The organism is Microbacterium sp. EST19A, assembly GCF_019969685.1.
Classification (GTDB): domain Bacteria; phylum Actinomycetota; class Actinomycetes; order Actinomycetales; family Microbacteriaceae; genus Microbacterium.
Genome location: NZ_JAHXYZ010000001.1, coordinates 221250 through 278150, shown reverse-complemented (window position 1 = coordinate 278150; position 56901 = coordinate 221250). Strand labels below are relative to the sequence as shown.

Annotated in this window: 50 protein-coding genes and 1 pseudogene (2 of these 51 running past the window's edge); 24 read left to right on the top strand and 27 right to left on the bottom strand. The window is 70.6% G+C overall.

Annotated features, from left to right (window positions below; translation table 11 throughout):
- On the bottom strand, positions 1 to 342 hold the 5' portion of the coding sequence (locus tag LC452_RS01470; protein WP_223622247.1) for a hypothetical protein. Its footprint begins 555 nt before the window's first position; only the first 342 of its 897 coding nucleotides appear in the window; it begins with the start codon at positions 340 to 342; the stop codon falls past the left edge of the window.
- 115 nt (positions 343 to 457) lie between these two features.
- On the opposite strand from LC452_RS01470, the gene LC452_RS01465 reads away from it, so the two are divergent.
- The 5 genes from LC452_RS01465 to LC452_RS01445 all read left to right on the top strand — a co-directional run bounded on the left by LC452_RS01465 (position 458) and on the right by LC452_RS01445 (position 6345).
- Positions 458 to 1468: a glycosyltransferase family 2 protein gene (locus LC452_RS01465; protein WP_223622246.1), complete on the top strand. Its 1011-nt coding sequence runs from the start codon at positions 458 to 460 to the stop codon at positions 1466 to 1468.
- Complete coding sequence (locus LC452_RS01460; RefSeq protein ID WP_223622245.1) at positions 1465 to 2832, top strand: alpha-2,8-polysialyltransferase family protein; 1368 nt, start codon at positions 1465 to 1467, stop codon at positions 2830 to 2832. Before LC452_RS01465 ends, LC452_RS01460 begins: the two co-directional genes overlap by 4 nt.
- A gap of 2 nt (positions 2833 to 2834) precedes the next feature.
- On the top strand, positions 2835 to 3992 hold the full coding sequence (locus tag LC452_RS01455) for a cytidylyltransferase domain-containing protein (protein ID WP_374197752.1): 1158 nt from the start codon (positions 2835 to 2837) through the stop codon (positions 3990 to 3992).
- A gap of 95 nt (positions 3993 to 4087) precedes the next feature.
- A complete protein-coding gene (locus LC452_RS01450) occupies positions 4088 to 4960 on the top strand; it encodes an N-acetylneuraminate synthase family protein (RefSeq protein ID WP_223622243.1) in 873 nt (290 codons plus the stop codon).
- A complete protein-coding gene (locus LC452_RS01445) occupies positions 4957 to 6345 on the top strand; it encodes a DUF6716 putative glycosyltransferase (protein WP_223622242.1) in 1389 nt (462 codons plus the stop codon). The genes LC452_RS01450 and LC452_RS01445 overlap by 4 nt, the downstream gene beginning before the upstream one ends.
- 45 nt (positions 6346 to 6390) lie before the next feature.
- Here the strand turns inward: LC452_RS01445 and LC452_RS01440 are convergent, their stop codons facing one another.
- Positions 6391 to 7170, bottom strand: coding sequence for an ABC transporter permease (locus LC452_RS01440; RefSeq protein ID WP_223622241.1), 780 nt, complete (start codon positions 7168 to 7170; stop codon positions 6391 to 6393).
- A complete protein-coding gene (locus LC452_RS01435; RefSeq protein ID WP_223622240.1) occupies positions 7167 to 8216 on the bottom strand; it encodes an ATP-binding cassette domain-containing protein in 1050 nt (349 codons plus the stop codon). The genes LC452_RS01440 and LC452_RS01435 overlap by 4 nt, the downstream gene beginning before the upstream one ends.
- A 62-nt stretch (positions 8217 to 8278) precedes the next feature.
- On the opposite strand from LC452_RS01435, the gene LC452_RS01430 reads away from it, so the two are divergent.
- Positions 8279 to 9265, top strand: coding sequence for a YafY family protein (locus LC452_RS01430; protein ID WP_223622239.1), 987 nt, complete (start codon positions 8279 to 8281; stop codon positions 9263 to 9265).
- A gap of 12 nt (positions 9266 to 9277) precedes the next feature.
- Here the strand turns inward: LC452_RS01430 and LC452_RS01425 are convergent, their stop codons facing one another.
- Positions 9278 to 10195, bottom strand: a complete 918-nt coding sequence (locus LC452_RS01425; RefSeq protein ID WP_223622238.1) for a hypothetical protein — start codon at positions 10193 to 10195, stop codon at positions 9278 to 9280.
- 139 nt (positions 10196 to 10334) lie between these two features.
- Between LC452_RS01425 and LC452_RS01420 the strand changes: the two are divergent.
- Positions 10335 to 10410, top strand: a pseudogene (locus LC452_RS01420).
- A gap of 1 nt (position 10411) precedes the next feature.
- On the opposite strand, the gene LC452_RS01415 reads toward LC452_RS01420, so the two are convergent.
- From LC452_RS01415 to LC452_RS01365, 11 genes are all read right to left on the bottom strand, one after another.
- Positions 10412 to 11302 carry a siderophore-interacting protein gene (locus LC452_RS01415; RefSeq protein WP_223622237.1) on the bottom strand — a complete coding sequence of 297 codons (891 nt, stop codon included), beginning with the start codon at positions 11300 to 11302 and terminating at the stop codon, positions 10412 to 10414.
- Complete coding sequence (locus LC452_RS01410) at positions 11299 to 13128, bottom strand: ABC transporter ATP-binding protein (RefSeq protein WP_223622236.1); 1830 nt, start codon at positions 13126 to 13128, stop codon at positions 11299 to 11301. The genes LC452_RS01415 and LC452_RS01410 overlap by 4 nt, the downstream gene beginning before the upstream one ends.
- Positions 13121 to 14764, bottom strand: coding sequence for an ABC transporter ATP-binding protein (locus LC452_RS01405; protein WP_223622235.1), 1644 nt, complete (start codon positions 14762 to 14764; stop codon positions 13121 to 13123). The genes LC452_RS01410 and LC452_RS01405 overlap by 8 nt, the downstream gene beginning before the upstream one ends.
- Complete coding sequence (locus LC452_RS01400) at positions 14761 to 15549, bottom strand: ABC transporter ATP-binding protein (RefSeq protein WP_223622234.1); 789 nt, start codon at positions 15547 to 15549, stop codon at positions 14761 to 14763. Before LC452_RS01400 ends, LC452_RS01405 begins: the two co-directional genes overlap by 4 nt.
- Positions 15550 to 15560: 11 nt before the next feature.
- Complete coding sequence (locus tag LC452_RS01395; RefSeq protein ID WP_223622233.1) at positions 15561 to 16661, bottom strand: iron chelate uptake ABC transporter family permease subunit; 1101 nt, start codon at positions 16659 to 16661, stop codon at positions 15561 to 15563.
- Positions 16658 to 17755: an iron ABC transporter permease gene (locus tag LC452_RS01390; RefSeq protein ID WP_223622232.1), complete on the bottom strand. Its 1098-nt coding sequence runs from the start codon at positions 17753 to 17755 to the stop codon at positions 16658 to 16660. The genes LC452_RS01395 and LC452_RS01390 overlap by 4 nt, the downstream gene beginning before the upstream one ends.
- 8 nt (positions 17756 to 17763) lie before the next feature.
- The gene (locus LC452_RS01385; protein ID WP_223622231.1) at positions 17764 to 18825 is read right to left on the bottom strand and encodes an ABC transporter substrate-binding protein; all 1062 of its coding nucleotides are present in this window, start codon (positions 18823 to 18825) and stop codon (positions 17764 to 17766) included.
- 164 nt (positions 18826 to 18989) lie between these two features.
- Positions 18990 to 19832, bottom strand: coding sequence for an AraC family transcriptional regulator (locus LC452_RS01380; RefSeq protein WP_223622230.1), 843 nt, complete (start codon positions 19830 to 19832; stop codon positions 18990 to 18992).
- Positions 19833 to 19922: 90 nt separating this feature from the next.
- Positions 19923 to 20654 (bottom strand): hypothetical protein, encoded by a 732-nt coding sequence (locus LC452_RS01375; protein WP_223622229.1) that lies wholly within the window; start codon positions 20652 to 20654, stop codon positions 19923 to 19925.
- A gap of 123 nt (positions 20655 to 20777) precedes the next feature.
- Positions 20778 to 21116 (bottom strand): hypothetical protein, encoded by a 339-nt coding sequence (locus LC452_RS01370; protein WP_223622228.1) that lies wholly within the window; start codon positions 21114 to 21116, stop codon positions 20778 to 20780.
- 15 nt (positions 21117 to 21131) lie between these two features.
- The gene (locus LC452_RS01365) at positions 21132 to 21284 is read right to left on the bottom strand and encodes a hypothetical protein (RefSeq protein WP_223622227.1); all 153 of its coding nucleotides are present in this window, start codon (positions 21282 to 21284) and stop codon (positions 21132 to 21134) included.
- 252 nt (positions 21285 to 21536) lie between these two features.
- Between LC452_RS01365 and LC452_RS01360 the strand changes: the two genes are divergently transcribed.
- The 6 genes from LC452_RS01360 (at position 21537) to LC452_RS01335 (ending at position 30930) form a co-directional block, all read left to right on the top strand.
- A complete protein-coding gene (locus LC452_RS01360) occupies positions 21537 to 21827 on the top strand; it encodes an NHLP leader peptide family RiPP precursor (RefSeq protein ID WP_223622226.1) in 291 nt (96 codons plus the stop codon).
- Between the two features lie 116 nt (positions 21828 to 21943).
- A complete protein-coding gene (locus tag LC452_RS01355) occupies positions 21944 to 24220 on the top strand; it encodes a TOMM precursor leader peptide-binding protein (RefSeq protein WP_223622225.1) in 2277 nt (758 codons plus the stop codon).
- On the top strand, positions 24217 to 25605 hold the full coding sequence (locus LC452_RS22010) for a SagB family peptide dehydrogenase (RefSeq protein ID WP_223622224.1): 1389 nt from the start codon (positions 24217 to 24219) through the stop codon (positions 25603 to 25605). The genes LC452_RS01355 and LC452_RS22010 overlap by 4 nt, the downstream gene beginning before the upstream one ends.
- Before the next feature lie 113 nt (positions 25606 to 25718).
- Positions 25719 to 26537 (top strand): HlyD family efflux transporter periplasmic adaptor subunit, encoded by an 819-nt coding sequence (locus LC452_RS01345; protein ID WP_223622223.1) that lies wholly within the window; start codon positions 25719 to 25721, stop codon positions 26535 to 26537.
- On the top strand, positions 26534 to 28735 hold the full coding sequence (locus tag LC452_RS01340; RefSeq protein ID WP_223622222.1) for an NHLP family bacteriocin export ABC transporter peptidase/permease/ATPase subunit: 2202 nt from the start codon (positions 26534 to 26536) through the stop codon (positions 28733 to 28735). Before LC452_RS01345 ends, LC452_RS01340 begins: the two co-directional genes overlap by 4 nt.
- Positions 28732 to 30930, top strand: a complete 2199-nt coding sequence (locus tag LC452_RS01335; RefSeq protein ID WP_223622221.1) for an NHLP bacteriocin export ABC transporter permease/ATPase subunit — start codon at positions 28732 to 28734, stop codon at positions 30928 to 30930. The genes LC452_RS01340 and LC452_RS01335 overlap by 4 nt, the downstream gene beginning before the upstream one ends.
- 36 nt (positions 30931 to 30966) lie before the next feature.
- Here LC452_RS01335 and LC452_RS01330 read toward each other — a convergent pair whose 3' ends face one another.
- On the bottom strand, positions 30967 to 31632 hold the full coding sequence (locus tag LC452_RS01330) for a response regulator transcription factor (protein WP_223622220.1): 666 nt from the start codon (positions 31630 to 31632) through the stop codon (positions 30967 to 30969).
- Positions 31620 to 33368 carry an ATP-binding protein gene (locus LC452_RS01325; RefSeq protein WP_223622219.1) on the bottom strand — a complete coding sequence of 583 codons (1749 nt, stop codon included), beginning with the start codon at positions 33366 to 33368 and terminating at the stop codon, positions 31620 to 31622. The genes LC452_RS01330 and LC452_RS01325 overlap by 13 nt, the downstream gene beginning before the upstream one ends.
- 239 nt (positions 33369 to 33607) lie before the next feature.
- On the opposite strand from LC452_RS01325, the gene LC452_RS01320 reads away from it, so the two are divergent.
- Positions 33608 to 35590, top strand: a complete 1983-nt coding sequence (locus LC452_RS01320; RefSeq protein ID WP_223622218.1) for an LPXTG cell wall anchor domain-containing protein — start codon at positions 33608 to 33610, stop codon at positions 35588 to 35590.
- Between the two features lie 72 nt (positions 35591 to 35662).
- Here LC452_RS01320 and dacB read toward each other — a convergent pair whose 3' ends face one another.
- Positions 35663 to 37240: a D-alanyl-D-alanine carboxypeptidase/D-alanyl-D-alanine-endopeptidase gene (dacB, locus tag LC452_RS01315; protein ID WP_223622217.1), complete on the bottom strand. Its 1578-nt coding sequence runs from the start codon at positions 37238 to 37240 to the stop codon at positions 35663 to 35665.
- Positions 37237 to 38466, bottom strand: a complete 1230-nt coding sequence (locus tag LC452_RS01310; protein WP_223622216.1) for a serine hydrolase — start codon at positions 38464 to 38466, stop codon at positions 37237 to 37239. The genes dacB and LC452_RS01310 overlap by 4 nt, the downstream gene beginning before the upstream one ends.
- A 154-nt stretch (positions 38467 to 38620) precedes the next feature.
- On the opposite strand from LC452_RS01310, the gene LC452_RS01305 reads away from it, so the two are divergent.
- Positions 38621 to 39844, top strand: coding sequence for a serine hydrolase (locus LC452_RS01305; protein ID WP_223622215.1), 1224 nt, complete (start codon positions 38621 to 38623; stop codon positions 39842 to 39844).
- A 27-nt stretch (positions 39845 to 39871) separates the two neighbouring features.
- On the opposite strand, the gene LC452_RS01300 is transcribed toward LC452_RS01305, so the two are convergent.
- The 3 genes from LC452_RS01300 to LC452_RS01290 all read right to left on the bottom strand — a co-directional run bounded on the left by LC452_RS01300 (position 39872) and on the right by LC452_RS01290 (position 43073).
- Complete coding sequence (locus LC452_RS01300) at positions 39872 to 40537, bottom strand: response regulator transcription factor (protein ID WP_223622214.1); 666 nt, start codon at positions 40535 to 40537, stop codon at positions 39872 to 39874.
- Positions 40525 to 42279, bottom strand: a complete 1755-nt coding sequence (locus LC452_RS01295; RefSeq protein WP_223622213.1) for an ATP-binding protein — start codon at positions 42277 to 42279, stop codon at positions 40525 to 40527. Before LC452_RS01295 ends, LC452_RS01300 begins: the two co-directional genes overlap by 13 nt.
- A 173-nt stretch (positions 42280 to 42452) precedes the next feature.
- Positions 42453 to 43073 (bottom strand): TetR/AcrR family transcriptional regulator, encoded by a 621-nt coding sequence (locus LC452_RS01290; protein WP_223622212.1) that lies wholly within the window; start codon positions 43071 to 43073, stop codon positions 42453 to 42455.
- 70 nt (positions 43074 to 43143) lie between these two features.
- On the opposite strand from LC452_RS01290, the gene LC452_RS01285 reads away from it, so the two are divergent.
- A complete protein-coding gene (locus LC452_RS01285; protein WP_223622211.1) occupies positions 43144 to 44424 on the top strand; it encodes an MFS transporter in 1281 nt (426 codons plus the stop codon).
- 147 nt (positions 44425 to 44571) lie between these two features.
- The gene (gene arfB, locus LC452_RS01280) at positions 44572 to 45012 is read left to right on the top strand and encodes an alternative ribosome rescue aminoacyl-tRNA hydrolase ArfB (protein WP_223622210.1); all 441 of its coding nucleotides are present in this window, start codon (positions 44572 to 44574) and stop codon (positions 45010 to 45012) included.
- Positions 45013 to 45022: 10 nt separating this feature from the next.
- On the opposite strand, the gene LC452_RS01275 is transcribed toward arfB, so the two are convergent.
- The 4 genes from LC452_RS01275 to LC452_RS01260 all read right to left on the bottom strand — a co-directional run bounded on the left by LC452_RS01275 (position 45023) and on the right by LC452_RS01260 (position 49051).
- Entirely contained in the window at positions 45023 to 47101 is a 2079-nt protein-coding gene (locus LC452_RS01275) for a bifunctional lysylphosphatidylglycerol flippase/synthetase MprF (protein WP_223622209.1), read from the bottom strand.
- Positions 47102 to 47105: 4 nt separating this feature from the next.
- On the bottom strand, positions 47106 to 47858 hold the full coding sequence (locus LC452_RS01270; RefSeq protein ID WP_223622208.1) for a hypothetical protein: 753 nt from the start codon (positions 47856 to 47858) through the stop codon (positions 47106 to 47108).
- Positions 47859 to 47898: 40 nt separating this feature from the next.
- Positions 47899 to 48552 (bottom strand): thioredoxin domain-containing protein, encoded by a 654-nt coding sequence (locus LC452_RS01265; RefSeq protein ID WP_223622207.1) that lies wholly within the window; start codon positions 48550 to 48552, stop codon positions 47899 to 47901.
- Between the two features lie 70 nt (positions 48553 to 48622).
- Entirely contained in the window at positions 48623 to 49051 is a 429-nt protein-coding gene (locus LC452_RS01260; RefSeq protein ID WP_223622206.1) for a hypothetical protein, read from the bottom strand.
- A gap of 75 nt (positions 49052 to 49126) precedes the next feature.
- Between LC452_RS01260 and LC452_RS01255 the strand changes: the two genes are divergently transcribed.
- From LC452_RS01255 to LC452_RS01245, 3 genes are read left to right on the top strand one after another with little or no spacing between them, the layout of a single operon-like run.
- Positions 49127 to 49477: a PLD nuclease N-terminal domain-containing protein gene (locus LC452_RS01255; RefSeq protein ID WP_223622205.1), complete on the top strand. Its 351-nt coding sequence runs from the start codon at positions 49127 to 49129 to the stop codon at positions 49475 to 49477.
- Positions 49474 to 51141 carry a 2-succinyl-5-enolpyruvyl-6-hydroxy-3-cyclohexene-1-carboxylic-acid synthase gene (menD, locus tag LC452_RS01250; RefSeq protein ID WP_223622204.1) on the top strand — a complete coding sequence of 556 codons (1668 nt, stop codon included), beginning with the start codon at positions 49474 to 49476 and terminating at the stop codon, positions 51139 to 51141. Before LC452_RS01255 ends, menD begins: the two co-directional genes overlap by 4 nt.
- A gap of 16 nt (positions 51142 to 51157) precedes the next feature.
- The gene (locus tag LC452_RS01245) at positions 51158 to 52000 is read left to right on the top strand and encodes a polyphosphate kinase 2 family protein (protein WP_223622203.1); all 843 of its coding nucleotides are present in this window, start codon (positions 51158 to 51160) and stop codon (positions 51998 to 52000) included.
- 3 nt (positions 52001 to 52003) lie between these two features.
- On the opposite strand, the gene LC452_RS01240 is transcribed toward LC452_RS01245, so the two are convergent.
- On the bottom strand, positions 52004 to 53257 hold the full coding sequence (locus tag LC452_RS01240; RefSeq protein ID WP_223622202.1) for an isochorismate synthase MenF: 1254 nt from the start codon (positions 53255 to 53257) through the stop codon (positions 52004 to 52006).
- 56 nt (positions 53258 to 53313) lie between these two features.
- Between LC452_RS01240 and LC452_RS01235 the strand changes: the two genes are divergently transcribed.
- From LC452_RS01235 to LC452_RS01220, 4 genes are all read left to right on the top strand, one after another.
- Complete coding sequence (locus LC452_RS01235) at positions 53314 to 53877, top strand: hypothetical protein (protein ID WP_223622201.1); 564 nt, start codon at positions 53314 to 53316, stop codon at positions 53875 to 53877.
- Positions 53874 to 54593 (top strand): class I SAM-dependent methyltransferase, encoded by a 720-nt coding sequence (locus LC452_RS01230; RefSeq protein WP_308116460.1) that lies wholly within the window; start codon positions 53874 to 53876, stop codon positions 54591 to 54593. Before LC452_RS01235 ends, LC452_RS01230 begins: the two co-directional genes overlap by 4 nt.
- 47 nt (positions 54594 to 54640) lie before the next feature.
- On the top strand, positions 54641 to 55702 hold the full coding sequence (locus LC452_RS01225) for a polyprenyl synthetase family protein (protein ID WP_223622200.1): 1062 nt from the start codon (positions 54641 to 54643) through the stop codon (positions 55700 to 55702).
- A gap of 61 nt (positions 55703 to 55763) precedes the next feature.
- Positions 55764 to 56901, top strand: the 5' portion of a protein-coding gene (locus LC452_RS01220; protein ID WP_223622199.1) for an FAD-dependent oxidoreductase. Its footprint extends 236 nt past the window's final position; the window shows 1138 of its 1374 coding nt (coding positions 1–1138); the start codon lies at positions 55764 to 55766; the stop codon falls past the right edge of the window.

Genomic DNA, 56901 nt, shown 5'->3' with positions numbered 1-56901 from the left:
CGTCGCCGCGACGAACAGCCGATCGTCGAACCAGGCGAGTCCGCCGGCATGGATCGGCGCGGGGGCGAGCTCCCCGTCATCGCCCTCCACCGCGAGCAGGACGTCGAGGTGCCGGGAGCGCTCGAGATCGACGAAGGCGACGCGCGAAGCGAGATGCGTGCGGTCCCGGTCCTGCCGGAACCAGCTCACGGCCAGGGTGCGCCGCCCGTGCCAGCGGCCGAGGTCGATGCCCTGCGGATACCAGCGCTGCGTCCACGACCGCGCGCTGAGCCATCGCAGATCCACGGTGTCGCGGCGCTTCTGGCGCACCGGGCGCCAGGTCGATCCGAAGGGCCAGAGCATGCTGACCATCGTCGCCGATCGCAGCCCGCGGCGCGAACCGGCGGGCATGCGCGCGCCCTGCAGGACACCCCGCGTTCACCTCCGCGTCCTCGACCGGCAACGAACGACTGCGACCATGCGTGTCATCGCCGACCCCGGGAGATCCGTGCGCACACCCCTCGTCACCGTCATCCTGCCCGCCAAAGACGCCGGCGAGTACATCGGGACGACGCTCGAGACGCTCACCCGCCAGTTCGACGACCCGGCAGCGCTCCAGCTCGTCGCGATCGACGACGGCTCCCGCGACGACACGGGCGCGCTCATGCGGCAGTATGCGGACCGGTTCGGACGGGCCGACGTCATCCGCAACCCGCGCCCGCGGGGCCTGGCCAGCGCGCGCAACCAAGGCCTCGCGCTCGTCGAGGGCGACGCGTTCTGCTTCCTCGACGGCGACGACTGGATGCAGCCGCGGCGCCTCGAGGTGCTGGTATCGCGGCTCACGGATCTCGACTGCGACTTCCTCCGCACCGACCACGTCACGGTCGCCGAGGGCCGTCGCACGCTCGTCCGGGCGCCGCATCCCTGGCGTGAGCAGGTCGCGTCGCCGCGGGAGGCGATCCTCCCCGAGCACGAGTCGACGATGGTCGACTACCCGTACGCCTGGGCCGGGATCTTCCACCGCCGGATCATCGACCGCGGCCTGGCCGCCTTCCCCTCGGGGCTGTTCACGGCGGAGGACAGGCCGTGGATCTGGCGGCTGCACCTGGAGGCCGAGTCGTTCGCCGTCGTCGACGCCCCGGCGCTGCTCTACCGCCGCGGCGTCGCGACCTCGCTGACACAGGTGCGGGACCGACGGCAGCTCGACTTCGCGACGGCCATGGACCAGGTGCTCGACATCGTGGAGGGCGATCGCGAGGCGGACCGCTTCCGCGCGAAGGCCGTGTGGACCGCGCTCGCCCTGAGCTCGCACCACCTCGTGCGCGCACGACGGATGCGGCCGCGGCTTCGCGCCGAGATGCGCGCCGGCATCCGGGACATGCTGGGCCGGCTGCCCGACCGCGAGGTCTCCACCGTGCTGAACCGCTTCGACGGTCCGCGACGCCGCGTGCTCGCGCGGATCCTCCGCGAGGCGGGGAGCGCCGCATGACCCAGCTCTTCGCGCTGCACAGCGCCTACGGACTCGCGACGGCGGCCGCGGCGATCGACGCCGGTCTCCTCGACGGCGCATCCCCCGCGGACCGCCTGCTCGTCCCGTTCACCTCCTCGCGGATTCCCGAGACGACCGTCGGGATCGCGGTCGATCCTGCGCTGCGGTCGCTGCGTTCGCGCTTCGATCGCGTCGAGGAGCTCGAGGCGATCCTCGGGCCGCTGCATCCGAGCTCGTGGGAGCCGTCCGACGGCGATCTCCCGATCCTCGAGCGACTGCTGACCCGCGCGTGGCATCTGGACCCCCACGACCTGGAGCTCTTCGTGCAGAGCCCGCAGGTGGCGCCGGCGCGCACGCTGATGTCGCTGTTCCCACAGGCGCGGATCACCCTCATCGGCGACGGCCTGATGACCTATTCGCCGATGCGCGTGAGTCTTCCGCACACGGTGGCCGCCCGCATCGGGCGCGTGGTGCATGCAGACGTCGTGCCCGGTGTGCGTCCGCTCGTCGGATCGCCGCACGCCGAGATCGTTCCGGTGCCGCCGGAGTCCTTCGCCGCCGCGCTGCGCGAGACCGATGCCGGAGAGACGGATGCCGGTGACCCGGCCCTCGACGACGACCCGGAAGGTGCGACGGTGCTCGTGCTGGGTCAGTATCTGTCGGCGCTCGGGCTGGTGAGTCCTGCCGAGGAGATCGCCCTCCAGAAGGACATGATCGACCGGGCCGCGGACTGGTCCCCGCAGCGGATCGTGTTCAAGCCGCACCCGGCCGCTCCGCCGCTGCACACCGACGCGGTGCGCGCGCGGGCGGCGGCGCAGGGCATCGCGTTCGTCGAGCACCGCGGGGGGCCCGCTGCCGAGCTGCTCGCAGAACGGCTCGACGCGGTGGCGGTCGTCGCGGGATTCTCCACCGCGCTCCCGACCGTGCGCACGCTCTTCGGCAGGGAGATCGGCGCGGCCGGCACCGAGACGGTACTCCGCGTGCTGACTCCGTTCGAGAACAGCAACAGGATCCCCGCGACCATCGTCGACGCCCTCACGCGCGACCGGTCGCCGTATCAGGATCCCGCCCGGCTCCAGCTCCTGGTCGACGCGGTCGGCTACGCGATGCAGCCGGAGATCGCCGGCCATCTGCGCCCGCGCGCCGAGGAGCTGCTGACCGGACTCGATCCCGTCGAACGCGACCGGTACTTCACGCCCGAGCGGCTGTCGATGCTGCGACTGCCGGGTGCTCCTGCCGAGAGCGCTGTGCGAAGGATGCTGCGCCCGGCCGGGGGAGTGGGCAGGGTGGAGGAGTGGCGACTCACCGCCATCGGCGCGCGCCGACGTGCCGGGCGGGCGTGGCGGGCGATACGAGGAAGATGAGGATGATGACGACGGTTCCGAAGACGGTGGCGATCATCCCGGCGCGGGGCGGGTCGAAGGGGGTTCCGCGCAAGAACCTGCAGCGCGTCGGCGGTGTGCCCCTCGTCGCCCGCGCCGTGCGAGCGGCAGCGGCCGCCGGCATCGACCTCGTCGTGGTCTCGACCGACGACGACGAGATCGCTGCGGTCTCGGCGGCGGCGGGGGCGCGGATCGTCCATCGTCCTGCCGAGATCTCCGGCGACACGGCCACCTCCGAGAGCGCGATCCTGCACGCGCTCGACGCCCTCGACGCCGACGGCGAGCGGTTCGAGGTCGTCGCCTTCCTGCAGGCGACGTCGCCGTTCATCCCGAGCGACACCCTGGCCGCGGCGGTCGACGAGGTGCGCGCCGACCGCGCCGACAGCGTGTTCTCGGCGTACGAGACCTACGGATTCCTATGGCGGCGCGACGCCCAGGGTGCGGCAGTCGCGATCAACCACGATGCGTCGCACCGCCCTCGGCGGCAGGACCGCGAGCCGCACCACCTCGAGACGGGCGCCTTCTACGTGTTCCGTGCGGACGGCTTCCGGGAGAGCCGGCACCGCTTCTTCGGGCGCACCCGTATCGCGGAGGTGCCGGAGTGGACCGCGATCGAGATCGACGACGAGCAGCAGCTCCGGATCGCCCGTGCGCTCGCCGTCCTGCACGAAGCACCCGAGGCGATCCCGGTCCGCGCGATCGTGACCGACTTCGACGGCGTGCACACCGACGACACCGCGATCGTCGACGCCGACGGCGGGGAGCGCGTGCGCGTCAGCCGGGAGGACGGCATGGGCGTCTCCCTGCTCCGCCGGGCCGGTGTGCCGATGCTGATCCTCTCGACCGAGGTCAACCCGGTCGTCCGCGCGCGGGCCGACAAGCTGCGCGTCCCGGTGCTGCACGGCATCGACGACAAGGAGACGGCCCTGCGAGCCTGGGCGAGTGAGAACGGTGTGGCCCTCGCCGACATCGCCTACCTCGGCAACGACGTCAACGACCTCCCCGCGATGCGGATCGTCGGATGGCCGGTCGCCGTCGCGAACGCCCATCCGCTGGTCCTGGAGGAGGCGCGTGTCGTGCTCCGTCGTCGCGGCGGCGAGGGCGCCGTCCGCGAACTGATCGAACGGGTGTTGTCGAGCTGACCGACCCCGGTAACCCTCCGGACGCACGGTGTTCACCCCCGCCGCGTACTCAGGAGGGAAGGGCCCGCGAGGGCCGTTCGACGACCGGAGGAATCATGACTGTCAGCATCGGTTCGCGGGTGATCGGCGGGGGCCGTCCCGCGTACGTCATCGCAGAGATCGGCTTGAACCACAACGGCGACGTCGACATCGCGAAGCGTCTCATCGACGTCGCGGCCCGTGCCGGCGCCGACGCGGTGAAGTTCCAGAAGCGCACGCCGGAGATCTCCACGCCGGAGCACATGCGCGACGTCCCGCGCGAGACGCCGTGGGGCACCATGACGTACCTCGAGTACCGCCGCCGCGTCGAGTTCGGGCGCGACGAGTACATCGAGATCGGCGACCACGCCACGATGCGCGGCCTCGACTGGTTCGCTTCGCCGTGGGACGTGCCGAGCGTCGCGTTCCTCGAAGAGCTCAACGTGGTGGCGCACAAGGTCGCCTCCGCGAGCCTCACCGACACCGAGCTGCTGGTCGCGCTGCGCGAGACCGGCAAGCCCGTCATCCTCTCCACCGGGATGTCGACCATCGAGCAGATCGACCGCGCGCTCGACACGCTCGGCACCGACCGTGTGGTGCTCATGCACGCCACCTCGACGTACCCGCTGGAGCCGGAGGAGGCGAACCTGCGGGTCATCTCGACTCTCCGTGACCGCTATGCCGGTGTGCCCGTCGGCTACTCCGGCCACGAGCGCGGACTGCAGATCTCCCTCGCCGCGGTCGCTCTCGGAGCCGTCGCCGTCGAGCGCCACATCACGCTCGACCGCACGATGTGGGGCTCCGACCACGCGGCCTCCCTCGAGCCCACCGGTCTCGAGCACCTCGTGCGCGACATCCGCGTGATCGAGAAGGCGCTCGGCGACGGCGTCAAGCGGGTGTTCGACAGCGAGCGCGCACCGATGGCGAAGCTCCGCCGCATCCCCGCATGACGGATGCCGAGGGCATCCGCGTCGTCGCGATCGCGGATGCCGACTCGTTCGTGAAGTGGTCGGCCGCACTGCTCGGCGAGGTGCCCGGACTCCGGCCGCACCTGCTCCTGGTGCGCACGCCGCTGGCCGCCAGCGCCGCGCAGCAGCGCACGGCGCTCGCCGGCACCGGGCTGCGGCCGCAGGACGTCACGCGCATCGGCTTCGCAGAGACCGCGGGATGGCTCGAGGGGCAGCGGCCCGACGTCGTGCTGCTGGCGGGTCGTGGCCCGTTCGTGCGGCTGATGGGACGCGTGATCGACTCGCTGCGGCACCGGCCGGTCACGGTCTCGGGCCTTCCCGGCATGGCGATCCCTGCGCAGCGCGGAGCCCTCGACTACCGGCGGCACACCGATCTGCTGGTGCTGCACTCGCACCGGGAGGAGCGCGCGTTCGCCGAGCTCGGCGAACGCATCGGCGTCTCGATGCCGACGGCCCTCGCCACCCTGCCGTTCGCACGGCGCCGACAGCGGATGCTGCGCCCCGAGCGTGTCCTCGTCGACGCGCTCTCCGCCCGTCCCGGTGGCGTCGCGGTGGCGGAACGGCCTCCGCAGCCGGTCGCCGTGCGGCCCCCGGCGACCGACATCGTGTTCGCCGCTCAGGCCCTCGTCCCGGTCGCCCACGAGGAGCGGGCCGAGATCGCCGCGACCCTGGTGCGCGCCGCCGAGGCCGATCCGAGCCGCCGCGTCGTGGTGAAGCTGCGCTCGCGGCCGGGGGAGTCCGAGACGCACCTCGAACGCGACCCGTACACCGCGATGCTGCCGAGCCGACGACCGCGCAACCTCGTCTTCTCGTACGACTCGATGGCGACGGCGCTGGAGAGCGCGGCGGGGCTCGTCACCGTCAGCTCGACCGCGGCCATCGAGGCGACGGCCCTCGGCATCCCGGTGATCGCGCTCGACTCCTTCGGGGTGAGCAAGAGCCTGCTGAACACGGTGTTCGTGGGGAGCGGTCTGCTCGGCGGGCGGAACGAGGTCGTGGCCGGTCGGTTCCGGCATCCGCACCCCGACTGGCTGCGCGACAACTACTTCCACCCCGAGACGGAGTCGAACTGGTGGCACCGGGTGCAGGAGCTCGTGGCCATGCGCCGGGCGGGTGCGCTCCCGCATCACCGCGTGCCCGCCGCGCGGGGCGGCGCACTGCACGAGGCGTGGCACCGCGCGAGCGTGCTCGGGCGCGAGGATCGATCGCTCAGCGGAGCTCTCGCGCTGACGGTCGGCGCTCCGGCCACGCGCGCGCTGTCGGCGGTGCGCCGTCGGAGCGAGCCTTCTGACGGCGGCACCTGGGCGGACGCCTCGACCGACTTCACGCTCGAGCCCAACCCGTTCCACGACTCGATCCGGCGCTGAGCGCCCCTCGCCCCACCGGGCGAGAGGCGCTCAGGCGCCGTGTTCTCAGCTGCTGCGCTTGATCGCGCGCACCCCGACCACGAGTCCGACCACCGCGACGGCGAGAGCCGAGACCCAGCCCCAGAGCACGGTCACGTCGCCGAGGTCTCCGGCGAACAGGGCGCGTTCGGCCTGCACGACCCAGTTGACCGGGTTCACCGACGCGACGACCCGCATCCAGCCCGGGGCGTCGTCGAGCGGCAGCAGCATGCCCGACAGGATCAGCAGCGGGAAGATGAGCGCCTGCTGCACGCCCCAGAACAGCCACTCGCGGTCCTTCGTCGCCAGCGCCAGGGAATACGACAGCGATCCGAGGCCCACGCCGAAGACCGCCAGCAGCGCCAGGCCGATGAGCAGGCCCGGGATGTCGGCCGCGAAGCCGAACGGCCACGCGATCAGCACGATCACCAGGGCCTGCACGACGATCGGCGCGATCTCCTTGAGTGCGCGGCCGACCAGCAGCGAGGAGCGGGCGAGCGGCGCGACGAGCGTGCGCTCGTGCGAGCCGGTCATCATCTCGTACTGCAGGTTCGATCCGGTCGCCCCGGTGCCGAACAGCACGATCATCACCAGCACGCCGGGCACGAACCAGGCCAGCGTCTCACCGGCCGACTGCCCGGAGTCGCCGATCAGCAGCGGGGCGAACAGCCCGAGGAAGACGAGCGGCTGCAGCAGGCTGAAGATGAGCGTGAACGGGTCGCGGAGCACCGGCTTGAGCTCGCGGGTCAGCACGTTCCGGGTGTCGCGGGCGAGGTTCGGGCGCACGAGCGTGTCGATGGCGGTCATGAGAGGACTCCTGTCTTGCTGATGTCGGATGCGGTGTCTGCCGTGTCGGAATCGGATGCCTCGCCCTCGGCATCCGTCCCTTCGCCCGCTTCGCGGAGGGTGCGTCCGGTGAGGGCGAGGAACACGTCGTCGAGCGTGGGCGGAACGCCCGTCGCGCGGGTGACCGAGATGCCGGCCGCGTCGAGTTCCCTCACGATCACCGGCAGTAGCCGGTCGCCGTCCGGCACCGCGAGGGAGAGTGCATCGCCGTCAAGGGTGACCGGCGCCGTGCTGAGGCGCGCGACCACGGAGCGGGCGGATGCCGCCGCCGCGGCATCCGCGAATCCGAAGGTGAGCACGTCGCCGGCGAGCGTCGCCTTCAGCGCCGTCGCGCTGTCGTCGGCGATGATGCGGCCCTTGTCCATGACCATCACGCGCTCCGCGTAGCGGTCCGCCTCCTCGAGGTAGTGCGTGGTGAGGAAGACCGTCGTGCCGTGCTGGGTGCGCAGATCGAGGATGTGCTCCCACAGGTTCGCCCGGCTCTGCGGGTCGAGCCCGGTCGAGGGCTCGTCGAGGAAGATCAGCGGCGGCGCGTGCATCAGTCCGAGGGCGATGTCGAGCCGGCGCTTCTGCCCGCCGCTCAGCTGCTGCACGCTGCGGGTCGCGAACGAGGACAGGTCGAGCGACTCGATGAGCTCGTCGGCCCGGCGGATGCTGTCGCGCTTCGACATCCCGTAGAACGAGCCCTGGCTGAGCAGCTCGTCGCGCACCCGCTGCGAGAAGCTGCCGCTGGTGAGCTGGCCGACGTAGCCGATGCGGGCGCGCACGCCCGCGGCATCCGTCCTGATGTCGTGTCCGACGACCCTGGCCGTTCCCGAGGTGGGCGGGATGAGGGTGGTCAGCATGCGGAGGCTGGTGGATTTTCCGGCGCCGTTCGGGCCGAGGAACGCGACGAGCTCGCCGGTCGTCGCTGCGAAGGAGACGTCGGTGACCGCGTGCACCGGCTTCTTCTTGACGGTGAAGACCTTGGTGAGGCCCTCGGTTTCGATGATGGATTGGTTCGTCATGCTGCGAAGGTAGAAGCCAACCAGGACAGATACTGTCCTCGATGTCTGGCAATCTTTGAGTCATGTCCGACACCACCACTCGCGCTCTCTCGCTGCTGAATCTGCTGCAGACGCACCGGCATTGGCCGGGGACCGAACTCGCCGCCCGCCTCGGAGTCACGGAGCGCACCGTGCGCCGCGACGTCGACCGTCTGCGCGACCTCGGCTATCGCGTCGAGTCCACGCCCGGCGCCGCGGGCGGCTATCGGCTCGAGGCGGGCAGTGCCGTGCCGCCGCTGCTCCTCACCGACGACGAGGCCGTCACGATGGCGATCGGGCTGCGCGTCGCGGCCACGCAGCAACTCGTCGGCGGACCCGAGGTCACGCTCACGGCCCTGGCGAAGCTCGAGCAGGTGCTGCCGTCGGCCCTGCGGCAGCGGGTGAACGCGCTCGCGGCATCCGTGCAGCCTCCGCGCATCGGCGACGGCCCCGTGGTCTCACCCGACGTGCTCGGCGAGATCGCGCTCGCGACCCGCGACACCGAGCGGCTGCGGCTGCGGTACGTGGATGCCGAGGGTGCCGAGAGCGTCCGCCGGGTCGAGCCTCACGCGCTGGCACCCGCCGGGCGCAAGTGGTTCCTGCTCTGCTGGGATCTCGACCGGGAGGACTGGCGCACGTTCCGCGTCGACCGGGTCGCGTCGGTCGAGCACACCCGCGTGCTCTTCGCCCGGCGCGAGATCACGGAGGCCGAGATCGAGGAGCGGGTGCTCGTCGCGTCGTCGTGGTCGCCGCAGAAGGTCGAGGGGGATGCCGTGATGGACCTGTCGCTCGCCGAGGTGCACGACCGCTTCGGGCCGTGGTCGCAGGGCGCGACGGCGGAGGATGCCGAGCACACGCGCTGGCCCATCGGCGGCTCGGACTGGCGCGAGGCGATGTACGCATTCCTCTGGATCCCGGAAGGTGTCGAGTACGCGATGACCTTCCCCGAGCCGGATCGCTCTGAGCTGCGGGAGGCGGCGGAGCGGATGCTGCGGGCGATCGACCGGCCGGTGCCGCCGGCGCGGGGGTGAGGGGCCGCAGGCTCAGGCGAGTCCCGGAGGGTTCGCGTCCGTCCAGCGCTGGAAGGTCTGCACTCCCCAGAATCCGGCGAACAGGCAGAGCGCGATGACCTCGCCGATGAGCACCGCCGGGAAGCCGTCCAGCGCGTCGCGGAAGAGGAAAGCGGCGATCAGCAGCGCCAGGTCGGCGATCATGAGACGCGTCACCCAGCGGTAGAACGTCTTCTGCCCCGGGGTCGGCGGCGTCTCCTGCTCATCGAGAGGCTCGCGGGAGAGCAGGACGGGCACGGCCGCGAACGTGCCGAAGAACGCGATCGTCACGGCGAAGTGGATGCTCGACGGGAACGGCCAGAAATTGAACGGGAAGTCGGCGTTCAGCGCCGGGATGAAGGCCAGCGCGGCGATCACGACGGCGGTGACGATGGCGATGGCCGAGACGAGACGGGCACCGGGGACGCGGATCCGTTTCCTGCCCCGGATCACGGCCATGGTGACCACCGCGGCGATGACGACGATCACGTAGGCGACGACGCCGGCACGGACGTCGCCCAGATACGGCGCCGGGATGCATTCCTCGGGTCCGGGGCAGCTCAGCCCGTCGACGGGGCGATCCGCGTCGATCCCCGTGGGGATGAGCGCGATCAGCGGCGCGAAGGTCGCGGAGATGTCGAGCAGCACGGTCGCGCGGTTGCGACCGGAGAGCGCGAGCAGCGCGAGCGACGCGGCGATCAGGGCGCCGACGAAGACGCTCCGCGCCGACGTGTAGAAGTAGTGGCTGAGCGAGGGGAGCGGATCCCACCCGAGCGCGAACGGCTCCCACGACACGACGACGGTCTCGAGCATCACGCTCACCAGGAGCGCGAACACCACGAACACGAGCGACAGCCGAAGGTAGCGGTGCGTCTTCTGCCCGGTGGTGGCGGGGTCGAGCGCAGGGGCCATGCCCGAGACGGTACACCCGAGCGCCGACGGCGAGCTCCCGCGTCTCCGCAGGCTCGGCCCTGTCATCCGCCGACTCATAGGGTTGTCCCAGGTAACGATCCTGGCGGGAAAGATCACGGCGAGGTAACGTCATCCTCATCGCGGCGATCCGGGCGGTCCCGGGCCTCAGCTCATATCTGACGGCGTTGCGGGTTCGACTCCCGCCGTCGCGTCCACTCAGAGGCCGAGCTCATCCAGCCTCTCCTCGAACCGCACCTGCACGTCTTCCGGTTCCGCATCCTCGGACTCGGTCCAGATCGCGTCGAGCTCCTTCTGCACCGAGTCGGGGAGTGCGGCGAACTTCTCGTCCCAGGCGGCGATCGGCGTCCAGTAGCCGACGACCTTGAACCGGGTCGCCGGCAGGCCGAGCTCTTTGCGCAGGTACTTGCGCACATCGCGCAGCGCGACGGTCTCCCCGGCGACCCACACGTAGCCCTCGTCGAGGGGCAGGCGGTCGTCGACGATGCCGCGCACCAGGTGGCCGAGCGCGCTCGGGGCGTGGCCGTTGCCGCCGATCACCCAGGTGACCTCGACATCGGGGCCGACGTCGAACGACACGCGGTCGTTCTCGTGCGGAACCTCGAGCACCACGCGGGTGCGCACGCCTGCCGGAGCCTCCGCGGCGATCCGCGCCACGGCCGGCAGACCGGTGAGGTCGGCGACCAGCACCTGCCACGTGATGTCGGAGGGCGGGGAGTACAGGCCGGTCGGCGAGTTCAGTCCGAGCACGTGGCCCGGCTCCGCGCGCGCAGCCCACGGGCCCGCGATCCCGGCGTCGTGCAGCACGAAGTCGATGTCGAGCTCGCCGGCATCCGGTCGCACCCCGCTGATCGTGTACGTGCGCATCGGCGCCTCGGGTGCGCCCTCCGGCGTCTCCCACCAGTCGCCCGCAGGCACCGGCAGGGAAACGTCTGTCGGGTCGTCGCCGTGCGGGAAGAACACGCGGACGTACTCGTCGCCGATGCCCGTGCTGAGGAAGTCCTCGATTCCGGGGCCGGCGAGGGTGACGCGGGTCAGGGTCGGGGCGAGGGTGATGGTGCTGCTGACGATGCCGCGGTGGATGTTCACGGGGTCTCCGTCTCTCCGGACTCGTGCGGAGTCCGGGTCGGGTTCGAGGTCGGGTTCGGGGTCTGGGTCGGGCGGTCGAGTGGGCTCTGAGTCTGGGCGAGCCAGGAGCGGCGGTACGGTCCGTCGGATGCGAGGAGCTCCTCGTGCGTGCCGCGCTGCGTCGCTCTCCCATCGGCGAAGACGACGATCTGCTCGGCCGTGGACGCCTGCTGCAGCCGGTGGGCGATGAGCAGCGCGGTGCGGCCTTCGCGCAGCGCGGTGATCGCGCCCTCCACCGCGTCCCGGTGGTGCAGGCCGACATCGGCGGTGGCCTCGTCGAGGATCACGACCGCGGGGTCGGCGAGCAGTGCGCGCGCGACGGCGAGCTGCTGGATCCGCCCCTCATCGAGGGGGACGGTCGGGGCATCGGACGGATGCTGCGCGCCCCCGCTCTCAGATGCCATCGCATCGACCGCCCAAGCCGCGCCGACGGCGTGCAGCACCGCGACCATCTCGCCGTGGCTCGCATCCGGGGCGACCAGTCGGAGGTTGTCGGCGATCGTGCCGCGGAAGTGGTGCAGCTCCTGCGAGAGGTAGTACGGGTCGGCGATCTCGGAGGCGAGATGCACGCTGCCGGAGCTCGGCGGGTGGTGCCCGGCGATCACCCGCGCGAGGGTGCTCTTGCCGGATCCGGAGCTGCCGACCAGTGCGGCCGTCGTCCCCGGATCGACCGTGAGCGTGACCTCGCTGATCCCGCGGCCCGTCGTGGGGTAGAGGAACGTGACGTCGCGCACCTCGATCCCGGTGGACGTCGCCGGGACGGCATCCGGTTCTGTGGTCTCCGACCGCTGCGGGGCGAGGTCGATCACGCCGACGAGGCGAGCGAGACCGATCGTCGCCCGCTGGATGTCGTCGAGGCCGAAGATCAGCTGCCCGACGGGACCGAACAGGCGGTGGAACAACAGGGCGGCGGTCGTGACCATGCCCACCGTGATCGCGCCGGCCGACTGCAGCAGGAACCCGGTGGCGAGGATCGCCGCCAGCCCGACGAGCTCGCCGCCGTTGATCCAGCGGAACAGCCGGTTCGTCAGCCGCACACCCTCGATCTGCGTGCGGATCGACCCCTCGGCGCGCTCACGGACGCGCTCGAGCGCGTGCTCCTGCTCGTTGAACGCGGTGAGGGTCTCGATTCCCTCGACCGCCTCGAGCACGGCCTGGCTGCGGGCAGCCTCGCGCACCCGCACCTCGCGGAACACGACGCGTGAACGACGCAGGAAGGCGCGGGTGCCGAGGATGTAGCAGGGCGCCGATGCGAGCCCGGCGAGGGCGAGCCACGGGTCGAGCGCGGTCAGGGCGGCCACCGAGACCGCGATCGCGAATCCGGCGGACAGCAGGGTCGGCGCGACGTTCCCGCCGGCCTCCGCCACGGCGTCCACGTCACCCGTCACGCGCGACAGCAGGTCGGCGCTCTCGCCGTCGTCGACCGAGCTGACCGGCAGCCGCATGGCCGAGGCGAACCCGTCTTCGCGGAGGCTCGCGAGCATGTCCTGCACGAGTCCGGTGAGCACGCGCGTGGCCCACAGCATCATGACGGCGGCGCCGATCGCACCGGCGCCGGCTCCGGCGACCCAGCCGGCGATGGTGGGGAGTCCTGCGTCGGTCGAGACGGCGTCGACGATGCGTCCGAGGCAGGCCGGCATCACGATACCGAGGGCGGATGCCGCGAGGAAAAGCACCGCGACCGCCGCCGTCCGGCCGGGATGCTGCCGCAGCAGCGCGCCGACGGCGGCGCGGACTCGAGCGCTCGAGGCGATCGGCAGCAGCGCGCTGCGCGAGGGGTCAGTCATGTCGAGCATCCGATCCGGCAGCGGGGAGGTCGACGACGCGGTCGCACGCGCCGAGCAGCAGCGGCGAGGTCGTGATCACGATCATGGTCGCGGTGTGGTCGGCGAGGGCGCGGGCGATATGCGCCTCGGTGATGGCATCCACCGCCGAGGTCGGCTCGTCCAGCACGAGCACCTCGGCATCCGCGTGCAGGCCGCGGGCGATGCCGATGCGCTGACGCTGTCCGCCCGAGAGCCGCCGACCGGCCTCGCCGACCTGCGCCTCCCAGCCGCCGACCTGCGCGACCGTGTCGTGCAGCGCCGCCATCTCGATGAGCTCGGGCTGCGGAGTGTCCGCCGACCCGTGGCCACGCACCGCTTCGAGCAGCGTGCCGCTCACGATCGTCTGTCCGTGCGGCGGGGCGACGACGCGACGACGATACTCCACCGGATCGAGGTGAATGAGATCGCGGAACGTCCCGTCGACCGCGAGCGAGACCGTGCCGGGCACGGGGCGCGTGCGCAGACCCAGCAGGCGGGACAGCGCACGCGCGGTGTCGCTGTCTGCCGGACGGATGCCGAGAAGCTCGCCCTCGCGCACCTCGACGGGCGGCGAGCCGGCGGGGCCTGCGCGGAACGCCAGGACGACGTCGGCCGCAGATGCCGTGACGTGCGCGCCGCCGGCCTCCGGCTCGTCGAGCAGGTCCTCCGCGTCGATGACCTCGGCGAGGCGCTTGGCCGAGGCCAGCTTGTGGATCCAGTTCGAGGGGAACGACCCCGCGTACGCGAGGTAGCCGCTGATGAACTGCGCGAGTCCGAGCACGGTCACGAGCTCTCCGATGCTGATGCGGCCCTCCGCCGCGAACCAGGCCGACATGCCGGCGAGCGCCGTGGTGACCACGGCCGCGAGGGTGCCGCTGACCGCCTCGGATGCGGCCAGTGAACGGCCGGCCGCCGTCGCCGCGCGGCGCGAGACATCGCTCGCGGCGACATATCGGCGCACGGCCTCTTCGCGCGCGCCGATGCCGACGAGCACGCGGAACCCGCTCATGAAGTCGGCGGCGACCGCGCCGGCCTCGGTCGCCGCGTGCTGCTCGGCGAATCCTCGGCGCTCGAGCGGGCGCGAGACGACGCGCATCACGAGCATCATCGCGATCGTGGAGCCGAAGACCACGAGCGTCGCGATCGGCGAGATCACGAGCATGGCCAGCGCCGCCCCGACGATCGCCGCGATGGTCGAGCACTGCTGCGCCACCGACCAGGCGACGCCGGCCACGCGATAGGTGTCCGAGGTCACGAAGGTCAGGGCCTCGCCGGGCGTCACGCTCCGCCGGGACAAGCGGGGGCGCAGCATCCGTGACAGCGTCAGGTGTCGCAGCGCCTGCTCGCCGTAGCCGTAGATCGTCACCATGAAGCGGGATGCCGACTGGTAGCTCACGGTCAGCACCAGGAACGTGCCGACCAGCACACCGAGCCAGAGGGCGAGCGCGCCGGGATCGGCAGGGAGCACCGCGCGGTCGATCGTGGCGCCGATGATCACCGGGATCGCCGCCTCGGCGAGCGAGTGCACGACGAGGAGCGCGGTCGCGGCGGTCAGCGCGATGCCTCGCCCCTCGGAGGTGAGTGCGATCGCGAAGAGCTGCCGGGGTGTGCGCGTCACGAGGTTCGCCGGCCGAGCGGCAGCACCAGCGGGGTGCCGGACACGGGGTCGGTGATGACCTTGCACGGCAGGTCGTACACGGCTTCGACGAGCTCGGCGGTGATGATCTCGCGCGGGTCGCCCTGCGCCACGACCGCACCGTCGCGCATCGCGACGAGGTGGGTCGCGTAGCGGGCGGCGTGATTCAGGTCGTGCAGCACGGCGACGAGCGTCGTGCCGTTGCGGTGCAGGTCGGCGAACAGCTCCATCAGGTCGATCTGGTGGGCGATGTCGAGGAAGGTCGTCGGCTCGTCGAGCAGCAGATGCCTGGTCTGCTGGGCGAGCGCCATCGCCACCCAGACGCGCTGGCGCTGGCCGCCGGAGAGCTCGTCGACCAGGCGGCGGGACAGGTCCGTGACGCCGGTGGCCGCCATCGCCTCGGAGACCGCGCGGTCGTCGGCGCTGCTCCAGGTGCGCATCGCGTTCTGATGCGGGAACCGGCCTCGTCCCACGAGGTCGGCGACCGTGATGCCGTCGGGCGCGATCGACGACTGGGGGAGGAGCCCGAGGCGGCGGGCGGCCTCCTTCGGCTTGTACGTCTTCAGCTCTGCGCCGTCGAGCAGCACGGCCCCGGTGGTCGGACGCAGGAGCCGTGCGAACCCGCGCAGCAGCGTCGACTTGCCGCACGCGTTCGGGCCGATGATGATCGTGAACGAGCCGTCCGGCACCTCGAGCGAGAGCTCCGAGATGATGGGGGTGTCTCCGTAGCCCAGGCTGATGTCGCGGGCCAGCAGCGAAGCGGTCATGGGTGTTCCTTTCAGGCGCGGCGCGCGTACTGGGCGGCGAGCAGCCAGGCGAGATAGATGCCGCCGACCGACACGGTCACGACGCCGACGGGCACGGCGACGAGCTGGGCGACAGCGTCGGAGACCACGACGAGGGCGGCGCCGGTCAGCATCACGGGAGCTGTGCCCATCGGGGTGTTCGAGCGGGTGAGGCGCTGCGAGATCTGGGGAGCTGCGAGCGCGATGAAGGAGATCGGGCCGGCGGCGGCGGTCACGAGCGCGACCAGCGCCACGCCGAAGATCATCGCGGCGAGTCGGGTGCGGCCCGGACGGATGCCGAGCGCCGTCGCCGCGTCGTCGCCCATCTCGAGCACCGGGAGGGTGCGGTTGAGCGGGAGGGCAGCGAGCGTGACGACCGCGAACACGATCGCGGCCGGGATGAGCTGGTCGAAGCCGAGCGAGGCGAGGGACCCGGCTCCCCAGGTCGCGGCCATCATGGCCTTCTCGATGCTGACCGAGATCATGATCCACGACGTGAGCGAGCCGAGGCCGGCCGAGACGCCGATGCCGACGATGATCAGCCGGAACGACGACATGGTGTTCCTGCTCGCCAGCACGTACACGAGCAGCGCCGTGATCAGGCCGCCGACCAGTGCGCCGGCCGCCTTGAACATGTACGTGTTCAGCTCCAGCACCACCATGGTGAGCGTCACGCCGAACTGGGCGCCGATGCCGAAGCCGATGATGTCGGGGGAGCCGAGGGGGTTGCGGGTGAGCGACTGGAAGATGCCGCCGGCGAGGGCGAGCGCCGCACCGCAGAGCACGGCGAAGAGCACGCGCGGCAGCCGCCACTCGAAGACGACCTGGCGGATGTCCGGGTCGGATGCGGGGTCGACGATCGCGCGCAGCACGGACGGGAAGTCCACCTCGTAGGCGCCGATCGTCATGGAGAGCAGTCCGGCGACGACGATCACGACGACGAGCACGGCGCACACGACGATCGAGCGCACCGGGATCAGGGCGGCCAGTCGGCTCGTCTCGATGCGGAGCAGGCGTCGGCCGAAGTCGACGGGCGCGATGGCTGCGGGGCGTTCGTCGACGGCCGGGGAGAGCGGGCGCTGGTCGATGCTCACAGTCCGCTCACCCGCTTGCGACGAACGAGGAGGATCAGGATCGGGGCGCCGAGCAGGGCCGTGACGATGCCGACGCGCAGCTCGCCGTTCGGCAGCACGATGCGGCCGAGGATGTCGGCGAGCAGCAGGAACGCGGGGCCGATGATCATCGAATAGGTGAGCACCCAGCGCTGGTCGGGGCCGGTGAACCAGCGGACGATGTGGGGGATCATGAGTCCGACGAAGGCGATGGGACCGGCCGCGGCGACGCTCGTGCCGGCGAGCAGGGTGACGGCGATGATGACGAGCACACGGGTCACCCGCACGCGGGCGCCGAGGGCCTGCGCCAGATCGTCGCCGAGCGCCAGCACGTTCAGCGAGCGCGCGCAGAGCAGGCCGATGAGGAGGCCGGCGGCGATCAGCGGTGCGGCCCAGGCGAGCTGGTCGAGCGTGCGGCCGCCGATGGAGCCGACGCCCCAGAAGCGCATGACCTGCAGCGTGCCGACGTCGCGCAGCACGATCGCGGTCGTGAAGCCGGTGAATGCTGCACCGAGGGCGACGCCGGCAAGAGTGAGCTTCATGGGGGTCGCTCCGGATGCTCCGAACGACCCGAGCGTATAGACGAGCAGAGTGAGCACGAGTGCCCCGCCCAGGGCGAAGGGCACGTAGGCGCCGGGAGTCGTCAGACCGAGCACACCGACGGCGAAGGTGACGGCGAAGGATGCTCCGGCGTTCACACCGAGGATGCCGGGATCGGCGAGCGGATTGCGCGTGAAGGCCTGGATCAGCCCACCGCAGACGGCGAGTGCCGCGCCGACCACGATGCCGAGCAGCGTGCGCGGCACGCGCAGCTCCTGCACCATCAGGTGCAGCGGGTTCTCGTCGTCGTAGGAGAACAGGGCACTCAGCACGGTCGCCGGGTCGATGGCCCGGTTGCCGACCGCGAGCGAGGCGATCGCTGCGAGCACCAGCACCGCGATGGCCAGGGCGAGGCCGACCGCGAGTGCGGCGGTGCGGCGCGGGGAGTCGTCTGCACGACTCCCCGCGCCGGTGTTCGAGACATCGCTGCCGTCTTCCGTCGCCAGCGGAGCCGGGGGTGGAGTCGGCCGCGACATCTCGGAGATCACTCTCCCGCGATCGTCGGCTCGCCCTGCAGCGCGGCCGCGAGGTCGTCGACGTACTTCGGGAGGATGTGCTTCAGCGACAGCACGGTCGGCGCGCTGATGGCGGATGCCTCGGCATCGTCGGCGTAGATCACGTACGACCCGGCCGCGATCGGCTCCCACCGGGAGACGACCTTGTTCTCGACCGTGTACTCACCCTCGTCCGCGCTGCTGCCCCACGCGGCGAAGAGATCGGCCTGCACGTCGTAGAGCTTCTCCAGGCTGACGCCGGTGTACCAGTTGTCGCCCTCGGCGGTCGAGAGGAAGTCGTCCATCGCCGAGGTCGAGGTGAAGCCGAGGGCTTCCGTGATGCGCACGCGCGGGTCGTACTCGAGGTAGACGCCGAGGTCGGTGCCGCCTTCGTTCAGGGTCAGGCCCCAGACGAACGTCTTGCCGTCGAACTCGGGGTGCGCGTCGGCGAGCGTGGTGATCTGCTCCTCGGTCTCGGCGATCAGCTCTTCCGCCTTCGCGTCCTCCGACATCGCCTTGCCGATGGTGCGGGTCATGTCCTGCCACGTGCTCGGGTCCCAGGCGCGCTCGATGTAGGGGACGGTCGGCGCGATCTCGGTGAGGCGCTCGTACTGCACGTCGGTGATGCCCGAGTAGAGGCTCAGGATCAGGTCGGGCTTCAGCGCCTTGATGGCCTCGTAGTTGGGGCCGTCATCGGTGAAGGGGATGATCTCGGGCAGCTCGCCGTACTCTTCGGTGACGTAGTCCTCGAACCACGGCTGGAAGCCGCTCTCGTCGGCGCCCCAGACCTCTTCCATGCCGACCGGGTTGGTGCCGAGGGCGGCGACGATGTCGGAGGTCATCCAGCCGAGGGTGACGATGCGCTGCGGCTTCTCGGCGATCACGGTCTCGCCGTGGGCGTGCTCGATGACCACACCGTCGGTCGACGTCGGCGCCGATGCGGCTGTGTCGGCGGATGCCGTGCAGCCGGCGAGGGTGAGAGCGGCGGCGATGGCGGCAGCGACGAGCGCGGCACCTCGACGTGTTTTCGGGCGCGCGAGAGCGTGCGTCATGATTCTCCTTCAGAGAAAGGGGGAGGGGAGTGCCGCGTCAGCGCAGCGGAGGTTAGGTAAGCATGCCCTAACACATCGATGCTAGAACGCCCAGCGTGGGATCAGTGTCGATCGACAGACGACTTGTGTCGCTGAACAGACAGATCCGGTCGGATCGGCGAGGATCAGCGCCAGTACAGGTGATGCGCCGAGTCGGCCTGCACGCGGGCGACATGCTGACGTGGCGTCAGTCCGAACCGCTCTTTGAAGCTCGCGGAGAACGCGCTCGTCGTGGCGTAGCCGCAGCGGTGCGCTGCGGCGCCGATCGGCGTGCCGTCGACGATCAGTCGCGCCCCCAGGGTCATGCGCACGCCGGTGCGCCACCGTCCGAAGGTCATGCCCACGTCGTTCTGGAAGATCCGCAGCACGGTGCGCTCGTGCAGCCCGTGGGCGAGGAACAGCTCGTTGGCGCTGCGCGGGTCGCCCGGGTCGTCCAGCACCGTCTGTACGAGGGCCCGCACCCGCTCGTCGGTCGGCAGCGGCACCTCGCCCCAGCCTTCGAGCGCCTCGGGCGCCGGCTGCTGCATCATCTCGATCAGCGTGGACTGGATGCGCACGCGCAGATCGGTCGGCATGTCGTTGATGCCCAGGTGGAGAAGCATCTCCTGCACGGCGCGCGGCACGAGAACCCGGCTGATGTCGTCGATCGGGGTGATCGCCGATGACGCCGGCAGGTAGGTGTAGCAGCCGATGGAGTCCCGCTCGTGATGGGCGGTGTGCGGTGTGCGGGCCGGAATCCAGACGCCCTGGCCCGGTGCGAGCCGCCACATGGTGTCCTGCAGATGCACCCACACGGTGCCGCGGTAGCACCACGCGAGCATCGCATCGGCGTGGGAGTGCGGAGGAGAGAGGGGGCGGGTGCCGGTGTCGTCGCCGGTCACGACGCCGGTGCCCATCAGGTACGGCGCCGTGACGGTCGACGGATGCTCCGGGCTCGCGTCCCAGTCGTCCTGTCGGTATGAGTTCATCGTGCGCTCCGCGTGGCCGTCACCAGCGCAGCCATGACGCGCTGCCGCTGGGACGGCGATGTCTCCGCAATCGTAATCCGCTCGCGCCGTCTATCCGGTCGCACTCCTGGCCAGCGGCGCACCCGACTTGTGGGTTCCCGGGCGCGCGCCGCGCACGGTGGTGACGCCGACGCAGAAGACCCAGACCAACCACGGGAAGATCGCGAGGATCGCGTTGCCGGCGCCGCCGACCGCGAAGAAGTCGTTGGGGGACGTGCCGTTCAGGCCGACGATCGCCCAGGCGAGGTTCGAGCCGGCGGTCGCCGCCGCGAGCACACCGGTCCAGCGCGGCACGACCCTCGACGCGAACGTGAGGTAGGCGGCGGTCGCCGACGTGAGGGCGAGCAGCACGGCTCCGGTCGATCCGAACATGATGCTGTGCCCCAGGATCAGCGTGCGGATGACGGAGGCATCCGGTTCGATGCCCATCACGGCCAGCGCGGCGCCGCCGTCCATCGCGTCGCCGACGAGCGTGACCGCGACGAAGGTGAGGCCGGCGCCGAAGGTGATGTCGGCGATCCACTGCAGATCGGTTCGGGCCTTCGTCACCAGCTGCCGGAAGCATGCCAGGAAGACGATGAGGAACGCCATCAGGAAGGTGTCCGACAGGATCACGATGATGGTCTGGGTGCTCGTGGCCACGGTGTAGTCGATGAGCGCCTGCGACTCGTCCAGCTCCGGGCGGGTGCCGGTCGTGATCTTGGTCGTGCCCTCGATGCCGAGGAAGACCGCGACCGCGATCGCCGAGATTCCGGTCCAGCGCCTGACATCCGGTGTGTACATGCAAAAGAGGATAGAGGGCGGGCCCGACTCCGTGCAGAATTTCGCAGAACGACGCGAACCTCGCAGGGATTCCATGGATTCCTGCGAGGTCCGTGTCGTTCTGCGAAATTCACGCGATGGTGCTCACCGCGGAATCGCCATCGTGATCACCCAGAACAGGGTGGTGAGGGCGCAGATCGCGAGGCTCGTGTACGCGAGCACCAGCGCTGTGGTCACCTTGCGTCGCCCCGCCCCCGACGTGCGCGACGTCTTCAGGCGCGAGTGGCCGCCCACGAGCGCGGCGATCCCCAGTGGCACGGCCAGGAACAGCATGAAGAGCCCCCAGACGGGGATCGGGACGGACAGCGCGAAGAAGAGGCTCGCGATGGCGAGTCCGAGGGAGCGCCCCGCCGGCTTGTCGGTGGGCGACGTCTGCGCCGCTGACGCGGCCGCGCTCCGCGGGGCGGGTGTCGTGTCGGTCATTCTGTTGGCTCCATTTCATCGGGTTGTCCCCGGCCAGGGCGGATAGGGCTTCAGCAGGTCCGCGTCGGGCAGGGGAGAGCGGATGCTCGCACCGGCCACTTCGTCCAGCTGTTCATTGGTGAGCGGATCGGACGCGGGGATCGGCTTCTCCTTCTTGTGCTCGGTCACCGTTTCCTCCCTTCACCACACACCGGCCGGGCGGGGCTCGCGGGCTGGTCAGACCATGCTGCGTCGGCGCGACGAGGACGCACCATGGACGCAGGTCGCCCCTTCCACCGGATGCCGCACCCTCGGTGCGTGCACGTCAGGACAGGGGATTCAGGTCCATGGTCGTACCCGCGCGGAACCGGGATCGTTGAGACATCGAGCGGGGATCCCTCCGTGCTCGAGCATCCGACTCATATCGAACGAGAGGTTCTCATGTCCGACCAGAACGAATACGCCAAGATCATTGCCAAGGCCTGGGCCGACGACGGCTTCCGCGCCCGGCTCATCGCCGACCCGGGTGCGACCCTCCTGGCGGAGGGCGTCGAACTGCCGGCAGGCAAGAGCATCGTCATCAATGAGGACACCGCTGACGTGATCAACCTCACCCTGCCTGCCCGTCCGAGCGAACTCTCCGACGACGCGCTCGACTCGGTCGCGGGCGGCACCGCGTTCTGGTACCCGACGCTGTCGACGCCCGAGGACTACAAGCGGCTCGGCAAGTAGCAGCAGGGAACTCGCCGGGGGCGGACGATGTCGCCGTGACGTGGTGCGCGGGGGCGCCCATGGCACGGCGATCATCGTCCGCCCTTCTTCTCGGTCTTCGACGGAACGGACATCCGATGGTCGACACGCGCGATGCGCCGCCCTGGGCCCTCGATCCTCGCGTCAGCGTGCAGGTTCTCGACGGGGCAGGCGTGGTCGTGCTGCGGGGCGAGGAGTCGTCGCTGCTGCGCGGTGCGGTGCTCGAGGCGGTCATCGAGCTCGTCGACGGCACGCGCACGTCGGACGAGATCGTCGAGATGATCGGTCGTACGCATGCGCCCGAACGGGTGCTGTTCGCGATCCACCAGTTGCACCGGCGCGGCGTGATCGCGCCGGGCACCGACCGCGCCGCTGCTCGGGAGCGGGCGTTCTGGGCCGAACTCGGCGGGGATGATGGCCGACGCGCGCGGCACGGCGTCGCGGTCTTCGCGACGGCCGGCGTGCCGGACGACGTGCTGGAGGTCATCGCGCAGGAGCTTCGCGACGACGCCGCCGTCGTCCACGTGTCCCGTGATCCGTCCGCGTTCCTCGCCGTCGTCTCGGATCTCCGGCTGGTGGTGGCGGAGGACTACACCGATCCCGTGCTCGAGCGGATCAACCTGTCGGGTCTGGAGGCGGGGGTGCCCTGGCTCCTCGTGCGCCCCGATGCCCTCGACGTCTGGATCGGCCCGTTCTTCCGGCCAGGTACGACCGCGTGCTGGGAATGTCTGATGAACCGGCGCCGCATGCGCCGGCGGCTCCATGCCGTGCTCCGTGCGTCCGACGGCTCCGCGCTCACCGTCCCGATGCTCTCCACCGCGCGATCGGCGGCGTCGGTCGGGCGCCTCGTCGCCCTCGAAGCCGCGAAGCTGCTGCGGGGCATCCTTCCGGTCGCGGTCGACGATGCGCCTCCGGGCTCGGCCGGCATCCTCCGCCTGGCTGTCGCGGACTGGTCGACGTCCCGCCACGTGGTCGTGCGCCGCCCGCAGTGCCCCGCGTGCGGCGAACCGACGCTGCCGGGGGATCCGCGCGTGCGGCCGATGCCGGAACGAGCGCGCACCGATGACGGCGGCGGGCTGCGCACCGCGCCGCCCGAGGAGACGTACCGACGGTTCCGGCACCACGTCAGCGCGATATCGGGAGCGGTCGCCGAACTCGAGGAGCAGCCGACCCGGTACGACGGCATCCACGTCTGGTACGCCGGCTCCAATCTCGGTCTCGAACCCGAAGACCTCCTGACCCTGAAGATGACGGTCCGCGCGCGGTCCGCGGGCAAGGGCGCGACGAGAGAGCAGGCGCGCACCGGCGCGCTGGCGGAGGCACTCGAGCGGTACTCGTCCACGCGCCACGGCGAGGAGCCCGTGGTGCGGGGGAGTCTGCGCGGTCTCGGCGACCGTGCCCTGCACCCCAACCGCATCATGCTCTTCAGCGAGCACCAGCTGGATGCGGCGCCGCGCCCGGATGCCGGGTGGTTCAACCGCGTTCCCGCGCGCTTCGACGAGGAGGCGGTGATCGACTGGACGCCGGTCTGGTCCCTCACCGACGACCGCGAGGTGCTGCTGCCCACAGCGCTCTGCTTCTACGGCACCGCGGGAGCGAGGGAGATGGGGATCTCTTCGAACTCCAACGGCTGCGCTGCGGGGAACACGCTCACCGAGGCGATCCTGCAGGGGTTCTTCGAGCTCGTGGAACGCGACGGCGTCGCGATGTGGTGGTACAACCGCGTCCGCCGGCCAGCCGTCGATCTCGGGAGCTTCGAGGACCCGTGGATCGACGGCACGGTGCGGGAGTACGCCGCGAAGGGGCGCGAGGTCTGGGCGATCGACCTCACGACGGATCTGGGGATCCCCACCTTCGCGGCGCTCTCCCGCCGCGCCGCCGGCTCACCCGAGGCGCTGCTCATGGGTTTCGGCGCGCATCTCGACCCGCGCATCGCGATCACGCGGGCTCTCGGTGAGATCGGGCAGATGTCGACGACGGATGAGCACCTCGATGACCCCGCGTTCCTGGACACCGATGAGGAACTGGGTGCCTGGCTGCGCACGGCGACGCTCGAGAACCAGCCGCACTTCACCCCTGATCCCGCCGCTTCGCCGTGGCGACTCGAAGATCATCCGAGCCTCGTGGGCGCCGACCTCGCCGAAGACGTGCGCCTCTGCCGTGAGCGGGTCGAGCGCGCGGGAATGTCTCTTCTCGTGCTCGATCAGACCCGTCGCGACATCGGCCTGCCGGTCGCTCGGGTGTTCGTGCCGGGCCTGCGGCCGTTCTGGTCGAGGCTCGCCCCGGGACGCCTCTACGACGTGCCCGTGCAGCTCGGCTGGCTCGACCGGCCGAACACCCCGGCGCAGCTCAACCCCATCCCCTTCTTCCTGTGAACGGGCCGGTTCACGTCGCGCTCCGCGGCGAGGTGATCGCGGCTCCGGCGGAGCACGGCGATGCATCCGTCCTGGTGGGCTCGCGGTCGGCCATGGCCGTGCCGCGCCCGGGAACGCCGGAACGTCGAGCGTTCGATCTTCTCCGCACCGGTCCGGCGGATGCGGCGACGCTCGACGCGGTGGCAGAGGAGAGCGGCGCGCTCGGACTCGCACGGTGGCTGCGCTGGAGCCGACGAGCCATCGAGAGCGGGCTCATCGACTTCCGACGCTTCGCCCAAGACGGTTCGCCTCAGGCGGTCTTCGTCCCGGTCCACGCCGACGCCCCCGATCTCGCCCATGCACCGGCGTCGTCGTCGGGGCGGCTGCGACTGTCGCGTTTCGCGTCGCTGGCCCGTCAGGGCGATGCCATCGTGCTGGAGTCGCCGATCGCGTCGATGCGTGTGGAGCTCTCACTCGGCGCGGCCGCGACCGTGCTGCGGTTCGCTGATCGGGCGGTGGCATCCGACGACCTGCAGGCGGATGCCGACCTCGCGGCCGACCTCCGCGCCGCGGGTCTCCTGGTCGAGGTCCATCAGGACGGCCTCGCGCGGGAGGATCGCGACCCCGTTCAGGCGCCGTGGGAGCCGCACGACCTGCGGCTGCATGTCCGCTCGCGCGGCGCACGGGGAGACCGCCCCGGCGGCGCGACGTTCCGGTTCGCCGACGTGTGTCCGGCGCCCCGCGCGCTCCGCCACACCGCGGGATCGAGCGGCGTCGCCCTGCCGCGCCCGGATCTGGCCGCGCTCCTGGCGGAGGACGTGCCGCTCGCGCGGGTGATGGAGGAGCGGACATCGCGCCGTGCTCTGGGACCGCTCGACCTCCCTCGTCTCGGCGAGTTCCTGTTCCGCACCGTGCGGGTCCGCCGAGAGATCGCGGCCGGGCCGGAACCGCACGACTACCCCCGACTGGACCGCCCGCATCCGGCAGCGGGCGGAATCAGCGAACTCATCACCTACCTGGCGGTGTCGGCCTGCGAGGGCATCGACGCCGGGCTCTACCGCTACGACTCGGTCGGCCACCGGCTGGATCTCGTGACACCCGCCGGACCGCTCGTCGCCCGGCTCCTCGACGACGCCCGTCGCGCCTCCGGTGCCCCGGGGGTTCCGCCCGTGCTCGTGATCCTCGCCGCCGACGTCGCCCGATTGTCCTGGAAGTACGAGGGCATCGCCTACGCGCTCCTCCTGAAGAACGTCGGCGTCGTCTACCAGTCCATGCAGCTGGTGGCCACCGCGATGGGGCTCGGGAGCTGTCCGCTGGGCGGTGGCGACAGCGAGGCCTTCGCCACCGCCGCCGGCACGGATCCGCTCGAGGAGCCCTCCGTGGGCGAGCTCATGCTCGGTGCCTGACGCCCCGTGCGCCGGATGGGACCTGGGTCTATGGCCCGCGAACCGTCGCACTGCGATCGTGGGCTGTCGGGGCGCGAGACGCCGATCAGAAGCGCACAGGACAGGAGGGCACGGTGAGTTCACCCGTCTACCGGGCGAGCGCGATGGGGCATCTGTCCAGCCCGGAGCAGCTCGACACCGAGGTGCGCCTGGTGCGTCCCGCAGGCTGGATCGCGCTCGGCGCCGTGGGGCTCGTGCTGGCCGGATTCGTCGCCTGGTGCTTCCTCGGCACCGTGCAGACGACCGTTCCCGCCGCAGGAGTGCTGACGACGCCGTCCGGCAGCTCGAACAGCCTCTCGCCCGAGGAGGGCATCGTCTCCGAGATGCTGGTCTCGCAGGGGGACCAGGTGTCGCAGGGTGACCCGGTCGCCGTGATCGCGACCGCCACGGGAGAGGTCACCGTCCCGGCGAGTGCGAGCGGCGAGGTCGTCGAGATGCTCGCGTACCCGACCGATGCGGTGCTGGCGGGCGGAACAGTGGTCTCGATCCAGCCCGAGGACGAGCTCCGGTCGTACCTGTTCATCCCGGTGGCCGAGAGCCAGCCGATCCGGCCGGGGATGACCGTGCAGATCGCGGTCACGACCGTCGCGCCGGAGGACTACGGACTGCTGCTCGGCACGGTCACGAGGGTCGGGACCCATCCGGCCACGCGCGCCGGCGTCGGAGCGCTCCTGAACAACGACGACATCACCAACATCGTCGTGGGCGGCGTGCCCGTGTTCCAGATCGAGGTGGCCCTGACCCCGGCCGAGACGCCGAGCGGCTACGCCTGGACCTCCGGTGCCGGGCCATCCGAAGAGCTGAGCGCGGGGACGCTCGTGAACTCGACGGTGACGATCGCCACACAGACCCCGATCACCCTTCTCTTCCCGTCGGATCGTGCCGGCGGATGACCGAGACCGAGACGACGAGCGGGCGCACCGCGGCCCTCCTCCCCCGAGCGCGGCGCGAGCGGGTGCCCACGGTGATCCAGATGGAGGCCGCGGAATGCGGTGCGGCATCGCTGCGGATGGTCCTCGCGCACCACGGCCGCTGGGTGCCTCTGGACGAGCTGCGGGAGACGAGCGGGGTGTCCCGCGACGGGGTGAAGGCGAGCAGCATCGTCAAGGCCGCACGCACGTACGGGATGACGGCGAAGGGATTCCGGCAGGAGCCGGACGAGCTGCGTGCGGGAACCCTGCCGGCGATCGTCTTCTGGAACTTCAACCACTTCCTCGTCGTCGAGGGCTACGCGCCGGGCCGCTGGTTCCTGAAGGATCCCGCGGTGGGCTCGCGCACGGTCACGGATGACGAGTTCGACAAGGGCTTCACGGGCGTCGTGCTGCGCCTCGAGCCGGGCGTGGACTTCGTGAAGGGCGGGAAGCCGCCGCCCCTGCTGACGAGTCTCGGGCGACGGCTGCGCAACTCGCTGTCCGGACTGCTGTACGTCGTCCTCGCCGGTCTCGCATTGGTGATCCCGGGGCTGGCGACCGCCGTGCTGATGAAGGCGTTCGTGGACCAGGTGCTGGTCGCCGAGACGCCGGGCGCGATCTGGCCGATCCTCGCCCTGCTCGCGGGCGCCGCCGCGACGATCGGACTGCTCACGGGCCTCCGGCAGCACTACCTCCTCGCGCTCGAGACGAAGCTCTCGCTGCAGAGCTCGAGCTCCTTCCTGTGGCATGTCCTGCGACTGCCGATCCGGTTCCATGCCTCCCGCTCGCCAGGCGAGATCTCGGGGCGCGTCCCCCGGAACGACCGTGTCGCCGTGCTGCTGTCGAGCGAGGTGGCGACCGCTCTCATCGACTCGGTCGTGGTCGTGTTCTACTTCGTCGTCATGTTCGGCTACAGCCCGGGGCTCGCCCTGCTCGGGGTCGTCGGGATCGCTGTCGACGTCCTCGTCCTCCGCCTCGTCGGCGCCCGCCGTCGCGACGAGGTACTCCGGATGCTGCAGGATGCCGGGTTGCTGCTCGGAAGCGCGATGAGCGGCATCCGCTCCATCGAATCGATCAAGGCGGCCGGTCGTGAGTCGGACCTCTTCACCAAGATCACGGGGCTGCATGCCCGGACGGTCTCCGGCACGCAGCGGCTCGGGTGGGCCTCGTTGCCGCTGACCATCGTCCCCCCGCTGGTCGCCGCCCTCACGACGGCGGCGATTCTGGGGTGGGGCGGGCGTGAGGTGATCGCGGGCGCGTTGAGTCTCGGCACCCTCATCGCGTTCCAGACCCTCATGGGGCGGGCCACCGAGCCGATCGGGCGTTTCGTGCAGCTCGGCGGAACGCTGCAGGAGATCGGCGGCGACCTCGCGCGGCTCGACGATGTGCTCGCGAATCCGGTGGTCGACGCGGGTGAGCGCCTCAGAGCCGAGGAGCTCGAGATCCGGCTCACCGGGATGGTGGAGCTCCGCGCCGTCACGTTCGGCTACAGCCCTCTCGAGCCGCCGCTGCTGGATGCCGTCGACATCACGGTGCACCCCGGAAGCCGGGTGGCGCTCGTGGGCGGTTCCGGCAGCGGCAAGTCGACGATCAGTCGGCTCGTCGCCGGACTCCATGAGCCGTGGAGCGGAGAGATCCTCTTCGACGGCCGTGCTCGCGACGAATGGCCTGCCGATACCATCACCTCGTCCGTCGCCCTCGTCGACCAGGACATCCGGCTGTTCAGCGGCACCGTGCGCGACAACCTCACGCTCTGGGACGCGACGGTCCCCACGGCGCGCGTGGTCGGCGCCGCGCAGGACGCGCTGATCCACGAGCAGATCGCTCGCCGACCCGGCGGCTACTCCGCCGACGTGCGCGAGAGCGGCGGGAACTTCAGCGGCGGTGAGGCGCAACGGCTCGAGATCGCCCGCGCTCTCGTCGCGGAGCCGAGCATCCTGATCCTCGACGAGGCGACGAGCGCCCTCGACCCGACGACCGAGGAGCTCATCGACCGGAACATCCGCCGACGCGGATGCACGACGCTGATCGTGGCCCACCGGCTGAGCACGATCCGGGACTGCGACGAGATCATCGTCCTGGATCGCGGTCGCATCGTCGAACGCGGGACCCACGACGAGATGATCGTCAGCGGCGGCCCCTACAGCCTCCTCTTCTCGGCCGAGAGCGGTGCCCGATGAACGTCGACGACAGCGAGCTCCACGGCGCCGCGCGTGTGCGCGCCCGACGAGCGGGCCGGATGTCGGCGATGGCGAACGCTCTCGCCGAGCTCCGCTCGCTGGTCGGCACGCCGGATCCGGTCGCGGCCGGCACCGCCGGGGGAGATCCTCTCGACGCGGCGTTCGCCGTGATCATCAAGGCGCTCGGAGCGGCGTTCACGCCGATGCCCGCGGACGCCGGCGGCGCGGATCGCGTCTCGACCCTCGCGCGGCTCGCCCGGGTCCGCACGCGTCCGGTGCGGCTGACGGCCGGATGGTGGACGCACGGCACCGGTCCGATGCTCGCGCGGCTCGTCGACGGCGGTGCGCCGGTCGCGCTGCTGCCTCGGGGTCTCTCGCGGTACGAACTGATCGATCCGCGGACACGTGCGCGCGTGCTCGTCGACGCCACGATCGCGGCGACGATCGACGAAGATGCCGTCGTCGTGTACCGGCCCCTCCCCGAGGGAGCTGTCACGCTCCCGGCGCTGCTGCGTGCCGCGCTGATCCCCTCGCGCCGTGACATCATCCGGCTGGTGGCGGTCGCTCTCGGGGCGGCCGTCGTCGCGCTCGCGGTGCCGATCGTGACGGGCCGCATCGTCGGGGCGGTGATCCCGGAGGCGGACCTGCCGGACCTCCTGCAGCTCTCGCTCGCCCTCGTCGTGGCGGCGCTCGCCGGAGCTCTGCTGCAGCTGGCCACGGCGATCTCCGCGCTGCGCGTGCAGGGGAGGGTCAGCACCTTCCTGGTCGCCGCAGTCTGGAATCGGCTGCTCTCGCTGCCCGCGACTTTCTTCCGCCGCTACTCGTCCGGTGACCTCGCAGTCCGGATGCAATCCGTGGAGACCATCGTGCAGGTCGTCGGCGGCGGCGCGGTGGTCGCGCTCCTCGGCGTCGCGACCACGGTCCTGAGCCTCGGCCTCATCTGGTTCTACAGCATCGTGTTCGGGGTGATCGCGACGCTGCTGATCGCCGTCCTCGCAGCGCTCGTCGTCATCTCGAGCCGCGCCCAGCTGCGGCGTTCGCAGGCCGTGGAGGAGACCGCGGGACAGCTGAGCGGGCTCGTGCTCGAGCTCGTCACCGGCATCAGCAAGCTGCGCGTCGCGGGAGCGCACGAGAAGGCGTTCGAGCGCTGGGCCGAGCGGTTCCGCGCGCGGCGCGCGGCGCAGAACGACGTCCGCCGGGCGCAGAACCTGATGAACGTCACCCTGGCGGTCTTCCCCGTCATCGGGTCGCTCGTGCTCTTCGCGGCCGTCGGGTTGAGTGATCCACCGCTCGCCGGACCGGGGGAGTTCCTCGCCATCAACGCGGCGTTCGGGCAGGTGGTCGGTGCGGTGCTCTCGATCATCGCCATCGTCACGCAGCTCGTGCAGGCCGCACCCGGGATGACGCGCGTCCTGCCCGTGCTGAGCGAACACCCCGAAGACGACGAGGCCAAGGCCGAGCCGGGCGAGCTCCGCGGAGACGTGCAGTTCAGCGGTGTCACGTTCCGCTACGACCCGGATGGTCCGGCCGTGCTGGACGACGTCTCGATCAGCATCCCGCCGGGAAGCGCGGTCGCGCTCGTCGGCCCGTCCGGTTCCGGCAAGTCGACGCTCGGGCGTCTGCTGCTCGGATTCGAGACACCGGAGGAGGGTGGTGTCTATCTCGACGACCAGGATCTCTCCGGCCTCGATCTGCGTGCCGTGCGCCGACAGTTCGGCGTGGTGCTGCAGACGGTCGAGCCGCTGCCGGGGTCGATCCTGACGAACATCCTCGGGGATGCCGTCGGTCTCACCATCGACGCCGCGTGGCGTGCGGCGGAGCGGGCCGGCTTCGCCGACGACGTGCGTGCGATGCCGATGGGCATGCACACGGTCATCACCGAGGGCGGGTCCACCTTGTCCGGAGGGCAGCGACAGCGGCTGCTCATCGCCCGGGCGCTCGCGGGGGATCCGCGCATCCTGCTCTTCGACGAGGCCACGAGCGCTCTCGACAACGTGACGCAGGCGGTCGTCGCCGAGAGCCTGGCACGCCTCTCGGTGACGCGGATCGTGATCGCGCACCGCCTCAGCACCGTGATGGATGCCGACCGCATCCACTACCTCGAGCGCGGGCGCGTCGTCGAATCGGGCACGTTCGACGAGCTCATGGCGCGCGACGGGGCCTTCGCGGCGCAGGCCCGTCGTCAGCTCGCCTGAGACGCGCTCCGCGGTTCGCTGAGTCCGCCGACGCACTCAGCGGGCGGGCGGAACCGCTGCCTGCAGGTGACGGATCACGGCGAGCACGCGGCGGTGGTCGTCGGCATCCACCGGCAGCCCCAGGGCGTCGTAGATGTGCGAGGTGTGCTGCACGACGGCCTTCTCGCTCAGCACCAGCTGCGCGGCGATCGCGGCGTTGCTGCGACCCTCCGCCATCAGCCCGAGCACCTCGACCTGCCGCGGAGTCAGACGCCCGAGGGGCGACGCGCCGCGGCTCGCCCGCGCCACCAGCACCGACACCACCTCGGGATCGAGCGCGGTCCCTCCGGCGGCGACGCGGCGGATGTCGGCGGTGAACGTGTGCGCGTCGGCGATCCGCTGCTTCAGCAGGTACCCGAAGCCGCCTTCTCCGCCCTCGAGGAGTTCGCTGGCGTAGCGGCGCTGCACGTGCTGCGACACGACGACCACGCCGATCGCAGGGCGCGTGCGACGGATGCGGAGGGCTGCCACGAGGCCCTCGTCCGTGTACGTCGGTGGCATCCGGATGTCGGTCACGACGAGCTCCGGCTCGTGGCGTGCCACTTCGCGTTCGAGCTGCGCGGCATCGCTCACGGTCGCGAGCACGTCGAATCCGTCTCTCGCGAGGATGTGCGCGATGCCTTCGCGCAGCAGCACCTCGTCTTCGCCGATCACGACGCGCATGGCAGCTCCACTCGAACGGTGGTTCCCCGACCGGGCGAGGACTGGATGTCGATCGTGCCCTTGAGCGCCTCGACGCGGTCCGCGAGGCCCCGGAGGCCGATCCCCGCGCCGATGCGCGCGCCGCCGATGCCGTCGTCCTCGATCGCGAGGGTCATGGTCTCGTCGTCCTGCGACATCGCGACGCGCACGTTCGACGCCCGCGCGTGCTTGACCGTGTTGGCGAGGGCCTCGGCGACGATGAAGTAGGCGGTGTGGGCCGTGGAGGTCGCGATCGTCGACTCATCGAGTTCGGCTTCCAGGGTGGCGGGGACCGCCAGGCGGTCGACGAGATCCTCGGTCGCGGCGACGAGCCCCTGCTCGAGCAGAGCGGCCGGCAGCACGTTGTGCACGAGGTGCCGCAGGTCGGCTGCCGCCGTGTCGATACCGTGGCGGAGCCCCTCGATGTCGCCGCCCATGGGGGAGTCCGGTGCGGAGTTGGCGATCGTCTGGGCTTCGATCGCGAGCAGCACGAGCTGCATCTGCAGACCGTCGTGCAGATCGCGGGCGATGCGGAAGCGCTCGCGGTCAGCCGCTTCGACGATACGCACCCGGGAGAGGGTGAGCGCCTCATTGCTGGAGAGCAGCTGCGTTGTCAGACGCTCTCGGTCGAGGGCGATCGCGAGCACCTCGGCGGCGCGGCGCACGGGAGTCGGCTCGGCGATGATCCGCGCGTCGTAGGCCACTGCGCCGACCAGCTCCTCATCGACGACGACCTGCAACCACCCGCGCTCGGAGTCGGACGAGTCGACGACGACCTCGTCGCCGTCTTCGTCGACGAACCGGTTCTGCGGCGCATCCCAGTAGACGACCCGCAGCGTGCTGTCGCCGAGCGTCGTGGCGAGCGCCTGGGCCACGGCAGGACGGCTCGCTCCGCGGATGGCGAGCCACTCGCTCAGAGCCTCGAGCGGGGTCGTGCGCGTGAAGCTGCCCAGGAGCACCCCGAGGAGGAACGCGATCGGGAGGCCGGCCATGAGGAGGATCTGCAGCGAGATGATCAGCACTGCGGGTGCGCCCAGGGGGAACAGGATGTTCGGGACGTTCGGCAGCCCCACGACGGCGATGATCCCGTAGGCGAAGAGCGGGAGCAGCACACGGCGGTGCACCGGGTCGGCGGCGCGCAGGCGTCGCGCCATCACGATGGCCGCCATGATCATCGCGCTGAGTCCGAGCCAGGTCTGCGCGAACGACAGGGGGCCGAAGGCCGCGGTGTCCTGTGCCAGTGCCCGGGCGGTGTCGAAGCCGATCGCGATGATGTAGACGTACACGACGATGAAGGTCGAGAACCGGCCGCGCAGCCGACCGGAGGGGAAGGCGAGCAGCAGGTGCACGGCGACGGCGAGCGTGCTGCTGCCGAAGACCATGTACAACGGGACCAGTCCGGGAACACCGAGGTATCCGGTCGAGACGATCAGGATCGAGACGGCGCCGACGAGGAGCAGGCCGCCGATCCCGTTCGTGGGCCGCCGCCACCAGGCGCAGACGCCCGCCGCCACCCAGATCCAGAACAGTGCGACGAACTCGAGGACCTCGAAGAGGCTGCCTTCCGGGCCGGCTCCGACAGCGATCACGATCACGCCGATCAGGACCGAGAGCACGACGAGGAAGATCAGGGCGAGCTCGAGCGATCCCACGCGCCCGCCCTGCAGGCGTCGCGGGGTCGGATCGGTGAGCGGGGAGACAGAACTGTCGGAAGACACAGGGGTCCCTCTCGAGCGATGGACGCGATCACGTCCCACACTCGCCGACGCCGGGACGGCGCTCAAGGGACCTGGGTCCCCTTTCCTCGACGGCGGCATCCCCCTGCCGGAGACACCCGCGACCCAGGTCCATGGTGTCGGTCCACGGGCCCCCGGAGCATGGATCGGGAGTGGCGCGTCGCGTCATCCACCGTGCTCCGGTGGCTCGCACCGGAGCGACCGACTCCAGGGACGAGAACATGGGAATTCGAAGAAAGGCCACCGCGATCGTGACAGCAGGGATGCTGATCGCGTCATCGCTCGCCATGGGGGGCGCGTTCGCGCTTCCCGCCGCCGCGGACGACGGAGCGGCGGAACAGCCGATCGTCGAGACGGTCGACCCGGCGGTGTCGCCGCCCGACACCGGAGGGGCACCGGATGCCGGTGCGCCGGATGCCGGTGCGCCGGAGAAGACCGACGATGAGAGCGCAGCGCCGGAGCCGGGCCTCGATGAGGCCGTGGCGAGCGCCGACGAGCTGCCTGCCGGTGACGACGCCGTTGACGACGCCGGTGACGAAGCAGCGGAAGACGACGGCGGCGTCGGCGCGCTCGCCGAGCAGCGTGGGACCCTCTGGGCCAGTGTCGATCTGCACCGCGTCACTCTCTCCGACGGGGCGCTGACGGGCACGACGAAGGGCTTCGTGGCCTCTCTCGCGGGGAACGTCTCGGCAACCACCTCGAACGTCTACAGCGTCTCGGGAGGCTACAACGACCCGGCCGCGTCGGGCATCGATGCGACCGTCGTCTACAAGGTCCGCATGGCCATGCCGGGCGCACCCGACGAGAACACCTGGATCCAGACGCGCATGCATGTCGAGGGCGGATCCAGCTACGCGCAGTGCGACGTCTACAAGGGCGACCCGCGCGCGGGCGGCGTGATCGCGAACCCGGCGCCGTACACGTGCTTCCCGCACATGACGCAGAACTTCCCGAACGTGCGCTACACGTTCGCGATCGAGATGAACCGCTACGTCGAGTCGTCCGGAACCATCCACACGGTCGGCCCGGTATCGCTCGCGGACGGCCAGTACTACTTCGAGCAGCCGTTCCGGATCGCCGGAGCGCCCTCCGTGGGAACCGCGGCGACGACGTTCTTCTCGACCGTCATGCGCGAGTCGGACAAGGGCATCTCCGTCGAGGACGACATGGCCAAGACGCGATTCTCCTACCGGATCCAGGACACGCAGGACGTCAACGGCGTTCCGACCGTGGTCGATTCGAAGTACTTCATCGCCGGGATCGTGAGCCGGAACCGCTCGGGATCGAACGAGACGTCCTGTTGGGTCTTCGACCTGGAGCCGACCGGAAGCACCGCGTGGCGCGACCTGAAGCCCGCGAAGGCGGCGCCGTTCACCTGCACCGCGACCGGAGAACGAGCCGACAGCGGGAACTGGGTCGCGACCATCATCGTCGCCAAGCGCGACATCACGGTGATCCCGGCGACCGAGCGACCCCGTCAGACCGACCTCTACCGTGACGTCTGCTCGGTTCGACCCGACGACTGCGACCTGCGTCTCGCGACCGTGGTCTCGAAGGAGGGCGACCCCCGGGCGATGTCCGGGAAGTGGGAGAACCGGAGCAGTGAGAAGCCGATCACGCACGGGTTCAAGTTCGAATCCAAGCAGTCCACCACGACCACGTTCGGCACGGAACTGACCCTCGGCGTCGAAGGCGGGATCGGGTTCAAGTACAAGGCCGAGATCAAGGCCTCGTTCGAGTACGAGATCGCCTCCGAGACCTCGGTGGCCGATGAGCAGGACGTCGAGATCGAGCACGGGAAGAGAGCCTTCATCGTGGGTGCGCCGACCATCGTGCACACCGAGGGCGACATCTACGTGCTGCGCGGAGACCGTCTGTTCCTGCTGCAGGGCGTCGTCGCCGACTTCCCGCTCGCCGGCGACAACACCTGGAACTACTGGGTCGAGACCGAGGCGATCCCCGGCTGGACCGGCGGGGGTGTGGGCGGCGTGCAGAACCCGCCGCTGACCGATCTCGATCCGGCAGCCGCTGCGGCCGCCGCGGAAGCGGCTGCGGCTGCCGCACGCGCAGCGGGGCGCTCGGGCTCTCTGGCTCAGACGGGCGGAACGGCTGACGTGCTGACGGTGACCCTGGCGGCGGGCCTCACCCTCGCCGGTGGCCTGCTGCTGGTGTTGCGCCGTCGGCGTCACCAGCGGATCGAGTAGCCGGATCCGCACACGAAAGAGGACGCCCGGGCTCAGGCCCGGGCGTCCTCTTCTTTCGTGCGGTGGCCTGGTTCAGTAGGCCTGCTGGATGATCGCGGCGACGGCACCCACGTCGTCGTTGGCGTCGAGGATGCCGTTCGGATCGGAGAGGAACCCCTGGGTGACGATGATCGTGAACGCGAGGTCGCGACCTGACGCGGTCTCCATCACACCGCCGAGGGTCTTGGTCGAGAGGCGGAACCTCTCGTTGAACGAATCGCCGTTGAGCAGGGTGCCGGTCTTCGCGAAGACCTTGCCGGCGGCCGGGCTGTCGGCCTGCACCATGGAGAGCGAGCCGTCGACGCCGAGCACGGGCATGGTCGCCTTCCAGCGCTCCGCATCAGGACGCTCGGCCATCAGCGTCTGGATCTGGAGGGCGTTCTCGGGCGTGACGTAGTTGCCCTCGAGGCCCGATCCGTCGATGAGCGAGGCCCCGGTGACTTCGAGACCCGCGTCCTTCCAGATCTCTCCCGCGATCGGCATCCCCGCGTCGCACTTCGTCTCGCCGCGCTCCACCGCGAGCCGGCAGATGAGCGTCTGCGCACCCCGGTTGTAGCTGATCTTCATGACGTAGGTGACCTCCTCCTCGAGGGGGAGCGACTCCAGTTCGGCGATCGACGGCAGCGCGTCGACGGCCGCACGGTCGGCAAGGGCCCCCGCGGGGTTCGGCGCGAGCGGATCCGTGCCGACCGTCACGCCCGCACGGTCCAGTGCCTCGATGAACGCCGTCCGCGCGAAGGTGGCGGGGTCGTCGAACGCGTAGGCCTTGAGCTGCGGCTCGCTGTCGGCGGCGATGGTCCCCGAGACGATGACCTCGCCGTCGTGCGACGACTCCTCGAGGGTGATGTCCGTCTCGCCGCCGGCTTCGACGGTCTCGACCGTGGAGGTCACGATCCACGGCGAGACGGCGGGCGTCAGTTCGGCGGTCGCGGGCTCTCCCGGCTCGGACGGATGCACCATCACGTCGACCAGATTCTGGTTGATGATGATCGGGGTCACCGCCTGGCCGCCGAGCGTGCCGGTGAACAGCCGGTCATCGATGATCACGTCGCCGGCGACCGTATCGATGCCCGCCGCCTTCACCTGTGCGGCGAGGTCGTCGAGCCCGGTGAGGGGGTCCTGCGGGGTGAGGCTCGATCCCGGAAGGAAGTTCGCGTCGTTGTGGTCGAAGTCGGCGAAGTCGACCGTCCCGTCGTCCTTGGTGCGACCGCCCATCGTGAGGTCGCCCATGCCCACGAGCACCAGGTCGCCGCCGAGGACGCCGGCGGTGATCTCGCCCGTGCGCTTCACCGGCGTCGTGATGGTGTGATCCGGCCCCCACTCGAGCCATGCGGCACCCGCGCTGTACGTCTTCACGAACGAACCCGGTTCGACCATCCGATCGGCGCCGAGGTCGATGAGCACCTCGCCGGTCTCGAGGTCGTGCACCGCGATCGACCACGTGGCGTGGGCGTAGCGGTCCTGGTTCATGACGTCGAGAGCGGCGTCCGGCAGGCCGTCGACCGCCCAGGGATCGGAGGGTCTCTCCGGGGTGCAGGCGGTCGCGCCCGCGAGCACGAGGCCCGCGACGGCGGCGACCGCGGCGCCGCGGCGCACGGATACCGCGCTCATTCCGCGGTCCGATCGGCGAGGAGCTCGGCGATCCGGCGGAACGTCTGGTCTGCGGGATGCGCCTTGGGCTCCACGTTCGACGCGTTCATGAAGACGGCGATGCTCGCCCCGGACGCGGGGTCGTGGAACACGGCGGCCGTGAAGCCGAGACCCTCGCCGTTGTGTCCCCACCAGCCGTTCGTCTCGCCCATGCCCAGGGCGTACAGGTCGTACGGCGGCCCGGCGTCGAGGGGCGCGCCGTTCTGCCGCTCGGTCTGCGTCGCGGGCTCGAGCAGCAGTCCCGACCCCAGCGCCTCAGCCCAGACGCGGGCGTCATCGAGCGTCGAGACCATGGAGCCTGCGGGCCCGTAGATGGACAGGTTGTCGTTCTGCACGACCTGCTCGCCGTCGAGCAGCACATAGCCGTTCGGGTGATCCGTCCAGGCCGAGGCGTCGAGCAGATAGCGGGTGCCGCTCTGGCCGAGCGGCTGCAGGATCCGCTCGTCGAGGACCTCCTCGAACGGCTGCCCCGTGACCTTCTCGACGACACCGCCCAGCAGGTTGGTGTTGGCGTTCGTGTAGACCTTCTGCGTGCCCGGGTCGAAGGCAGCCGGCTGGTCGACGAGGAAGCCGTTCAGGTCGGCGAGGGAGAAGATCGTCGCCTCATCCGCGCTGTAGGCGGCGCCGAACGCGTCGGTCGTCGTGTAGTCGGAGTTCCCGCTCGACATGTCGGCGAGCTGGCGGAGCGTGATGCTGTCGCCGTTCGTGATCCCCTCGACGTACTGGTCGATCGTGTCGTCGAGGGTGATCTTCCCCTCGTCGACGAGCTGGAGGATGAGCGTCACGGTGTACGACTTCGTGACGCTGCGCAGGGGCCAGGTCATGTCGAGCGACACCGGCGCATCGGCCTCGATGTCGGCGAGGCCGCTCGCCGAGGTCCACGATCCCTCACCGGGGATCCAGACGCCGACGGCGGCGCCGGGCACCACGTACTCGGTCATGGTCTGGTCGACGATCTGCTGGAGCTCGGTCTGCAGCTCATCGGGCAGCTCGCCCTCGGGGGCCGCGGGGCGGAGCGACTCCGGCGCGGCGGGGGCGGGGGTGCTCGCTTCGGGCGTGGGGGATGCCGTGCATCCCGCCAGCGCGACGACGATCACCCCCAGCGCGGCGAGGTGGTGCACACCGGGTCGCGCGGGGGCGTGCGCGCGCGTGCGCGCGAGCGGCCGGCGTCGAATGCGGTCGGTCATGAGGGTCTCCCTGCGTCGAATGGGAAGGGCGCGATGGGCCCCATCCTGATCAGCCTCCTCTCCGGGCACACGCGCCACCATGGGTCTGGGTCGTCGGACGACTGGGGACCCAGGTCCATGGCTGCCGGGGTTCGGGCGCGGCCAGACTGATGCGGTGATCGTCAAGAATGTGGTGACCAGAATCTCGCTCGTCGCGGCCGCAGCCCTGGTGCTGACGACGGCCGGCTGTGCAGCGCCCGCTCCCGAACCCACGGCATCCGCCGGGGCGTCGGCCTCGTCGGAAGGCGCGGTGGCGTTCGACGCCGACGCGCTGACCGCCCTGTTCGAGGAACAGGCCGAGGAGATGATGCTTCCCGGTGCGGTCGTCATCGTGCGGACGCCCGACGGCAAGATCGAGGTGCCGTACGGGGTGACCGAGTGGGGTGGCTCGACCCCGGTCACGCTGGATGACCGCATCCGGATCGGGTCGAACACGAAGACCTGGACGGGAACCGTGATCCTGCAGCTGGTCGAGGAGGGCAAGATCGCCCTCGACGATCCGGTGTCGACCTACCGCCCCGACGTTCCGAACGGGGAGAACATCACGATCGAGCAGCTGCTGACGATGCGCAGCGGACTCTTCAACTACACGACGACGCTCGAGCTGAACACGGCACTCGACGAGACTCCCGACCGGGTGTGGGACCCGGAGGAGCTGGTGCGGATGGGGCTGGCGGGGGAGCCGTACTTCGCACCGGGCGAGGGGTACACGTACTCCAACACCAACACGGTGCTGCTGGGCCTGATCGCCGAGAAGCTCGAGGGCAAGGAGCTGCCCGAGATCTTCGAGGAGCGTCTGTTCGAGCCGCTGGGGCTCGCGCACACATCGTTCCCGGCGCTCGCGGATTCGTCGATCGCGGAGCCGAGCGCGCACGGCTACATGTTCTCGAACAACGTCGACACGATGGACGGATCGGCGCTGTCGGAGGAGGATCTCGCCGCGGTCGCAGCCGGGGAGCTGCTTCCGACCGATCACACGGACGACAACCCGTCCTGGGCATGGTCGGCGGGATCGGGCATCTCGACCGCGCCGGATCTGGCGACGTGGGTCGAGGCGCTGGGGGGCGGCGGAGTCCTGAGCGATGACATGCAGCAGCGCCGTATCGAGAGCGTGCAGCCGTCCGAGGGCGAAGGCGCGTACGGCTGGGGAGTCGCAGGAATGGGATCGTTCTACGGTCACATCGGGGAGCTGCCCGGGTACAACTCGTTCATGGGGTACGACCCGGAGACGGATGTCACGGTCGTCGTCTGGGCGACGCTCGCCCCGAACATGGAGGGGCAGCCGGCTGCCGCCATCATCGCCCGATCCCTGATCGACGCGATGTACGACGGCGACTGATCCGGCAGGTCCCGTCCGTGCGGGGGATCACCCGATGGGCGGGACCGCAGCCTGCAGGTGGCGGACGACGGCCAGCACCCGCCGGTGATCGTCGGCGTCGACCGGAAGGCCGAGGGCGTCGTAGATCCTCGACGTGTGCTGCACGACGGCCTTCTCGCTCAACACCAGCTGTGCGGCGATCGCGGCGTTGCTGCGCCCCTGCGCCATCAGCCCCAGCACTTCGAGCTGGCGGGGTGTCAGATTCGCCATCGCCGAGGCGCCGCGACTCGCCCGCGCCACGAGCACCGAGACCACCTCCGGGTCGAGCGCGGTGCCTCCGGCGGCGACGCGGCGGATGTCGGCAGTGAACGTGCGCACATCGGCGATCCGCTGCTTGAGGAGGTATCCGAACCCTCCGGCTCCGCCTTCGAGGAGCTCGACGGCGTAGCGGCGCTGCACGTGCTGAGACACGACGACCACTCCGATACCCGGGTGGGCGCGGCGGATCCGCAGCGCGGCCAGCAGCCCCTCGTCGGTGTAGGTCGGCGGCATCCGGATGTCGGTGAGCACGAGGTCGGGGACGTGGCGCTCCACCTCGCGTTCGAGCTGGACCGCGTCGCTCACGCTGGCCAGCACCTCCCAGCCGTCGGTCGTGAGGATATGGGCGATGCCCTCGCGCAGCAGCACCTCGTCTTCGCCGATCACGACGCGCATGGCAGCTCCACTCGCACCGAGGTGCCGTTGAGCGGCTCCGACCGGATGGAGATGGTTCCGCGGAGGGCGTCGACGCGGTCGGCGAGTCCGCGCAGCCCCACACCGGCGCCGATCCGTGCGCCGCCGATGCCGTCGTCCTCGATCTCGAGGGTCATCCTGCCCGCGTCCTGGGTCAGGCTCACGCGCACGCGGGATGCGCTCGCGTGCTTGACGGTGTTCGACAGTGCCTCGGCGATGATGAAGTAGGCGGTGTGGGCGGTCGAGGCCGGGATCGTGGTCTCGTCGATCTCCGCGACGAGCGTCGCGGGCACCGACAGGCGGTCCATGAGGTCTTCCGTCGCGGCGATGAGTCCTCGCTCGAACAGCGCCGCCGGCAGCACGTCGTGCACGAGACGGCGCAGGTCTGCGGCGGCCACGTCGATGCCGCGGCGCAGCTTCTCGATGTCGTCGGTCGTGGCCGTCTCGGCCGCCGTGTTCGCGATGGTCTGGGCTTCGATGGCGAGCAGCACGAGCTGCATCTGCAGGCCGTCGTGCAGGTCGCGGGCGATGCGGGAGCGTTCGCGGTCGGCGGCTTCGACGATGCGCACGCGCGACTGGGTGAGCTCGTCGTTGCTGACGAGCAGCTGGGTGGTCAGACGCTCGCGGTCGAGGGCGATGGCGAGCACCTCGGCGGCACGACGCACCGGCCAGGGCTCGGCGATCATGCGCGCGTCGTAATCGATCCGCCCCACCAGATCATCGTCGACGTGCACCTGCAGAGAGGCGCGGTCGGGATCGAGAGCGTCGGGGATGCCGAGCACTTCGGCGCCGTGCTCGTCGATGAAATGGCCTCTCGACGAGTCCCAGTACGCGACCCGGAGCGTGTCGTCCCCGACGGTCGTCGCCAGCGCCTGCGCGACGGCGGGCCGGCTCGCTCCGCGGATCGCGAGCCATTCGCTCAGAGCCTCCAGAGGCGTCGTGCGCGTGAAGCCGCCGCGGAGCACGCCGAGGAGGAACGCGATCGGGAGCCCGGCGAGCAGCAGACCCTGCATCGACACGACCACGTCGAAGCCGACGCCCATCGGGAACAGCAGGTTGGGGAGCAAAGGGAGGCAGATCACGGCGAGGAGGCCGTAGGTGAAGAGCGGGAGCAGCACCCGCCGGTGCGCGGCATCCGCTGCCCGTAGCCGCTGCGCGAGCACGATCGCGGCCAGCCCCATGGCCGTGAGGCCGCACAGGCTCTGGACGAAGGACAGCAGCTCGAACGCCGGAGTGCCTGCGGTGAGGGCGCGCGCGGTGTCGAACACCACGCACGTCACGTAGCCGAGCACGACGGCGACGACGGACAGGCGACCCCGGACGCGGCCGGAGGGGAAGGCCAGCAGCAGGTGGATCGCCACGCCGAGCGGGGTGGTGGCGAACACGGCGTTCACCCAGAAGAGTCCCGGCGCACCGACGTATCCCGTGCTCACGAGGAACACCGAGAGGGCCCCGATCAGGAGCAGACCGCCGATGCCGTTGGTCGGTCTCCGCCACCAGGCGAGGATCCCTGCGGCCGCCCAGATCCACGCGAGCCCGATCAGGCCGACGACCGCCACAGGCTCGCCGGTGCCCTGGAAGCCGACGGCGATCACGATGACGCCGACCAGCACCGCGAGGGCGGCGATGAAGATCAGCGCGATCTCCAGCGATCCCATCCGGCCGCCCTGCAGACGTCGCGGGGTCGGGCGGGTGAGCGGTGAGACGGAAGTCTGAGACGACACGGGGGATCTTTCTCGATCGAGGTCTGTGGGCACACTACCGAAATATCGGTGCGCGGCGGGTGCCCCTCCACGATCGGGCGGCGTTCATCCTCCGGCGACAGCCGCGCTCGGGAGCGCGAGCCGTGAGCGACTCCCAGAACGCTGCGATCTCGGTCGCCGCTACAGGCGGGAACCTATCGCGCGGTGCCGCCGTCGGCCAGCCGCGCCTCGATGGGCGACCAGCCGCCGTCCAGGATCGCGAACCCCGCCTCCAGCGTGCCGAAAGGGTCGTCGTTCTCGTTGACGAGAAGCTGCATCTGCAGCACGAAGCGGGCGTAGACGCGGATCTCCGGCGTCGGCTCCGACAGTCCGAGTTCGTCGGCGATGGTATCCGCGAGCGCATCCTCATGCCGGAGCCACATCTTCGCCGCGTAGTCGCGCAGCGCGGGCGTCTCGTTGAGGAAGCGCATGAAGGTGCGGGTGATGTCGTCGCCGTGCTCGTCGACGTTCGCCTTCAGCTCCGTCGCGTAGAAGGTGTGGATGGCGCCGTTGATCGTGGTGCCCGACGGGCGGTCGCGAACGGCGGAGACGAGACGGTCGCGCTGCTCGTCGTCCTCGTCGAAGACGAGCGCCTCCTTCTGGGCGAAGTGCGCGAACACCGTGGTGGGGGAGACGTCGGCGGCATCGGCGACCTCGCGGATGCTGACGTCATCGAAGCCGCGCTCCAGGAACAGAGCGGTCGCGACGTCGGAGATGTTCTTGCGGGTCGCCGCCTTCTTCCGCTCGCGTCGTCCCATCGGCTCGATGTTGGTCATGAGACCAGCTTAGCGCGGAGTCGCTACAAAACTGGCTTGACACCAAAACTGGTATCGGTACACTTAAGGTATGACTTCACCCATCCACTCGATCAAGAGCGCCAACCGCGCCTGGATCATGCTCATCGTGCTCACGATGCTCACCGTCATCGGTATGACGGTCGTCCTCCCCGTCCTCCCGTTCGTCGTGCTGCAGTACGTGTCCGAGGAGAAGGACCTCGCGATCTGGGTCGGCGTTCTGGAGGCCGTCAACGGCTTGTGCGCCTTCCTGGTCGCTCCGTTCCTCGGGCGTCTCTCCGACCGCTTCGGTCGCCGGCCCGTCATCATCGCCGCCGCCTTCGGTGCGGCCTTCGCCATGGCGCTGTTCGGCATCGGCGGAGCGATCTGGGTCCTGGTGCTCGCACGCGTCATCCAGGGCCTCACCGCCGGCGACCTCCCGGCCCTGTTCGCGTACCTCGCCGACATCACCCCGCCCGAGAAGCGCGCCCAGCGGTTCGGTCTGCTCGGCGCCCTCTCCGGCATCGGCATGATGATCGGCCCGGCGATCGGCGGACTCCTCGCCGCGATCAGCATCCAGCTCCCCGTCTTCCTCACCGCAGCTGTGGGTCTGACGATCGCGATCCTCAGCATCTTCCTGCTGCCGGAGAGCCTGAAGCCCGAGAACCGCATCTCGACGATCCGCCTGCGCGACGTCCAGCCGTTCGCCGTCTTCAAGAACGCGTTCGGCCGCAAGGAGCTCCGCGGTCTCATGATCGCCTTCGGGCTGCTCGCCCTGCCGTTCGGCTTCTTCGTGAACAACTTCAGCGTCCTCGCGCTGGACTCCATCCAGTGGGGGCCGACCCAGATCGGCCTGCTCACCGCGGCCGTCGGCATCATCGACATCCTCATCCAGGGCGTGCTGCTCGGCATCCTGCTCCCGCGCATCGGTGAGCGCGGCGTGATCGTCAGCGGCATCGTCGCGCAGATGGTCGGGCTGCTCGGTCTCGCGGTGGTCGCGTCGATCTTCGCCCAGCCGTGGGTGTTCATCGTCGGTGCGCTGATGCTCGCCGCCGGTCAGGGCGCCTCGACGGCCGCGATGGACGGCGCCATGTCGAATGCGGTCGGCGACGACGAGCAGGGCTGGCTCGGCGGAGCCACCCAGTCGCTCAACGCCGCCATGGGCACGGTCGCTCCGCTGATCGCCGGCGCCCTCTACGTCACCGTCAGCCACGCCGCCCCGTACTGGCTCGGCGCCGCCCTCATGGTCGTCGCCGCGATCGTCGTCGGCCGCGCCCACATCGCGAACACCGCGAAGAGGTCGCCGATCGATGCGCCGGATGCCCCGGTCGAGCAGGTAGCGGTCGTCGGCTGAGGACGGATGCCGCTCCGCGCGCACGCCGCGGAACGTCGCAGAACGACACGAACCTCGCAGACGATCTCCGGATCCTCTGCGAGGTTCGTGCTGTTCTGCGAGATCCGTGCGCGGGCGAAGTGCGCGCGCGAAGAGGATGATGGAGGCATGGCCGCTCCTCACCGCCCCGGTCTCCGGGTGACCTCGGGGGTCACGATCCCCGAGTCGGAGCTGTCGTGGCGGTTCTCCCGGTCGTCGGGTCCGGGCGGGCAGGGGGTGAACACCGCGGATTCCCGCGTGGAGCTCCTGTGGGATGCCGCGCGCTCGGCAGCGCTGTCACCGGTGCAGCGTGAGCGGGTCCTCGAGCGGCTGAGCGGTCGCCTCGTCGACGGCATCCTGACGATCGCGGCATCCGAGCATCGCGCGCAGCTGCGCAACCGGGATGCCGCTCGCGCCCGGCTCGCCGCGCTCGTCGGCGATGCCCTGCGTCCCCCGGCGCCGTCGCGGCGTCCGACGAAGCCGAGTCGAGGGTCCAAGGAGCGCCGGCTGAAGGCGAAGCAGCGCCGCACCGACGTCAAGCAGCTCCGGCAGCGGCCCCGCGACTCCTGACCGCGCTGCCCTAGTCCTTCCCGCCCCCGCGCACGAGCTCGAGACCCGCTCCCGCGAACTGCCGGATCGTCGCATCCGGGAGGAACGCCCGCGTGAGCGCGCCGCCGATGCGCGTGAGATCGCTCTCGTCGCGGAACAGCAGGTACATGGTCTCGTACCGCGGGTGGAACTTCTGCTTGAACCGGTGCAGCGACCCGAAGCCGTAGACGGGCTCCAGAGCCTCGGCGAGCTTGTCGCTCAGCGCCGCGATCATCCCGGCATCCGGCGGGTAGTCGTGCGCCAGCGGAGCTCCGGAGAGCGACATGATCTCGGCGCCCTCGTCCGAGAACTGCCGGGCGGAGGAGCCGATGAGGAACTCCATCACCGGGCCGAACCCGCCGTCGCGCCGCCGCATGAGGTCGAGCGTCCATCCGCGCACCACGCCCTCGTCGCCGTACACGGGGAGCCAGGAGAGGAACCCGTCGACATCGCCGTTCGGCGCGAGGGCCAGCGCGAGCCGCACCTCGGGATCCTCCGCCTCCTCGAGCGTGCCGAGGGTGAAGCGCATCTCGGGCAGGTCCTTGTCGCCCACCCAGGCCTCCGAGATCGCGCGCAGCTGCTGCTGCACACCCCACGGCTCGGCCTTGAACTGCGTCATGCGGAAGGTCATCGATTCGCGACCGGCGCGGTTGAGCGACGACCGCACCGAGTTCCAGCGCTTGCCCGTGAACTCGAGCCCGGCCAGGTCGACGATCGTGTCGTCCGCCACGACGATGCTCCGCCACGTCGACGGCACGGCGGCGAGCGTCGCGGCATCCGCGCTGAAGAAGCACGGCACGAGCCCGGCGTGCTCGGCGGCGCTGATGAAGCCGGCCACCGCCTCCGCTCGGTTCTCCGCCGGTCCGATCGGGTCGGCGAGCGCCAGCGCGACCCCGTTGCGGCGCTGATACGCGACGACACCCCCGGCGACGCGGGCGTAGCTGTTGCCCTCCCAGGTCGACATCCACGACAGCGTCCCGCCGCCGTGCGCGCGCAGCTGCGTCTTGACATCGTCGATCGTGGGGGAGGGCTGGATGCCGAGAGCCGAGCGCCGCCGGGCACGGAACGCCCGCCGCACCCAGACGAGGTAGACGAGCACGATCAACCAGAGGAAGCCGTTCGCGAGGGCGAGCTCGGTCTCTCCGTCCCATCGGAGATCGAGCTGAGCCTGGCTGAAGACGGTGATGAGGGTGAGCACGAGCGCGGCGACCAGCACGTTGAAGATGCCCAGCAGGAGAGCGAGCACCCACGCGAACCGCCGCCCGCGGCGCAGGCCGTTCACGAGCACGAGGATCACCACGAGGTCGATCGCCAGGTCGATGAAGCCGCCGGATGCCGGTTCCGTCGGCCCGAAGGGCCCGTCCGTCGCGACGAGCGTCGTGATGATCTCGACGGCGCCGAGCACGAGGATCGCCACCACCGCGATGAGCCGCTGCTCGCGCACCGTCGTGTGCCGCACGCGCATGGTGCGATCCACGACCAGGATCAGCAGCACCGAGAGCAGATGCTCGAGATCGGCGACCTTGCCCCAGAACAGCATCGCGATGAAGACGAAGCCGAGCAGGATCAACCAGCCGCGTACGCGCCACGGCGGTCGGAAGAGCCCCACGGCGGCGGCGATGCAGGCCATCGTGCCGCCGGAGGCGCCCACATCGAGCGCCTGCGCCTGCGTGGTGGCCCAGGCCCAGGGGAACTGCGATAGCGCGAACAGCAGCAGTGCGGTGGCGAGGATCGCGAAGAGCTGGCCGACCCAGTAGTAGGCGAGCGCCACCCGCGATCCGCGCCGGAACTCCAGGTAGCCCATGCCCCAGAAGCCGGAGATCGTGAAGATGTACACCCAGGGCTGGTTGACGAAGAACGTGCCCGTCAGGGGCGTCCACCACTTGCCGTCGGCGAGGTTCGGCAGCCCGTAGGCCACGTTCTTGAACAGGGCGGTGTCCTCGAACGGGGCCCACAGTCCGTGCCAGACGACGCCCACGATGAGGATCAGCAGCACCGTCGTCAGGGTGGCCGGCATCCGGCGCACGACGGAGAGGACGGGGTTCGGCGTTCGCGTGGGAGCCTCGCTCATGCGCTCAGCGTAGCGAGGGAGGCGTCGATCCGGGGGTCTTCCGCCGCGGGACGTACTGCTTCCACGCCGAACGGAACCCGACGCCGCCGAAAGTCATGAACCCGGCGGCGAACACAGTACCGGCCGCGATCCCGAGACCGACGGCCCATCCGAACGTCCCTCCGCCGGCGGCGATCGCCGATCCGACGAGGAGTCCGGTCACGCAGGCGTTCACCACGATCAGCAGCATCACCGAGCTGCCGAGCAGGATGCTGACGCTGCGGCGCCGCAGGAACGAGTAGGTCAGCTTCATGCCGTCCTGATCGTCGTAGGTCGAAGCGAGGAAGATCTCCTCGACGTGCGGGTCGAGGTCGACGTACGCGCCGCGGAGTCGGTTCATCGCGACGACATACATCATGTCCTCCTCCGAGACGTTCATGACCCGCACCTGCGTCATGAAGCCGATGAGGGTCAGGAACGCCAGGATCGCGATGGATGCACCGCCGAACCATCCGGCGAACCCGGATGCCTGTCCGAGGAGGCCGATCGTCACGAGTCCCGCCGACACCAGCGTGAGGAAGATCGTGATGCGCGTCAGCACCTCGCTCTGGGCGGTGCTGCGCGCCGCGAGCAGCCCCCAGTGCTCGGTCGCCAGGATCTGGGCGCGCCGACCCAGCGCCGCATCCGACTCCCTCGTCGGTGCGGCGCGCTCCTGCTCGGATGCCGGGATCCTCACGTCTTCCGGAGGCGAGTCCTCCGGCGATGAGCGCTCGCCCATACCGACATCATGCACCGGGGCCGGTCTGCGCGACAGGCGCTCAGCCGTTCACGGCCTTCTCGATCGCCTGCTCCAGGTCGTCCCACTCCTGCAGCACGAGGGGTTCGCCGTCGATGAAGAACGACGGCGTGCTGCTCACGCCGAGCGCCTCGCCGTCGCTCTTGTCGGATTCCACGCGCTCCCGCGTCGCCGGGTCGGCGATCGCGGCGTCGTAGGCCGCCATGTCGAGTCCGAGTTCTTCGGCGTACGCGCGGAACGCGGCAGGGGTCTCCTCCGTGCCGTGCGACCACTGGGCCTGGGTCTCGAACAGCAGGTGGTACATGTCCTCGAAACGGTCCTGCTGCGCCGCAGCCTCCGCAGCGAGGGCGGCCTGGGTCGAGTTCGGATGCCCGGGCAGGGGGAAGTAGCGGACGACATAGGTGATGTCGCCCAAGTACGTCTCGCGCAGCTCCTCGACGACCGGGTAGAACGCACCGCACGCCTCGCATTCGAAATCGAGGAACTCGACGACGGTGACGGCATCCGCTCCGCCCTCGTCGAGGACGTGCGAGTCGGAGCGGACGACCTGCGGCCCTCCGTCTGCCGAGGGATCGGGCGCGGCGGCTCGCTGGGTGATGGTGTAGACGATGCCGACGATCAGCAGGACGACGGCGACGGCGATGGCGATCAGGGTCGCCTTGACAGAGGTTTTCATGGGGTCTCCAGACACACGGGTACGACGGGGAAGGATGCCGCGCGCGGCGGCCCGATGCACGCGTCGAGGTTCAGGTGCGGGAGATCGAGAGCTGAGTGAGGGTGAGAGCCGGGAGCGACCGGGCAGGGCCGGCGCGCGGCGGTGACGTCAGGCGGCCCGTGTGGCCGCGGAGCGCGCGGGCGGTTCCGCCGCGCAGCCGCAGGAAGAGCAGTGCCAGCGCGACGCCGCAGAGCACCGCGATGACGCAGAGCGCGGCGTCGGATGACAGGACGTCGACGGCCGACACCGTGTCGTGGTGCGCATCGCCGATCGAGGCATCAGCCGTATGGGCGACGCCCGGCGCGAGGCAGAGCGAGGCGTGCACGTCGGCCGAGCCGTGCGAGGTGGACCAGGCGCCGACGACAAGGAGGAGCGCGAGGCCGACGGCGATGGCGACCCGGAGGATCAGCACCTGCTCGGCTCGCGCTCGCGGCATCCGATCCGGCGATGAGGGCAGCATTTCCCGCGCAGTCTAGCAACGGCGCCTCTGCCCTCTCCGGAGCTACGGCCCCGCGGACGTGCCTACACTGTAAGGGTGGCGAGACTACTGATCGTCGGCGGTTTCCTGGCCGCCGTGTTCTGGGTGTTCAGCATCGTCGACTGCGCAGTGCAGCCGGCGACGCGGCACCGTGGCGTGCCCAAGGCCGCCTGGATCGCGATCGTGGTGCTCATCCCGGTGATCGGCGGCATCCTCTGGTTCACGATCGGCCGCCGTCGCGCGAACGACGAGAGCCTCCGTCGCGTGCTCGCCCCCGACGACGACCCTGCCTTCCTGCAGAGCATCAGCAAGACGGAGCAGGACGCGCGCATCAAGCGCCTCGAGGAGGAGCTCGCACGCCTCGACGAGGAGACCGACGAGCCTCCCGCCGCGGAACCGCGCCCGTGACCTCATCGCCGGCGACGGATGCTGCGGCATCGCTGGTCGCCGATCTCATCGCGCACGGGGTGCGCGACGTCGTGCTCTCGCCGGGCTCCCGCTCGCAGGCGCTCGCGCTCGCCGCAGTGCGCTTCGCGGATGAGGGCGTGCTGCGGGTGCACGTGCGCATCGACGAGCGCGTCGCCGGCTTCACCGCTCTCGGCATCGGACGGGAGACGGGCGTCCCCGCCGCGGTGATCTGCACCTCGGGCACGGCCGTCGGCAACCTGCTCCCGGCCGCCATGGAGGCGTTCCACTCGGGCGTGCCGCTGCTGCTCCTCACTGCCGATCGCCCGCCTGAGCTGCGCGGTGTCGGCGCGAACCAGGCGACGCGACAAGAGGGCTTCTTCGACCGCTGGGTGCGCGATCAGATCGACGCGCCGGTTCCCGGAGACGGTGACTGGAGCGGGCTGGCCGCGCGCGCCGTCGCCGCTTCTCTCGGAACGTCGGATGCCGCGCACGGTCTTCCGGGAGTCGCCGGGCCCGTCCATCTCAATCTGCCGTCCCGCGAGCCCCTCTCGGGCGGGCTGCCCCCCATCGCCGTCGAGCCGGGCGAGGCCCCGCGTCCGACGCCGGCCGAGGCGCACCTGCTCGAGCGCGGACCGCGCACCGTCGTCGTCGCCGGAGCGGATGCCGGACCGGATGCGGAGGAGATCGCGCACGCCGGGGGCTGGCCGCTCATCGCCGAGATCGTCAGCGGCGCCCGTTTCGGGCGTCAGATCGTGCACGGCTACCGCGCGCTGCTGCGGCGCGACGGCCTCGGCGGCCGCATCGAGCGCGTCGTGGTGCTCGGGCATCCGACGTTGAGCCGCGAGGTCGCGGGGCTCCTCTCACGCGACGGCATCGAGGTCATCGCGGTCCGTCACGGCGGCGAGGAGCTGAACCTCAACGGGCGCACCCGCCCCGTCGCCGCAGTCGCGGTCGAGACCGGGGACACCGATCGCGAGTGGCTGGGCGCGTGGCTCGCCACCTCCGCCGCCGAGGCGGTCGACCTGAGCGAGCACGCGCCCGACCCTGAGGCCCTCGCCTCCACCGACTTCGCCGCCCGCCGAGAGGCCGTCAAGGCCGAGCTCGATGCCGTGCGCCGTCCCCTCGACCGTGAACTCCTCGTCGACGCCGTGTGGCGGGCGACCTGGCCGCACGACCGCCTGATGTTCGGCTCCTCCCGGCTGGTGCGGGTCGCCGACGAGGTGCTCGGCGGCAAGAAGGTGCCGGTGCACGCCAACCGCGGGCTCGCCGGGATCGACGGCACGATCGCCACCGCGACGGGCATCGCGCTCGCCAGCCAGGCCGGTGGCGCTCCCGGGATCACCCGCGTGCTGCTCGGCGATCTCGCCTTCCTGCACGATGTCGGAGCGCTGCTGCTCCCGCCCGGCGAGGTCGAGCCGCGGGTGCAGGTCATCGTCGGCAACGACGGAGGCGGCACGATCTTCGATGCGCTGGAGGTGGCGGCATCCGCCCGCCCGGCCGATCTCGACCGGGCCTTCTACACGCCGCACACCGTGCGGCTCGAGCACCTCGCCCTCGCCTACGGATGGGAGTACCAGCGCGTCACCACCCGCACGGCGCTCGATCAGGCGCTCACCTCGCCGCGCGGCGGCCGTCAGATCATCGAGGTCCCGCTGGCGCGATGACTGGCAGGATGTGCGTATGAACGCGCACAGCTGGACGCAGACGCTGCGAGTCACCGACGGTTTCCGCCTCGCCGATGTCGACCCCGACGCCAAGCCCGGCTACGACAGAGGCAAGGCGCACGGCGCGAAGGATCTCGCCGCCGGACTCGTGAGGCTCAACGACCTGCAGGAGCGGCTCTTCGCCGAGAGCCGGGTCGGCGTCGCGAAGGACGCCGTGCTGCTCGTGCTGCAGGCCATGGACTCCGCAGGCAAGGGCGGCATCGTGCGCCATGTGGTCGGCGGCGTCGACCCGCAGGGCGTCTCGCTCGCCGCGTTCAAGGCGCCGACGGCGGAGGAGCGCGAGCACGACTTCCTCTGGCGCATCGAGAAGCGCCTGCCCGAGCCGGGGTTCATCGGGGTCTTCGACCGCTCCCACTACGAGGACGTGCTGATCGGTCGGGTGCGCGAGCTCGCCGACGCTCCCGAGATCGAGCGCCGCTACGACGCCATCAACGAGTTCGAGGCGAGGGTCGCGGCATCCGGCACGCGCATCGTCAAGGTCATGCTGCACATCTCTCCCGACGAGCAGAAGGCGCGGCTGATGGAGCGCCTCGAGCGGCCGGACAAGTACTGGAAGTACAACCCCGGCGACGTCGACGAGCGGCTGGTCTGGCCGCAGTACATGGAGGCCTACCAGACCGTGTTCGACCGCACCTCGACCGAGGCCGCTCCCTGGTACGTCGTGCCGGCGAACGCGAAGTGGTTCGCGCGACTCGCCGTGCAGGAGCTGCTGCTCGCCGCACTCGAGGACATCGATCCGCAGTGGCCCGGCGCCGACTTCGACGTCGAGGCCGAGAAGAAGCGCCTCGCCGCGAGCTGATCCTCAGGCGAGCGCGTCGACGAGCGGGCGGAACTTCACCCTGGTCTCCAGCAGCTCGGACTCCGGGTCCGATCCCGCGACGATCCCCGCACCGGCGTAAGCCGTGACGCGGATGTCGTCGGCGCGGGTGGTGAACTGCGCGCACCGCAGTGCGATGGCCCATTCGCCGTTGCCCGCGGCATCCACCCAGCCGACCGGTCCGGCGTAGCGGCCGCGATCGAACGGCTCCAGGTCGCGGATGGCCTCGATGGCCGCAGCCGTCGGCGTGCCGGCCACGGCGGCCGTCGGGTGCAGCACGCGCACGAGATCGAGTGCCGACTCGCCGTTGCCCAGCTCGCCCTCCACATCGGTGGCGAGGTGGAACAGGTTCGGCAGCTTGAGCAGGAACGGCTGCTCGCTCGCCGCGAGGGCGCGCGTGTGCGGCCGCAGCGACGCGAGCACGCTCTGCACCGCGTACTGGTGCTCGTCGAGGTCCTTGGTGCTGGAAGCGAGATGAGCGGATGCCGCGGTGTCGGCATCCGCGTCGGCGCCGCGTCCGATCGTTCCCGCGAGAACGCGCGCCGTGACGGTGCCGTTCTGGACCGTCACGAGCGTCTCGGGGCTTGCGCCGATCAACCCGTCCACCGCGAACGCCCAGGTGTCGGGGTAGCCGGTGGAGACGGCGCGCACGAGACGGCGCAGATCGGAGCCGGCGGGGATGCTGCCGGTGAGGTCTCTCGCGAGCACCACCTTGCTCAGTGCGCCGTCGGCGATGCGGCCGAGCGCGGCGCGGACGGAGTCCTGGTAGCCCTGCGGGCTCTGCGCGCCGGGCCCGACCGTGCCCGCCCAATGCGGACCGTACGGCTGGGTGACGAGTTCGCCGCGCTCCTCCGGGAAGGCCGCGATGCGGATGCGGGTGCGCCAGAAGCGGTCGCCGTGCCGCCCGAGCACCTGCGACGGGACGATCAGCACGCTGTCGGCGGCGGACTCCTCGTCGAACGCGAAGGCGCCGAAGGCGACGAGACCGGTGCCGGGGAGTCCGACGGCGTCGTCGACCTCGGCCTGAGCGGCCATGCCCTTCCAGAAGGTGCTGAGCGCGGCGCTGCGTGATTCCTCGCCGTCAGCGGGCGGACGCACCTCCACCAGGGGCTCGCCGACCGAGACGATGCCGTCGCCACGACGGAGCCACGCGAGGGGGCGAGCGGGATCCGCGTAGGCCAGGAGATCCTCGACGGGGTCGATCTCACGGGTCTCCACGACCAGGTGGGTGGTGTGCACGTCTCCAGCCTAAGCCGCGGCGCTCACCCGCGATCGCGCCGTCGTAGGGTGGGCGCATGAGCGATGCACGACCCGCCCCCGGCGCCGAGATGATCTTCCAGTGGCGCAAGTGGGACGGATCGCCGCACTGGCGTCACGACTGCGTGTACCTCGGCTCCGACGAGTGGGGCGATTGGATCGGGCAGCCGGTCGGATGGGAGAGCGCCCGCCCCGGCGCGCGGTTCGTCGCCGCCGGACCCAACGTCACCCTCGTACCCCGGCAGACCGACTTCGCCCTCACGGTCAACCGCGACCACCCGCACGGCATGCGCGTCTACATCGACCTGGGGTGGGACGTCCGGTGGTCGGACGACCCTCTCCTGGCGACGGGCATCGACATGGACCTCGACGTCGTGCGCGTCGAGGGGGAGCGCGGCACCTGGGTCGACGATCGCGACGAGTGGGCCGAGCACAGCGTGCAGTACGGGTACCCGGCCGAGATCGTGACCCGCCTCGAAGCCCTCGCCCTCGACCTCGAGGAGCGCGTCCGCGCGCAGGTGGCCCCGTTCGACGATGCCACGCCGGACGCCTGGCTCGACCGGCTCGAAGCGCTGGGCCTCGCGCCTAGACTGAACGCGTGACCCCGAACGATGTGAACCGCGCCGATCTCGGCAAGGACCCCGCCCGCGTCAGCGGCATGTTCGACCAGGTCGCCGCAGGGTACGACCGCACGAACACGGCGATGACCTTCGGCAACGACGCGCTGTGGCGCGCCGCCACCACGCGGGCGGTCGCGCCGAAGCCGGGGGAGCGCATCCTCGATCTCGGAGCGGGGACCGCCTCGTCGTCGGCATCCCTCGCGCGCAGCGGCGCCCAGGTGGTCGCCGCCGACTTCTCGCCGGGCATGCTGGCCGAGGGGCAGCGCCGGCACGGCGCGATGCGCAACCTCTCCTTCGTCCAGGCCGACGCCACCGACCTTCCCTTCGCGGATGCCGAATTCGACGCGGTCACGATGTCGTACGCCCTCCGCAACGTGAGCGACCCGAAGAAGGCGCTCCGTGAACTGCTGCGGGTGACCAGGCCCGGCGGACGACTCGTGATCAACGAGTTCTCCACCCCGCCGGGCAAGCTGTTCCGGGGCGCCTACCGGTTCTACAACGACCAGGTGCTGCCGCGTGTGGCCCGCGTCGCCGGCACGAACGGCGAGGCCTACGACTACCTCAACGAGTCGATCCGCGAGTGGCCGAACCAGAAGAAGCTCTCGGCCTGGATCCGCGAGGCCGGATGGACCGACGTCGCGTATCGCAACCTCTCCTTCGGCATCGTGGCCCTGCACAGAGCGCGCAAGCCCGAGTGAGAACGTCCGGCGCAAACCGCCGCACCCGACGAAGGTAGGCTGGGACCGTGACTTCGAGCCCCATCGCGCCGGGTTCGCGACTGGCGAGCCGTCTCGGCTTCAGTGATCGCGTCTTCATCGGCCCCGCCGCACGACGCATCGCGCGCGCCATCGAAGACGGCCTCGAGCGCGTCGAGACCGGGCTCGCCGAAGACGTGCGCGTCGCCGATCCGCTCGCCGACGCCGCCAGCCGCTACCTCTACGAAGCCGGCGGCAAGCGCATCCGTCCGGTGCTGACCCTCCTCGCGGCCCAGCTCGGCGACGGGAACACCGACGAGGTCATCGACGTCGCCAAGGCGCTCGAGATCACTCACCTCGGCTCGCTCTACCACGACGACGTCATGGACGGCGCCGACCGACGACGGGGCGTCCCCGCCGCGCACGCGGTCTGGGGCAACAGCATCGCGATCCTCACCGGCGACATCCTCTTCTCGCGTGCCAGCCAGCTGATGTCGCGGCTCGGCGAACGCGCGATCCGGCTCCAGGCCGACACGTTCGAGCGTCTCGTCCTCGGTCAGATGCACGAGACCCTCGGCGCGCAGCCCGACGACGACGCGATCCAGTTCTACATCCAGGTGCTCGCCGACAAGACCGGTTCGCTGATCGCCGCCGCCACGCAGGGCGGAGTGATCTTCTCCAACGCTCCGGCCGAGTACGAGGAGCCGATGCGGGTCTACGGCGAGAAGATCGGCGTCGCCTTCCAGCTCCTCGACGACGTGATCGACCTGTCGGCGAAGCCCGAGGACACCGGGAAGGTGCCGGGAACCGACCTCCGCGCCGGCGTGCCGACCATGCCGTACCTGCTGCTCAAGGCCGAGCCGGACGCGGCATCGATCGACCTCGCCGCCCGCATCGACGACGGCGTGGCCCGCATCGCCGACGGAGCCGATCCGGCGATCCTCGACGGACCGCTGGACGAGTTGCGCGACCACGCCGTGACGCAGAAGACCCGCGAACTCGCCCACGCCTGGACGCAGGACGCGATCGATGCGCTCGCGCCTCTTCCGCGGGGCACGGTGCGCGAGGCGCTGACCCGATTCGCAGAGACCCTCGTCGAGCGCTCCAGCTGAATCCGGCCGTGCGACCGGGCGGTCGCACGAACGGGCGCGACGGCATACGAAAGGACCTCCCATGACCAAGCTCAGACTGGCCATCGTCGGAGCAGGCCCCGCGGGCATCTACGCCGCGGACATCCTGCTGAAGGCCGAGCGCAAGTTCGACGTCTCCATCGACCTGTTCGAACAGCTCCCCGCCCCCTACGGCCTGGTCCGTTACGGCGTCGCCCCCGACCACCCCCGCATCAAGGGAATCATCACGGCGCTCCGAGACGTGCTGGACCGCGGTGACATCCGCCTGTTCGGGAACGTCCGCTTCGGCGAGGACATCACCCTCGACGACCTCAAGCGCCACTATCACGCCGTGATCTTCGCGACCGGAGCGATCCGTGACACGTCGATGGAGATCCCCGGCGTCGACGCGGTCGCGTCCTACGGCGCCGCCGACTACGTGAGCTGGTTCGACGGCCACCCCGACGTCCCGCGCGAGTGGCCGCTGGATGCGGAATCGGTCGCGGTCATCGGCAACGGCAACGTCGCGCTCGACGTGGCGCGCATGCTGGCCAAGCACGCGGAGGACCTGCTCGTCACCGAGGTGCCCGCGAACGTCTACGAGGGCCTGCAGGCGAGCGAGATCACCGACGTGCACGTGTTCGGGCGCCGCGGCCCCGCGCAGGTGAAGTTCACCCCGCTCGAGCTGCGCGAGCTCGGCGAGCTGCGCGACGTCGACATGGTCGTCTACGACGAGGACTTCGACTACGACGAGGCCTCGAAGGAGGCCGTCGCCAGCAACAAGCAGGTCATGGTGATCGACCGCGTGCTGCAGTCGTGGCGCAAGCGCGATTCCGTGAACAACGCGGGCGGCACCGCGTCGCGTCGCCTGCACCTGCACTTCTGGGCGCGACCCGTCGAGGTCCGCAAGGATGAGAACGGCCGCGTGGCCGCTCTCGTCTACGAGCGCACCCAGCCCGACGGCGAGGGCGGCGCGGTCGGTACGGGCGAGCTGCGCGAGGTGCCGATCCAGGCCCTGTACCGCGCGATCGGCTACTTCGGATCGCCGCTTCCGGGTGTGCCCTTCGACAAGAAGCACGGTGTGATCCCGAACCGCGAGGGTCAGGTGCTCGCGAAGGACTCCAACCAGCGCGTCCCCGGCATCTACGCCACCGGCTGGATCAAGCGCGGTCCGGTGGGCCTGATCGGGCACACCAAGTCGG

Excerpts from the sequence above, each read along its gene's own strand:
- LC452_RS01465 (WP_223622246.1), top strand. The coding sequence starts at position 458 with ATGCGTGTCATCGCCGACCCCGGGAGATCCGTGCGCACACCCCTCGTC.
- LC452_RS01460 (WP_223622245.1), top strand. The coding sequence starts at position 1,465 with ATGACCCAGCTCTTCGCGCTGCACAGCGCCTACGGACTCGCGACGGCG.
- LC452_RS01455 (WP_374197752.1), top strand. The coding sequence starts at position 2,835 with ATGATGACGACGGTTCCGAAGACGGTGGCGATCATCCCGGCGCGGGGC.
- LC452_RS01450 (WP_223622243.1), top strand. The coding sequence starts at position 4,088 with ATGACTGTCAGCATCGGTTCGCGGGTGATCGGCGGGGGCCGTCCCGCG.
- LC452_RS01445 (WP_223622242.1), top strand. The coding sequence starts at position 4,957 with ATGACGGATGCCGAGGGCATCCGCGTCGTCGCGATCGCGGATGCCGAC.
- LC452_RS01440 (WP_223622241.1), bottom strand. The coding sequence starts at position 7,170 with ATGACCGCCATCGACACGCTCGTGCGCCCGAACCTCGCCCGCGACACC.
- LC452_RS01435 (WP_223622240.1), bottom strand. The coding sequence starts at position 8,216 with ATGACGAACCAATCCATCATCGAAACCGAGGGCCTCACCAAGGTCTTC.
- LC452_RS01430 (WP_223622239.1), top strand. The coding sequence starts at position 8,279 with ATGTCCGACACCACCACTCGCGCTCTCTCGCTGCTGAATCTGCTGCAG.
- LC452_RS01425 (WP_223622238.1), bottom strand. The coding sequence starts at position 10,195 with ATGGCCCCTGCGCTCGACCCCGCCACCACCGGGCAGAAGACGCACCGC.
- LC452_RS01410 (WP_223622236.1), bottom strand. The coding sequence starts at position 13,128 with ATGACTGACCCCTCGCGCAGCGCGCTGCTGCCGATCGCCTCGAGCGCT.
- LC452_RS01400 (WP_223622234.1), bottom strand. The coding sequence starts at position 15,549 with ATGACCGCTTCGCTGCTGGCCCGCGACATCAGCCTGGGCTACGGAGAC.
- LC452_RS01390 (WP_223622232.1), bottom strand. The coding sequence starts at position 17,755 with ATGTCGCGGCCGACTCCACCCCCGGCTCCGCTGGCGACGGAAGACGGC.
- LC452_RS01385 (WP_223622231.1), bottom strand. The coding sequence starts at position 18,825 with ATGACGCACGCTCTCGCGCGCCCGAAAACACGTCGAGGTGCCGCGCTC.
- LC452_RS01380 (WP_223622230.1), bottom strand. The coding sequence starts at position 19,832 with ATGAACTCATACCGACAGGACGACTGGGACGCGAGCCCGGAGCATCCG.
- LC452_RS01375 (WP_223622229.1), bottom strand. The coding sequence starts at position 20,654 with ATGTACACACCGGATGTCAGGCGCTGGACCGGAATCTCGGCGATCGCG.
- LC452_RS01370 (WP_223622228.1), bottom strand. The coding sequence starts at position 21,116 with ATGACCGACACGACACCCGCCCCGCGGAGCGCGGCCGCGTCAGCGGCG.
- LC452_RS01360 (WP_223622226.1), top strand. The coding sequence starts at position 21,537 with ATGTCCGACCAGAACGAATACGCCAAGATCATTGCCAAGGCCTGGGCC.
- LC452_RS01355 (WP_223622225.1), top strand. The coding sequence starts at position 21,944 with ATGGTCGACACGCGCGATGCGCCGCCCTGGGCCCTCGATCCTCGCGTC.
- LC452_RS01340 (WP_223622222.1), top strand. The coding sequence starts at position 26,534 with ATGACCGAGACCGAGACGACGAGCGGGCGCACCGCGGCCCTCCTCCCC.
- LC452_RS01335 (WP_223622221.1), top strand. The coding sequence starts at position 28,732 with ATGAACGTCGACGACAGCGAGCTCCACGGCGCCGCGCGTGTGCGCGCC.
- LC452_RS01330 (WP_223622220.1), bottom strand. The coding sequence starts at position 31,632 with ATGCGCGTCGTGATCGGCGAAGACGAGGTGCTGCTGCGCGAAGGCATC.
- LC452_RS01320 (WP_223622218.1), top strand. The coding sequence starts at position 33,608 with ATGGGAATTCGAAGAAAGGCCACCGCGATCGTGACAGCAGGGATGCTG.
- dacB (WP_223622217.1), bottom strand. The coding sequence starts at position 37,240 with ATGAGCGCGGTATCCGTGCGCCGCGGCGCCGCGGTCGCCGCCGTCGCG.
- LC452_RS01310 (WP_223622216.1), bottom strand. The coding sequence starts at position 38,466 with ATGACCGACCGCATTCGACGCCGGCCGCTCGCGCGCACGCGCGCGCAC.
- LC452_RS01300 (WP_223622214.1), bottom strand. The coding sequence starts at position 40,537 with ATGCGCGTCGTGATCGGCGAAGACGAGGTGCTGCTGCGCGAGGGCATC.
- LC452_RS01290 (WP_223622212.1), bottom strand. The coding sequence starts at position 43,073 with ATGACCAACATCGAGCCGATGGGACGACGCGAGCGGAAGAAGGCGGCG.
- LC452_RS01285 (WP_223622211.1), top strand. The coding sequence starts at position 43,144 with ATGACTTCACCCATCCACTCGATCAAGAGCGCCAACCGCGCCTGGATC.
- arfB (WP_223622210.1), top strand. The coding sequence starts at position 44,572 with ATGGCCGCTCCTCACCGCCCCGGTCTCCGGGTGACCTCGGGGGTCACG.
- LC452_RS01275 (WP_223622209.1), bottom strand. The coding sequence starts at position 47,101 with ATGAGCGAGGCTCCCACGCGAACGCCGAACCCCGTCCTCTCCGTCGTG.
- LC452_RS01270 (WP_223622208.1), bottom strand. The coding sequence starts at position 47,858 with ATGGGCGAGCGCTCATCGCCGGAGGACTCGCCTCCGGAAGACGTGAGG.
- LC452_RS01265 (WP_223622207.1), bottom strand. The coding sequence starts at position 48,552 with ATGAAAACCTCTGTCAAGGCGACCCTGATCGCCATCGCCGTCGCCGTC.
- LC452_RS01260 (WP_223622206.1), bottom strand. The coding sequence starts at position 49,051 with ATGCTGCCCTCATCGCCGGATCGGATGCCGCGAGCGCGAGCCGAGCAG.
- LC452_RS01245 (WP_223622203.1), top strand. The coding sequence starts at position 51,158 with ATGAACGCGCACAGCTGGACGCAGACGCTGCGAGTCACCGACGGTTTC.
- LC452_RS01235 (WP_223622201.1), top strand. The coding sequence starts at position 53,314 with ATGAGCGATGCACGACCCGCCCCCGGCGCCGAGATGATCTTCCAGTGG.